General features: G+C 69.1%; 61 protein-coding genes, 2 tRNA genes and 1 pseudogene (1 of these 64 cut by a window edge). 28 read left to right on the top strand and 36 right to left on the bottom strand.

Features of this window, described 5'->3' with window-relative positions; all coding sequences use genetic code 11:
- Positions 1–48 carry the beginning of a 50S ribosomal protein L28 gene (rpmB, locus tag VGC56_RS11385; RefSeq protein WP_464125020.1) on the bottom strand. It extends 249 nt beyond the left edge of the window, so 48 of the gene's 297 nt are visible here — the first part of the coding sequence; the start codon lies at positions 46–48; its stop codon lies off the left edge, out of view.
- 160 nt (positions 49–208) lie between these two features.
- Here rpmB and VGC56_RS11380 point away from each other — a divergent pair, with 160 nt between their 5' ends.
- The 5 genes from VGC56_RS11380 to VGC56_RS11360 all read left to right on the top strand — a co-directional run bounded on the left by VGC56_RS11380 (position 209) and on the right by VGC56_RS11360 (position 4,260).
- Positions 209–511: a hypothetical protein gene (locus tag VGC56_RS11380; protein ID WP_464125019.1), complete on the top strand. Its 303-nt coding sequence runs from the start codon at positions 209–211 to the stop codon at positions 509–511.
- Positions 512–545: 34 nt separating this feature from the next.
- Positions 546–788, top strand: a complete 243-nt coding sequence (locus tag VGC56_RS11375) for a hypothetical protein (protein ID WP_464125018.1) — start codon at positions 546–548, stop codon at positions 786–788.
- A gap of 63 nt (positions 789–851) precedes the next feature.
- Positions 852–1,283, top strand: coding sequence for a nucleoside deaminase (locus VGC56_RS11370; protein ID WP_464125040.1), 432 nt, complete (start codon positions 852–854; stop codon positions 1,281–1,283).
- Positions 1,280–3,160 (top strand): sulfotransferase family protein, encoded by a 1,881-nt coding sequence (locus VGC56_RS11365; protein WP_464125017.1) that lies wholly within the window; start codon positions 1,280–1,282, stop codon positions 3,158–3,160. The genes VGC56_RS11370 and VGC56_RS11365 overlap by 4 nt, the downstream gene beginning before the upstream one ends.
- A gap of 278 nt (positions 3,161–3,438) precedes the next feature.
- Positions 3,439–4,260, top strand: a complete 822-nt coding sequence (locus VGC56_RS11360) for a C40 family peptidase (RefSeq protein WP_464125016.1) — start codon at positions 3,439–3,441, stop codon at positions 4,258–4,260.
- Positions 4,261–4,412: 152 nt separating this feature from the next.
- Here the strand turns inward: VGC56_RS11360 and mltG are convergent, their stop codons facing one another.
- The 6 genes from mltG to fabD form a co-directional block, all read right to left on the bottom strand.
- Positions 4,413–5,372, bottom strand: a complete 960-nt coding sequence (mltG, locus tag VGC56_RS11355) for an endolytic transglycosylase MltG (RefSeq protein ID WP_464125015.1) — start codon at positions 5,370–5,372, stop codon at positions 4,413–4,415.
- 7 nt (positions 5,373–5,379) lie between these two features.
- Positions 5,380–6,636, bottom strand: coding sequence for a beta-ketoacyl-ACP synthase II (gene fabF / locus VGC56_RS11350; protein ID WP_464125014.1), 1,257 nt, complete (start codon positions 6,634–6,636; stop codon positions 5,380–5,382).
- Between the two features lie 124 nt (positions 6,637–6,760).
- The gene (locus VGC56_RS11345) at positions 6,761–6,997 is read right to left on the bottom strand and encodes an acyl carrier protein (RefSeq protein WP_464125013.1); all 237 of its coding nucleotides are present in this window, start codon (positions 6,995–6,997) and stop codon (positions 6,761–6,763) included.
- A gap of 95 nt (positions 6,998–7,092) precedes the next feature.
- On the bottom strand, positions 7,093–7,833 hold the full coding sequence (fabG, locus tag VGC56_RS11340) for a 3-oxoacyl-[acyl-carrier-protein] reductase (protein WP_464125012.1): 741 nt from the start codon (positions 7,831–7,833) through the stop codon (positions 7,093–7,095).
- A gap of 4 nt (positions 7,834–7,837) precedes the next feature.
- The gene (locus tag VGC56_RS11335) at positions 7,838–8,263 is read right to left on the bottom strand and encodes a GxxExxY protein (RefSeq protein WP_464125011.1); all 426 of its coding nucleotides are present in this window, start codon (positions 8,261–8,263) and stop codon (positions 7,838–7,840) included.
- A 36-nt stretch (positions 8,264–8,299) separates the two neighbouring features.
- Positions 8,300–9,220, bottom strand: a complete 921-nt coding sequence (fabD, locus tag VGC56_RS11330) for an ACP S-malonyltransferase (protein WP_464125010.1) — start codon at positions 9,218–9,220, stop codon at positions 8,300–8,302.
- Between the two features lie 127 nt (positions 9,221–9,347).
- Between fabD and VGC56_RS11325 the strand changes: the two genes are divergently transcribed.
- From VGC56_RS11325 to VGC56_RS11305, 5 genes are all read left to right on the top strand, one after another.
- Positions 9,348–9,836, top strand: coding sequence for a DUF4142 domain-containing protein (locus tag VGC56_RS11325; RefSeq protein WP_464125009.1), 489 nt, complete (start codon positions 9,348–9,350; stop codon positions 9,834–9,836).
- 162 nt (positions 9,837–9,998) lie between these two features.
- Positions 9,999–10,445: a 30S ribosomal protein S6 gene (rpsF, locus tag VGC56_RS11320; RefSeq protein ID WP_464125008.1), complete on the top strand. Its 447-nt coding sequence runs from the start codon at positions 9,999–10,001 to the stop codon at positions 10,443–10,445.
- An 18-nt stretch (positions 10,446–10,463) separates the two neighbouring features.
- A complete protein-coding gene (gene rpsR / locus VGC56_RS11315; protein ID WP_464125007.1) occupies positions 10,464–10,688 on the top strand; it encodes a 30S ribosomal protein S18 in 225 nt (74 codons plus the stop codon).
- 12 nt (positions 10,689–10,700) lie between these two features.
- Positions 10,701–11,303, top strand: a complete 603-nt coding sequence (gene rplI / locus VGC56_RS11310) for a 50S ribosomal protein L9 (protein ID WP_464125006.1) — start codon at positions 10,701–10,703, stop codon at positions 11,301–11,303.
- Between the two features lie 108 nt (positions 11,304–11,411).
- Entirely contained in the window at positions 11,412–12,092 is a 681-nt protein-coding gene (locus tag VGC56_RS11305) for a glutathione S-transferase family protein (protein WP_464125039.1), read from the top strand.
- Here VGC56_RS11305 and VGC56_RS11300 read toward each other — a convergent pair.
- A pseudogene (locus tag VGC56_RS11300) lies at positions 12,089–12,552 on the bottom strand (cupin domain-containing protein). The gene VGC56_RS11305 and the pseudogene VGC56_RS11300 overlap by 4 nt on opposite strands.
- 50 nt (positions 12,553–12,602) lie before the next feature.
- Between VGC56_RS11300 and dapE the strand changes: the two are divergent.
- Positions 12,603–13,733, top strand: a complete 1,131-nt coding sequence (dapE, locus tag VGC56_RS11295) for a succinyl-diaminopimelate desuccinylase (protein WP_464125005.1) — start codon at positions 12,603–12,605, stop codon at positions 13,731–13,733.
- On the opposite strand, the gene VGC56_RS11290 is transcribed toward dapE, so the two are convergent.
- The 4 genes from VGC56_RS11290 to VGC56_RS11275 form a co-directional block, all read right to left on the bottom strand.
- Positions 13,730–15,418, bottom strand: a complete 1,689-nt coding sequence (locus VGC56_RS11290; RefSeq protein ID WP_464125004.1) for a putative bifunctional diguanylate cyclase/phosphodiesterase — start codon at positions 15,416–15,418, stop codon at positions 13,730–13,732. The two genes, dapE and VGC56_RS11290, sit on opposite strands and share 4 nt — an antisense overlap.
- A gap of 82 nt (positions 15,419–15,500) precedes the next feature.
- The gene (locus VGC56_RS11285; protein ID WP_464125003.1) at positions 15,501–16,016 is read right to left on the bottom strand and encodes a Smr/MutS family protein; all 516 of its coding nucleotides are present in this window, start codon (positions 16,014–16,016) and stop codon (positions 15,501–15,503) included.
- On the bottom strand, positions 15,997–17,211 hold the full coding sequence (mltA, locus tag VGC56_RS11280; RefSeq protein ID WP_464125002.1) for a murein transglycosylase A: 1,215 nt from the start codon (positions 17,209–17,211) through the stop codon (positions 15,997–15,999). Before mltA ends, VGC56_RS11285 begins: the two co-directional genes overlap by 20 nt.
- Positions 17,212–17,360: 149 nt before the next feature.
- The gene (locus tag VGC56_RS11275; RefSeq protein WP_464125001.1) at positions 17,361–18,011 is read right to left on the bottom strand and encodes a Tim44/TimA family putative adaptor protein; all 651 of its coding nucleotides are present in this window, start codon (positions 18,009–18,011) and stop codon (positions 17,361–17,363) included.
- A 203-nt stretch (positions 18,012–18,214) separates the two neighbouring features.
- Here VGC56_RS11275 and secB point away from each other — a divergent pair, with 203 nt between their 5' ends.
- The 3 genes from secB (at position 18,215) to VGC56_RS11260 (ending at position 21,258) form a co-directional block, all read left to right on the top strand.
- Positions 18,215–18,724 carry a protein-export chaperone SecB gene (gene secB / locus VGC56_RS11270; protein WP_464125000.1) on the top strand — a complete coding sequence of 170 codons (510 nt, stop codon included), beginning with the start codon at positions 18,215–18,217 and terminating at the stop codon, positions 18,722–18,724.
- 166 nt (positions 18,725–18,890) lie between these two features.
- Positions 18,891–20,471 carry a murein biosynthesis integral membrane protein MurJ gene (murJ, locus tag VGC56_RS11265; RefSeq protein WP_464124999.1) on the top strand — a complete coding sequence of 527 codons (1,581 nt, stop codon included), beginning with the start codon at positions 18,891–18,893 and terminating at the stop codon, positions 20,469–20,471.
- Positions 20,472–20,571: 100 nt separating this feature from the next.
- A complete protein-coding gene (locus VGC56_RS11260) occupies positions 20,572–21,258 on the top strand; it encodes a DUF4136 domain-containing protein (RefSeq protein ID WP_464124998.1) in 687 nt (228 codons plus the stop codon).
- A 587-nt stretch (positions 21,259–21,845) separates the two neighbouring features.
- Here VGC56_RS11260 and VGC56_RS11255 read toward each other — a convergent pair.
- The 4 genes from VGC56_RS11255 to mutM form a co-directional block, all read right to left on the bottom strand.
- Positions 21,846–22,292, bottom strand: coding sequence for a DMT family transporter (locus tag VGC56_RS11255; RefSeq protein ID WP_464124997.1), 447 nt, complete (start codon positions 22,290–22,292; stop codon positions 21,846–21,848).
- Positions 22,293–22,296: 4 nt separating this feature from the next.
- Positions 22,297–23,694, bottom strand: coding sequence for a chromosomal replication initiator protein DnaA (gene dnaA, locus VGC56_RS11250; protein WP_464125038.1), 1,398 nt, complete (start codon positions 23,692–23,694; stop codon positions 22,297–22,299).
- Between the two features lie 405 nt (positions 23,695–24,099).
- The gene (gene rpsT, locus VGC56_RS11245) at positions 24,100–24,363 is read right to left on the bottom strand and encodes a 30S ribosomal protein S20 (RefSeq protein WP_464124996.1); all 264 of its coding nucleotides are present in this window, start codon (positions 24,361–24,363) and stop codon (positions 24,100–24,102) included.
- A gap of 99 nt (positions 24,364–24,462) precedes the next feature.
- Positions 24,463–25,278, bottom strand: coding sequence for a bifunctional DNA-formamidopyrimidine glycosylase/DNA-(apurinic or apyrimidinic site) lyase (gene mutM / locus VGC56_RS11240; RefSeq protein ID WP_464124995.1), 816 nt, complete (start codon positions 25,276–25,278; stop codon positions 24,463–24,465).
- A gap of 76 nt (positions 25,279–25,354) precedes the next feature.
- Here mutM and VGC56_RS11235 point away from each other — a divergent pair, with 76 nt between their 5' ends.
- The 7 genes from VGC56_RS11235 to VGC56_RS11205 are packed head-to-tail and all read left to right on the top strand — an operon-like array spanning position 25,355 to position 30,560.
- Entirely contained in the window at positions 25,355–26,083 is a 729-nt protein-coding gene (locus tag VGC56_RS11235) for a class I SAM-dependent methyltransferase (protein ID WP_464124994.1), read from the top strand.
- Positions 26,080–27,612 carry a 2-polyprenylphenol 6-hydroxylase gene (ubiB, locus tag VGC56_RS11230; protein ID WP_464125037.1) on the top strand — a complete coding sequence of 511 codons (1,533 nt, stop codon included), beginning with the start codon at positions 26,080–26,082 and terminating at the stop codon, positions 27,610–27,612. The genes VGC56_RS11235 and ubiB overlap by 4 nt, the downstream gene beginning before the upstream one ends.
- Before the next feature lie 30 nt (positions 27,613–27,642).
- Positions 27,643–27,870 carry a type II toxin-antitoxin system CcdA family antitoxin gene (locus VGC56_RS11225; RefSeq protein WP_464124993.1) on the top strand — a complete coding sequence of 76 codons (228 nt, stop codon included), beginning with the start codon at positions 27,643–27,645 and terminating at the stop codon, positions 27,868–27,870.
- Complete coding sequence (locus tag VGC56_RS11220; RefSeq protein ID WP_464124992.1) at positions 27,870–28,160, top strand: CcdB family protein; 291 nt, start codon at positions 27,870–27,872, stop codon at positions 28,158–28,160. Before VGC56_RS11225 ends, VGC56_RS11220 begins: the two co-directional genes overlap by 1 nt.
- 3 nt (positions 28,161–28,163) lie before the next feature.
- Complete coding sequence (gene coaBC, locus VGC56_RS11215; RefSeq protein WP_464124991.1) at positions 28,164–29,360, top strand: bifunctional phosphopantothenoylcysteine decarboxylase/phosphopantothenate--cysteine ligase CoaBC; 1,197 nt, start codon at positions 28,164–28,166, stop codon at positions 29,358–29,360.
- The gene (gene dut, locus VGC56_RS11210; protein WP_464124990.1) at positions 29,350–29,796 is read left to right on the top strand and encodes a dUTP diphosphatase; all 447 of its coding nucleotides are present in this window, start codon (positions 29,350–29,352) and stop codon (positions 29,794–29,796) included. Before coaBC ends, dut begins: the two co-directional genes overlap by 11 nt.
- Positions 29,793–30,560 (top strand): HesA/MoeB/ThiF family protein, encoded by a 768-nt coding sequence (locus VGC56_RS11205; RefSeq protein WP_464124989.1) that lies wholly within the window; start codon positions 29,793–29,795, stop codon positions 30,558–30,560. Before dut ends, VGC56_RS11205 begins: the two co-directional genes overlap by 4 nt.
- Here VGC56_RS11205 and VGC56_RS11200 read toward each other — a convergent pair.
- Positions 30,548–30,856 carry a hypothetical protein gene (locus VGC56_RS11200; protein WP_464124988.1) on the bottom strand — a complete coding sequence of 103 codons (309 nt, stop codon included), beginning with the start codon at positions 30,854–30,856 and terminating at the stop codon, positions 30,548–30,550. The two genes, VGC56_RS11205 and VGC56_RS11200, sit on opposite strands and share 13 nt — an antisense overlap.
- The gene (topA, locus tag VGC56_RS11195; protein ID WP_464124987.1) at positions 30,856–33,399 is read right to left on the bottom strand and encodes a type I DNA topoisomerase; all 2,544 of its coding nucleotides are present in this window, start codon (positions 33,397–33,399) and stop codon (positions 30,856–30,858) included. The genes VGC56_RS11200 and topA overlap by 1 nt, the downstream gene beginning before the upstream one ends.
- Positions 33,400–33,504: 105 nt before the next feature.
- Here topA and VGC56_RS11190 point away from each other — a divergent pair, with 105 nt between their 5' ends.
- Positions 33,505–34,482: a 2OG-Fe(II) oxygenase gene (locus tag VGC56_RS11190; protein WP_464124986.1), complete on the top strand. Its 978-nt coding sequence runs from the start codon at positions 33,505–33,507 to the stop codon at positions 34,480–34,482.
- Positions 34,483–34,489: 7 nt separating this feature from the next.
- On the opposite strand, the gene VGC56_RS11185 is transcribed toward VGC56_RS11190, so the two are convergent.
- From VGC56_RS11185 to plsY, 3 genes are read right to left on the bottom strand one after another with little or no spacing between them, the layout of a single operon-like run.
- Positions 34,490–35,137, bottom strand: a complete 648-nt coding sequence (locus VGC56_RS11185; RefSeq protein ID WP_464124985.1) for a hypothetical protein — start codon at positions 35,135–35,137, stop codon at positions 34,490–34,492.
- Entirely contained in the window at positions 35,134–36,225 is a 1,092-nt protein-coding gene (gene dprA, locus VGC56_RS11180; protein WP_464124984.1) for a DNA-processing protein DprA, read from the bottom strand. Before dprA ends, VGC56_RS11185 begins: the two co-directional genes overlap by 4 nt.
- On the bottom strand, positions 36,218–36,838 hold the full coding sequence (plsY, locus tag VGC56_RS11175; protein ID WP_464124983.1) for a glycerol-3-phosphate 1-O-acyltransferase PlsY: 621 nt from the start codon (positions 36,836–36,838) through the stop codon (positions 36,218–36,220). The genes dprA and plsY overlap by 8 nt, the downstream gene beginning before the upstream one ends.
- A gap of 128 nt (positions 36,839–36,966) precedes the next feature.
- Here plsY and murI point away from each other — a divergent pair, with 128 nt between their 5' ends.
- Together murI and hemA are read left to right on the top strand one after the other, a co-directional pair.
- Positions 36,967–37,764: a glutamate racemase gene (gene murI, locus VGC56_RS11170; RefSeq protein WP_464124982.1), complete on the top strand. Its 798-nt coding sequence runs from the start codon at positions 36,967–36,969 to the stop codon at positions 37,762–37,764.
- Between the two features lie 61 nt (positions 37,765–37,825).
- Positions 37,826–39,040 carry a 5-aminolevulinate synthase gene (gene hemA, locus VGC56_RS11165; RefSeq protein ID WP_464124981.1) on the top strand — a complete coding sequence of 405 codons (1,215 nt, stop codon included), beginning with the start codon at positions 37,826–37,828 and terminating at the stop codon, positions 39,038–39,040.
- A 9-nt stretch (positions 39,041–39,049) separates the two neighbouring features.
- Here hemA and VGC56_RS11160 read toward each other — a convergent pair whose 3' ends face one another.
- From VGC56_RS11160 to ccmC, 7 genes are all read right to left on the bottom strand, one after another.
- Complete coding sequence (locus VGC56_RS11160) at positions 39,050–39,733, bottom strand: tetratricopeptide repeat protein (protein WP_464125036.1); 684 nt, start codon at positions 39,731–39,733, stop codon at positions 39,050–39,052.
- Positions 39,733–40,158 (bottom strand): cytochrome c-type biogenesis protein, encoded by a 426-nt coding sequence (locus VGC56_RS11155; RefSeq protein ID WP_464124980.1) that lies wholly within the window; start codon positions 40,156–40,158, stop codon positions 39,733–39,735. The genes VGC56_RS11160 and VGC56_RS11155 overlap by 1 nt, the downstream gene beginning before the upstream one ends.
- A 101-nt stretch (positions 40,159–40,259) precedes the next feature.
- Entirely contained in the window at positions 40,260–40,787 is a 528-nt protein-coding gene (locus VGC56_RS11150) for a DsbE family thiol:disulfide interchange protein (protein WP_464124979.1), read from the bottom strand.
- Complete coding sequence (locus tag VGC56_RS11145) at positions 40,784–42,799, bottom strand: heme lyase CcmF/NrfE family subunit (RefSeq protein ID WP_464124978.1); 2,016 nt, start codon at positions 42,797–42,799, stop codon at positions 40,784–40,786. The genes VGC56_RS11150 and VGC56_RS11145 overlap by 4 nt, the downstream gene beginning before the upstream one ends.
- Positions 42,796–43,236, bottom strand: coding sequence for a cytochrome c maturation protein CcmE (ccmE, locus tag VGC56_RS11140; RefSeq protein ID WP_464124977.1), 441 nt, complete (start codon positions 43,234–43,236; stop codon positions 42,796–42,798). Before ccmE ends, VGC56_RS11145 begins: the two co-directional genes overlap by 4 nt.
- Positions 43,233–43,364, bottom strand: a complete 132-nt coding sequence (locus VGC56_RS11135) for a hypothetical protein (protein ID WP_464124976.1) — start codon at positions 43,362–43,364, stop codon at positions 43,233–43,235. The genes ccmE and VGC56_RS11135 overlap by 4 nt, the downstream gene beginning before the upstream one ends.
- Positions 43,361–44,074, bottom strand: a complete 714-nt coding sequence (gene ccmC / locus VGC56_RS11130; RefSeq protein WP_464124975.1) for a heme ABC transporter permease CcmC — start codon at positions 44,072–44,074, stop codon at positions 43,361–43,363. Before ccmC ends, VGC56_RS11135 begins: the two co-directional genes overlap by 4 nt.
- 93 nt (positions 44,075–44,167) lie before the next feature.
- Here ccmC and VGC56_RS11125 point away from each other — a divergent pair, with 93 nt between their 5' ends.
- Positions 44,168–45,070 carry a DMT family transporter gene (locus VGC56_RS11125; protein ID WP_464124974.1) on the top strand — a complete coding sequence of 301 codons (903 nt, stop codon included), beginning with the start codon at positions 44,168–44,170 and terminating at the stop codon, positions 45,068–45,070.
- 8 nt (positions 45,071–45,078) lie between these two features.
- On the opposite strand, the gene VGC56_RS11120 is transcribed toward VGC56_RS11125, so the two are convergent.
- The 3 genes from VGC56_RS11120 to VGC56_RS11110 all read right to left on the bottom strand — a co-directional run bounded on the left by VGC56_RS11120 (position 45,079) and on the right by VGC56_RS11110 (position 47,684).
- Entirely contained in the window at positions 45,079–46,128 is a 1,050-nt protein-coding gene (locus VGC56_RS11120; RefSeq protein ID WP_464124973.1) for a Glu/Leu/Phe/Val dehydrogenase family protein, read from the bottom strand.
- Between the two features lie 34 nt (positions 46,129–46,162).
- Positions 46,163–46,239, bottom strand: a tRNA-His gene (locus VGC56_RS11115).
- Positions 46,240–46,292: 53 nt separating this feature from the next.
- Positions 46,293–47,684, bottom strand: a complete 1,392-nt coding sequence (locus tag VGC56_RS11110; protein ID WP_464124972.1) for an MATE family efflux transporter — start codon at positions 47,682–47,684, stop codon at positions 46,293–46,295.
- A 572-nt stretch (positions 47,685–48,256) separates the two neighbouring features.
- Here VGC56_RS11110 and VGC56_RS11105 point away from each other — a divergent pair.
- The gene (locus VGC56_RS11105; protein WP_464124971.1) at positions 48,257–48,403 is read left to right on the top strand and encodes a hypothetical protein; all 147 of its coding nucleotides are present in this window, start codon (positions 48,257–48,259) and stop codon (positions 48,401–48,403) included.
- 118 nt (positions 48,404–48,521) lie between these two features.
- On the opposite strand, the gene VGC56_RS11100 is transcribed toward VGC56_RS11105, so the two are convergent.
- Positions 48,522–48,809, bottom strand: coding sequence for a hypothetical protein (locus VGC56_RS11100; protein ID WP_464124970.1), 288 nt, complete (start codon positions 48,807–48,809; stop codon positions 48,522–48,524).
- Between the two features lie 142 nt (positions 48,810–48,951).
- On the opposite strand from VGC56_RS11100, the gene VGC56_RS11095 reads away from it, so the two are divergent.
- Positions 48,952–49,938, top strand: a complete 987-nt coding sequence (locus tag VGC56_RS11095; RefSeq protein ID WP_464124969.1) for an LLM class flavin-dependent oxidoreductase — start codon at positions 48,952–48,954, stop codon at positions 49,936–49,938.
- A gap of 148 nt (positions 49,939–50,086) precedes the next feature.
- Here VGC56_RS11095 and VGC56_RS11090 read toward each other — a convergent pair whose 3' ends face one another.
- The gene (locus VGC56_RS11090) at positions 50,087–50,449 is read right to left on the bottom strand and encodes an MmcQ/YjbR family DNA-binding protein (RefSeq protein WP_464124968.1); all 363 of its coding nucleotides are present in this window, start codon (positions 50,447–50,449) and stop codon (positions 50,087–50,089) included.
- 77 nt (positions 50,450–50,526) lie between these two features.
- On the opposite strand from VGC56_RS11090, the gene VGC56_RS11085 reads away from it, so the two are divergent.
- Positions 50,527–50,715: a hypothetical protein gene (locus VGC56_RS11085; RefSeq protein WP_464124967.1), complete on the top strand. Its 189-nt coding sequence runs from the start codon at positions 50,527–50,529 to the stop codon at positions 50,713–50,715.
- Between the two features lie 20 nt (positions 50,716–50,735).
- Here VGC56_RS11085 and VGC56_RS11080 read toward each other — a convergent pair.
- From VGC56_RS11080 to lon, 3 genes are all read right to left on the bottom strand, one after another.
- Positions 50,736–50,810: transfer RNA gene (locus VGC56_RS11080), tRNA-Val, on the bottom strand.
- A gap of 81 nt (positions 50,811–50,891) precedes the next feature.
- A complete protein-coding gene (locus VGC56_RS11075; protein ID WP_464124966.1) occupies positions 50,892–51,167 on the bottom strand; it encodes an HU family DNA-binding protein in 276 nt (91 codons plus the stop codon).
- Between the two features lie 283 nt (positions 51,168–51,450).
- The coding region (gene lon / locus VGC56_RS11070) for an endopeptidase La (protein ID WP_464124965.1) at positions 51,451–53,329 on the bottom strand (1,879 nt) is incomplete at its 5' end.

Raw genomic sequence — 53,329 nt, 5'->3', positions numbered from 1 at the left:
GTGGCCCACCTGACGGCCTTTGCCGGTCAGTTCGCAAATGCGCGACATGATCATCGTCCTGTAAATGAAGCGGGGGCGCGGAACGCCCCCTCAAATCGAGGGCGCGGATAGCCGGTGAGGCGGCTTTCGTCAACTCCGCCGCGCCCCCATTGCCGCTTGCGCCTCGCGCCGCGGGAGAGGATACCGGCGCAAACGGCGGGGGCGGCACATGTTCGAACGTCTGTATCGCGGCGCGATGCGCAACGGCTCGCGAATCCTCTTCCTGTTCGCGCTGGTGCTGCTCCTGTTCGGGATGGTCAATGCCGTGCGGTCGGTCGGCAGGTTCGGCGCCGACAATTCCCTTCGGCCCCAGTGGGTCGAGATCCTCGCCTCGCTGCTTGGCGGCTTCTCCTATTCGGTCCTGCCGTTCATGGCCGCCGTCGCGACCGACCGTTTCGACCGCTGGCTCACGGGCGGCCGCGACGCTGGCGTGCCGGAGGGGCAGCCGCTTGTGCCTCCCGAACTTTCCTGACACACATCAGGCACACCCGTTTCAAGGACCGGCCATGCGCGCACTCCTCTTCCTCGTCGCCCTCCTGATCCTGATCGGGATCGCCCTCGTCTACACCGGCACCATTTCGCTCACCCAGACCCGCCAGGCGCAGGCGCCGGCCTTCGACGTCAAGGTGAAGACGGTCGAGGTCGGCACCACCACCGCCAACGTCCAGGTGCCGACGGTCGGGACCAAGACCAAGCAGCTCGACGTGCCGACCATCCGCGTCGGCGATTCGAACTCCGCCGCCCACTGAGGCTTCCGCCGCGCCGCCCGGCGGGCTAGCCGTCCGCTGATGCCCGCGCCTTTTTTCGAACCGATGCAGATCGCGCTCGCCGAAGCGCGCGCGGCCGCGGCTGCGGGCGAGGTGCCCGTCGGCGCCGTCGTCACCCGCCAAGGCGCTGTAATCGCCCAAGCGCGCAACCGGATGCGCGAGGGACACGATCCGACCGCCCATGCGGAGATGGTGGCGCTGCGGGCGGCGGCCGAGGCGCTCGGCACGTCGCGGCTCGACCAATGCCATCTGTGGGTGACGCTCGAGCCCTGCGCGATGTGCGCCGGGGCCATCGCGCTGGCCCGCATCCGCCGCCTCTATTTCGCCGCGCCGGACCCGAAGGGCGGCGCCGTCCTCCACGGCCCGCGCCTGTTCGCGCAGCCGACCTGCCACCACGCCCCCGAAGTCTATCCCGGCATCGGCGAGGAGGAGGCGGGCGCGCTGCTCCGGGACTTCTTCCGCGAGCGGCGCACGTGACGAGCTTCGCCGAAGCCGTCGCCCTGTTCCGCCGCGGCGACGCCCGCGGCGCCCGCAAGGCCGGCGAGAAGCTGCTCAGGCAGGCGCCGAAGGACCCGCAGCTGCTCGAGTTCGTCGGCATCATGCGGTGCCAGACCGGCGATGGCGTCAAGGGCGTCGCGGCCCTGCGCGCGGCCGCGGCGGCGCGCCCGGCAAATCCCGGCGTGCGGCAGAACCTCGCCCAGGCGTTGGTCGATCTCGGTCGCCTAGCGGAAGCGGAGTCGGCCTGCGCGGAAGCCGCCGCGTTGCCCGACCCCGGCGAGCGGCGCGCCCGCCTCCACGCCTGGCTGCTGCAGGCCCTCGGTCGCCCCGCCGAAGCGGCCCGCCTGTACGAAGCGCTCGTCGCCCGCCACCCGGAGGACGCCGAGAGCTGGAACAACCTCGGCAACGCCCGCCGCGCGCTCCGCGACCTGGCCGCCGCCGCCGCCGCGCTTGTCCAGGCGGCGCGGCTTCGACCCGCGGACGCGGCGATTCACTGCAACCTGTCGCGGGCCCTTCTCGAAGCAGGCGACGAGGAGGGCGCGCTGGCGGCGCTGCGGGCGTATCGCGGACCTCCCGATGCGGGCCTGGAGACTGAGCGGGCGAACCTCCTCGCCGGCGCGGCGCGCGTCGAGGAGGCGGAGCGGGCCTACCGCGCCGCGCTCGCCGTCGAGCCGGCCTCCGCAGATGCCTGGTTCGGCCTCGGCCTCCTCCTCGAACATGGCGGGCGGGGAGACGAGGTGGCCGGAATGCTCGCCGAAGCCGACGCGGCCGGCGTCCACGACGACAGCCTCCACCTCCTCCGCGCCTTTGCCCTGCGCCGGGAGGGGCGGATCGAAGAGGCCCTTGCTGCCGCCGAAGCCGCCCCCGCCGACGTCGAGCCTGCCCGCCGGCTGCAGCTGATCGGCGAAATGAGCGACCGCCTCGGCCGCGCCGACGCCGCCTGGCAGGCGTTCGCCGCGATGAACGAGACGGCAGCGGATGCCGAGGCCGAGGCTGGCGCCGCGATCTACCGCGATGAGGTCGAGCAGGTGATCGCGACCGTCACCCCCGCCTGGGCCGCCTCGTGGACACCGCCCGCGCCGCCGCCGGAACGGCCGGCGCCGATCTTCCTCGTCGGCTTCCCCCGCTCCGGCACGACCCTGCTCGACACAATGCTCATGGCGAACCCGCGGCTCCTGGTGCTGGAGGAGAGGCCGCTGTGGAATCGAGTGATCGAGGAGGCCGGCGGGCTCGAACGCCTCGCCACTCTCTCCCAGCCGGAGATCGAGCGCCTCCGCGCCTTCTATTTCGCCGGAGTCGACGAACATGCTCCCGACGCCGGAGGCCGCATCCCGGTGGACAAGATGCCGCTCAACCTCGCCCGGCTGCCCTGGCTCCACCGCCTTTTCCCCGAGGCGAAGATCATCCTCTCGCTGCGCCACCCGGCGGACGTCGTGCTCAGCTGCCTCTTCACCAACTTCAAGCTGAACTACGCGATGGCGAACTTCCTCGATCTCGGCGACGCGGCGCGCCTCTACGACCGGGTGATGTCGGCCTGGGAAGCGAGCCGCACCGCCTTGGGCCTCACGCCGCACGCCATCCGCTACGAAGATCTCATCGCCGATCCGGACGCGGCGCTCCGCCCGCTCTTCGCCTATGTCGGCCTCGACTGGACCCCCGAGGCCGCCGATCACCGCCAGGCGGCCCGCGCCCGCGGCTACGTCGCCTCGGCGAGCTACGCCCAGGTCACCGAGCCGATCTACCGCCGCGCCGAGGGCCGCTGGACCCGCTACCGCGACCGCCTCGCGCCCATCCTCCCGATCCTGGCGCCGTGGGCAGAGCGGTTCGGCTATGCCCTCGAGGGTCTGGACTCATGACCGGCAATGGCCAGGATCGCCCGGAGAAGGGCAGCGGCAAGGAGCGGTGCGCAGGGCGGGCCGTTGCCCGCACAAGCGCCGCCACGTAGCCGCTGCCCTTCTCCGGGCGACCGCGAAGCGGCGAGGCGGAGAGGCGGCCATGGCGTCGTTGCTCGTCGGTCACGATGCATCAGCATCGCTCCCTCCTCGCGCCTAGCCCTGACCCCCTCTCCGCCTCGTCACGGCCGTTGCCCATTATGAGTCCAGACCCTCGGCATTTCACCCTCGACGGGCCGTCGATGGTCCTCGATCCGCGCCTCAACGCCTGGCGCAAGGACATCGCCGACATCGACCTCGCCGACCGCCTGTTCGCCCCGCATTATGCGGAGGCGCTGACCCGGGCATGCGGGATCATCCCCGCGATGGTGCGCAGCGAGCCCGCCGACGAGGCGGAGGCGGTGTCGCAGCTCCTCCCCGGCGAGGAATTCGCGGTGCTCGATATCAGCGGCGGCTGGGCCTGGGGCTATTGCCGGCTCGACCACCGGGTCGGCTATGTCGAGGCGATTGAGCTCGCCGCCCCGCTCGAGACCACCCATATCGTCATCGAGGCGCAGGCGCCTGTGCAGGCGGGAAGCGACCCGCTCTCGGCCGCCCTCTCCTTCCTGCCGATGGGCGCGCGCCTCCACGGCAACGTGAAGGGCGCGGTGCTGGAATTCGAAGGCGGCTTCATCCCTCTGAGCTATTTGCGGCCCATCGCGGAGCCGGAGGCGGACCCGGTGACGGTCGCGCAGCGCCTGATGGGCACGCTCTATCTGCGCGGCGGCCGCAGCCTCCACGGCATCGACTGCTCGGGTCTCGTCCAGCTCTCGCTCCAGCTCTGCGGCATCGACTGCCCGCGCGACACCGTGGACCAGCGGAGCCTCGGCGAACCCGTACCGGACGGCGCTCCGCTGCGCCGCGGCGACCTCCTGTTCTGCGAGGAGCATGTCGGGCTGATGGTCGACGACCGCATGGCGATCCAGGTCAGCCATTCCTCCCAGAAGGTGACGGTCGAACCCTTCACCTGCGCCCAGCCCGCCGGCAGCGCCGACGGCATCGAGCGGCGGCGTCTGGCGGTTTAACCTTCAGTCCTCCTCGTGAGGCGAAGCCTCATGGGGAGGGGGACCACCCGAAGGGTGGTGGAGGGGCCATTATCGACTCAGCAAGGCCCCTCCACCGCACTTCGCGCGGCCCCCCTTCCCATCGGCTCCGCCGACAGGGAGGACGAGGGCCCCTACATCTCCCCCCGCGCTCGGCGGATGTCGAACCACTTCTTCACGTTGGCATTATGCTCGGCCAGCGTGTTGGCGAAGACGTGGCCGCCGGTGCCGTCGGCGACGAAGTAGAGCGCCTGAGTCTGCGCCGGGTGGAGCACGGCGGCGATCGAATCCTTGCCCGGATTGGCGATCGGCCCGACCGGGAGCCCCGCCTTGGTGTAGGTGTTGTAGCCGTTCACCGCCTGCACCTCGGATTTCAAGATGCGGCGGCCGAGCGGCTTGCCCTTGGTGATGGGATAGATGATCGTCGGATCGGCGCCGAGCCGCATCCCCTGCCGGATCCGGTTCGAATAGACCGCCGCCACCATCGGCCGCTCGGAAGCCTTGGCCGTCTCCTTCTCGACGATCGAGGCGAGGGTCAGCGCCTCAGCCTTGTCCTGAACCACGGTCTCGGGGCTGCGCTTCGCCCAAAGCTGGTCGATCGTCTTCGTCATCGCCGCCTGCATCCGCGCCAGCACCGCGGCCCGGCTCTCGCCCCGCTGGTAGCTGTAGCTGTTGGGGAGGACGGAGCCCTCCTCCGGCAGCGGCGCGTCTCCGGAAAGACCCGGCGCCGCCGCCAGCCGCTCCTGGACGAGGATCGAGGGCATCCCTTCCGGGATCGTCACCATCCGCTGCAGCGTCTTGCCGCCTTCGAGCAGCGACAGGATCTGCGCGTGGCTGGCGTGGGCGGGGAAATCATACTCACCCGCGTCGATCCGCCCGCCGCCGCCGAACAGCCGCGCCTGGAGGAGGAAGCGGCGCCGCGACGAGATCGCGCCCGCCTTCTGGAGCAGCGTCGCCGCCGAGGCGAGGCTCGCCCCCTTGGGGATAACCACCGTCACCTGGTGCTGCGCCGGCCCGCGCGCGTTCCAGCCCTGGATGAACCATACGCCGGTGACGAGCGCGGCGACCAGGACCAGCGCGAGCAGTTTCTTCATGGCCGGATCAGACGGCTTTCATCACCAGGCTGGCATTGGTGCCGCCGAAGCCGAAGCTGTTGTTCAGCACCGCGCGGACCCGCCGCTTTTTGGCCTTGTGCGGCACAAGGTCGACACCCTCGGTGCCTTCGTCCGGATCGTCGAGGTTCAGCGTCGGCGGCACGATTTGGTCGCGGATCGCCAGTACGCAGAAGATCGCCTCCACGGCGCCTGCGCCCCCGAGCAAATGGCCTATGGCCGACTTGGTGCTGCTCATCGACGCGCCGTGAAGATCGTCCCCGAGGACGCGTTTCACGGCCGCCAGCTCGATCGTGTCGGCCATGGTGGAGGTGCCGTGCGCATTCACGTAGTCGATGTCGTCAGGGGTAAGCCCGGCCTTCCGCAGGGCCATGCGCATCGCGAGCTCGGCACCCTTTCCCTCGGGGTGCGGAGCCGTGACATGATAGGCGTCGCCGGAAAGGCCGTAGCCCACGACTTCCGCATAGATCTTAGCGCCGCGCGCCTTGGCGTGCTCATATTCTTCGAGCACCAGCACGCCCGCGCCCTCCCCCATGACGAAGCCGTCCCGGCCCTTGTCATAGGGGCGGCTCGCCTGTTCGGGCCGATCGTTGAAGGTCATGTTGAGCGCGCGCGCCTGGGCGAAACCGGCGACGCCCAAGGGGTTGATCGTGCTCTCCGCCCCACCGGCCAGCATGATGTCGGCATCGTCGTCCTTGATCATGCGCGCGGCGTCGCCGATCGAGTGGGCGCCCGTCGAGCAGGCGGTCACCACCGAATGATTCGGCCCCATCAGGCCATATTTGATCGAGACCTGACCGGAGGTGAGGTTGATCAGCCGCCCGTGCACGAAGTGCGGGCTGACCCGCCCCGGCCCCTTGTTCGCAAGAACCAGCGACTCGCTCTCGATGCCCGGAAGGCCGCCGATGCCGGAGCCGATCGACACGCCTGTCCGCTCTTTCAGGTCTTGGTCCATGTCGGTCAGCCCCGCATCCTCGAGCGCCTGTCCGGCGGCGTCGAGCGCGTAGACGATGAACGGATCGACCTGCCGCTGGACCTTGTGGTCGACCCTCTTGTCGGCGTCGAAGCCGTAGGGGTGGTCCTTGGGCTTCACCTCGCCGGCGATCTTCGCTTTGTGATCGCTGGTGTCGAAGCGGGTGATGGGGCCGATGCCGCTCTTGCCCGCGATGAGGTTGGTCCAGGTCGTCTCGACGTCTCCGCCGAGCGGCGTCACGAGCCCAAGACCGGTTACGACGACGCGGCGCATTCAGTCACTCCTTGCTGGAACAGGCGAACGGCTCCCCGACATGGGGCGCCGCCGACCGTTTGTCGACAGGCCCGGCCGGGGAGCCGTTCTTCAAAACTCGACACGCCGTGCTCGGCGCGCAGGCTCAGGCCTTGTTCGCCTCGATATAGTCGATGGCGTCGCGGACCGTCCCGATCTTCTCGGCGGCATCGTCCGGAATTTCGACGCCGAACTCCTCCTCGAAGGCCATGACGAGCTCGACGATGTCGAGGCTGTCGGCACCCAGATCGTCGATGAAGCTCGCTTCCTCGGTCACCTTGTCGGCTTCGACGCCGAGATGCTCGACGACGATTTTCTTCACGCGATCGGCGGTCTCGCTCATGTGCTACCCTTCCCTAGGTGGTATTTTTGCCAGCCCTAGCCGGTGTCCGGGGGGGCGGCAAGGGGCGGCGACGCGGCGGCGGGCGCCGTCCCCATTCAGAGCATGATCATGCCGCCATTGACGTGGATCGTCTGCCCGGTGACGTAGGCCGCCTCCCGGCTCGCCAGGTAGACCACCGCCGAGGCGACGTCCGCCCCCTCGCCCAGCCTCCCAGCCGGGATCTTGCCCATCAGATTCTCGCGCTGGCTGTCGGGCAGCGCATCGGTCATCGCCGAGCGGATGAAGCCGGGCGCGACCGTGTTCACGGTGATGTTGCGGCTGGCGACCTCCTGCGCGAGCGCCTTCGACATGCCGGTCACCCCGGCTTTCGACGCCGCGTAATTCGCCTGCCCCGGATTGCCCATCGCGCCGACGATGGAGGTGATCGACACGATCCGGCCGTAGCGGGCGCGCATCATCGGCTTCATCGCGGCGCGGGCAAGGCGGAAGGTCGCCTCAAGGTTGATGCGGATGACGTCCGCCCATTCCTCGTCCTTCATCCGCATGGCGAGGTTGTCGCGCGTCACCCCGGCATTGTTGACGAGGATGTCGAGCTTCCCCCCCAGCGCCTCCACCGCCCGCGGCACCAGCCCATCGACCGCCGCCGCGTCCGAAAGGTCGCAATCCACCGCCACATGCTCCCCGCCGAGCGATGCCCGAAACGCCTCCAGCTTCTCCACGTTCGACCCGGAAACCGCCAACCGCGCCCCCTGCCCGGCAAGCGCCTGCGCAATCGCCGACCCAATCCCGCCCGAGGCTCCCGTCACGAGGCCTGTCATTCCGCTGAGGTCGAACATGATCTTACTCCGTAATTGGGTTCGCGCAGAGACGCAGAGACGCAGAGGGGTGGTAGTCGTTGACGAGCCGGCGGAACCCTTCCTTGAGCGTGGCCCCGCCGAAATTGATCAGCAGCCCTACGGGCTGTTTGGTGAGGCGTAGATAGGTGAGCAATTGCTTCGCGTGTGAAGCATGCAGCTGATCGACCGACTTCACCTCGATCAGGAGACGATCGTCGACCATGATATCGATGCGGAAAGCCGCTGCGAAGCGAAGGCCCTCAAACTCGATGTCCACGGGCACCTGCCGCGCAACGGAATAACCCATTCTGAGAAGCTGGCCCGCGAGCACCGTTTCGTAAACGGATTCGAGCAGGCCGGGACCGAGCTCTCTATGCAGCTTTATGGCCGCATCGAGCACGTCGCCGCTTATCCGGTCTATATCCCTCACCCGGCACCTCTGCGTCTCAGCGTCTCTGCGCGAATATCAGATTTCCTTCGCGAGGGCTTCGATGTCTTCCATCGTGACGACGCTGCGGACGTTGGCGTCGGGGGCGATGCGTTTGACCATGGGGCCGAGGACCTTGCCGCCGAATTCGACGAAGTCGGTGACGCCCGCCTCCCACATCGCCGCGACGCTCTCGCGCCAGCGGACCATGCCGGTGACCTGGGCGACGAGGAGGCGGCGGATTTCGGCGGGGTCCTTCACCGGGGCGGCGGTGACGTTGGCGTAGAGCGGGACGGCCGGCGCGGCGATCCGCGCATCGGCCAGCGCCTGCTCCATGGCGTGAGCGGCTGGCTCCATCAGCGGCGAGTGGAACGGGGCCGAGACCGGAAGGAGGATTGCGCGCTTGGCGCCTTTCTCCTTGGCGATGACAAGGGCGCGCTCGATCGCCCCCTTGTGCCCCGAGAGGACCACCTGGCTGGGATCGTTGTCGTTGGCGACGGTGCAGACTTCGCCCTGCGCCGCCGCGTCGGCCACCGCCTGGGCGATCTCGAGGCTGGCGCCGAGCAAAGCGGCCATCGCCCCCTGCCCCACCGGCACCGCCTGCTGCATCGCCTGCCCGCGCAGCTTGAGCAGCCGCGCCGCCGTGGCGACGTCGAACGATCCGGCCGCGGCGAGCGCGGTATATTCCCCAAGGCTGTGGCCGGCGACGAAGTTCGCCTTGGCGACCTCGATACCCGAGACGCGGAAGGTGGCGAGGGCGTTCGCCATGATCGCCGGCTGAGCATTCTCGGTGAGGGTCAATTCCTCGATCGGCCCCTCCGCCATCAGCCGCGCGAGATTCTGCCCCAGTGCCTCGTCGACCTCCTGGAAGAGGTGGCGGGCGACCTGGCTCGCCTCGGCGAGCGCCTTGCCCATGCCGACCGACTGGCTCCCCTGGCCCGGGAAAATGAACGCGCGCATCGCCTCTCCTCCTGTTGCCGGGCGCGTAGGCGAGCGCCCCCGCCAGGGTCAAGGCGGCGGGCAGGAACCCGCTTCGGGGAGCCGGGTTGTAAGCCGCGTCCACTCCAGAGACCCGAGGACCTCTCCAATGAAAACCAGACACCTCATTGCCTTCGCCGCCGCTTCGCTCGCCGCCTCCGCCGCCTTCGCGGCACCGCCCGCCGCCTTCCTCCGCGACGCCGGCATGGGCGACAATAGCGAGATCGAGCTCGGCCGCCTCGCCGAGCAGCGCGGCGCCTCCGGCGCCGCCAAGGACGCCGGCCGCATGCTCCAGCGCGACCACAGCGCCTCGAAGCAGGCCGCAGCGCCGCTGCTGCGCCGCTTCCGCGTGCCGCCGCCCGCCGGCGTCAAGCCCGAGGCCCGCGCCGAGATGCGCCGCCTGCAGGGCCTGCACGGCCGCGCCTTCGACGCCGAGTTCGCCCGCTTCGGCGTTGAGGAGCACCAGAAGGACATCGCCAAGTTCCAGGCGCAGGCCCGCACCGGCGACCGCGACACCGCCGCCTACGCGCGCGGTCAGCTGCCGGTGCTGCGCAATCACCTGCAGATGGCCCGCGACCTGATGCGCACGGCGCGCTAACGCCGGGCGTCACTTGCCAAAAGCGCCGCTTCTGCTATGGAGCGGCGCAATCGGGGCGGAAGGCCGTGCGCCTCCCGCCCCGGTTCATTTACAGACGACAGCCGGAGGGGCGTCCGCAACGGGCGGCGTCAGCGATCGGCCAACAGAAAAGGACATGCGGACATGCCGCTCTACGAGCACGTGTTCATTGCGCGTCAGGACCTGGCTCAGGCCCAGGTGGACGCGCTGGCGCAGACCGCCACCGACATCATCGAAGCGAACGGCGGCAAGGTCGTCAAGACCGAGACGTGGGGCCTGCGCTCCCTCGCCTACCGGATCGCCAAGAACCGCAAGGGCCATTACGTCGCCCTCGATTTCGAAGCCCCCCCCGGCGTCACCGCCGAGCTCGAGCGCCAGACCCAGATCAACGAGGACGTCATCCGCTACATGACGATCCGCGTCGACGAGCACGAAGCCGGCCCGTCCGCGATGATGCGCCGCAACGAGCGCTCCGAGCGCGGTGATCGTGGCGACCGCGGCGACCGCGGCGATCGTGGCCCGCGCGGCGACCGGGGCGATCGCCCCGACCGCGGCGACCGCGCCCCCCGCCCCGATTTCGCCGACGCCTAAGGGAAAGGACCAGAACCCATGGCACGCCCATTTTTCCGCCGCCGCAAGTCCTGCCCTTTCTCCGGCAAGGACGCCCCGCGCATCGACTATAAGGACGTCCGCCTGCTGCAGGGCTTCGTCTCGGAGCGCGGCAAGATCGTTCCCAGCCGCATCACCGCGGTGTCCGGCAAGAAGCAGCGCGAGCTCGCCACGGCGATCAAGCGCGCGCGGCATCTCGGCCTCCTCCCCTACGTCGTGAAGTAAGGAGTTTCCGAAATGGATGTCATTCTCCTCGAGAGGATCGAGAAGCTCGGCGCCATCGGCGACGTGGTGAAGGTGAAGAACGGCTACGCCCGCAACTTCCTCCTCCCCAACGGCAAGGCGCTCAGGGCCAACGAATCGAACCGCAAGGTCTTCGAATCGAACCGTGCCCGCATCGAGTCGACGAACGCCGAGCGGCGTACGGCGGCCGAGAAGGACGCCAAGGGCATTGACGGCATCACCGTCCAGCTCATCCGCCAGGCGTCGAACACGGGCCAGCTTTACGGCTCGGTCAGCGCGCGCGATCTGGCCGAGCTGTTCGAAGCCGAGGGCCACAAGATCGCCAAGAACCAGATCGTCCTCGACCGGCCGATCAAGGCGATCGGCATGCAGGACGTGAAGATCGCCCTCCACCCGGAAGTGGCGGTGACGGTGCACGTCAACATCGCCCGGTCGCCGGAAGAGGCGGAGATGCAGGCGCAGGGCGTCGACGTGATGACGCAGATGTTCGAGAAGGACAGCGCCGGCTTCACCGAGGATTACGATCCCAACGCCGAGCCGGGAGAGATCCCGACGGCCACGGCGGCCGCCGACGGCGAGGCCGCGAGCGAGGCCTGAGCCTCCTTCGCCGCTGCGAGAATCAAGGCCGTCCGCTCCATTCGAGCGGGCGGCCTTTTTCTTTGGGCTTGATCGGCCCGCCCCTGCTCGGGCAGGCCCGCGCCCATGTTGAAGCTCATTATCGGCAACAAGGCCTATTCGAGCTGGTCGCTGCGCGGCTGGCTCGCCGTCAAGCAATCGGGCCTCGCCTTCGAGGAGATCAATGTTCCCCTCTTCGACGAGGAATGGGAGCGGCGGCGCGAGGGCAACGAGTTCGCGCCGTCGGGCGGCAAGGTGCCGGTGCTGTGGGACGGAGCCGTTGGCGGCGCTGGGGCGGTGATCTGGGATTCGCTGGCGATCATCGAATGGCTCGCCGACAAGACCGACCGCGCCCGCTTCTGGCCCGCCGACGACGCCGCCCGCGGCATGGCCCGCTCGATGGCCGCCGAAATGCATTCGAGCTATCCGAACCTGCGCCGCGACTACGGCATGAACGTGCGCAAGCACTTCCCGCCCAAGGCCATAGCCGACGAGGCCAAGGCCGAGATCTCCCGCATCATGGAGCTCTGGGCGCAGGCCCGCGCCCGCTACGGCGACGGCGGCCCCTACCTGTTCGGGACGTTCGGCGCCGTGGACATCATGTTCGCGCCGGTCGTCACCCGCTTCGTCACCTATTCCGTCCCGGTTCCCCGCTTCGCCGCGGCTTATGTGGAAGCGATGCTCGGCCATCCGTGGATGCAGGAATGGATCGAGGCGGCCCAGGACGAGCCCTGGGTCATCGAGCAGTATGAGGCGCCCCCCGCCGGCTAGGGCGCCCGCTTCGCCTCATAGGGCGTACCGTCATTGTGGACATAGGTCCCGTCGGGCGTGAAGCGCATGTCGATGTCCGGATAGTCGCCGCCGCCATTGCTCCCGGCGCCGACGACGACGAACACGCAATCCTCCTGGCCGCGATTCTGGACATGATGGCCGTTGCCGTCGTTCATCGGAAAGGCGGCGCAATCGCCCGGCCGGAGGACATGCTCGCCCGCATCGTCGACCAGAACCCCCTCCCCTGCCAGCATGACGAGGAACTCGTCCTCCCCGGCATGCGAGTGGCGCTGCGACGACCAGCGCCGGGCTTCAGCACGACATGGCTCGCACCGAGTGCGGTGAGCCCCGTCGCAGGCGCCAGGCGGCGGTACCAGCGTCCCGCCACGGCGGCATCGAACGGCGCGGGATAGCCCGTCCGGTTGACCTGCTCGATCGCGTCCAGATCGATCTTCGGCACCTCGTCCCTCCCTGCTGTGCAAGACCCGCCGCTGTTGCTAGTCCCGCCCGATGACCGCCGCAATCGACGCCATCGACCTCGCCTCCCGCCTCATCGCCTGCCCGAGCGTCACGCCCGCCACCGGCGAAGTGTTCGAAATTCTCGAGGCGGCGCTGGCGGGGATCGGCTTAGAGGTGCACCGCTTCGTGCTCGGCGAGGCGCCGGACGGCCCGGTCGAGAACCTCTTCGCCACCCGCGGCGGCGAAGGCACCCACTTCGGCTTCGCCGGCCATCTCGACGTCGTCCCCGCCGGCGACGGCTGGGCGAGCGACCCGTTCACGCCCGAGGTGCGCGGCGGCCTCCTCTACGGCCGCGGCTCGGTGGACATGAAGAGCGCCGTCGCCGCCTTCGCCGCCGCCTGCAGCGATCTCAGCGAGCACCAGGGCCGGATCAGCTTCCTCATCACGGGCGACGAGGAAGGCCCCGCCACCTACGGCACCCCGGCGATCATGGAATGGATGGCGGAGCGGGGGATCAGGCCCGACATGATCCTGATCGGCGAGCCGACCTCGGACTCACGCCTCGGCGACATCGCCAAGATCGGCCGCCGCGGCTCGGTCAACATGTGGATCGACGTGCCCGGCGTGCAGGGCCATGTCGCCTATCCCCACCGCGCCGACAACCCGATCCCGAAGCTCGGCCGCATCGTCTCCGCGCTCGACGCCCTCCACCTCGACGACGGCAACGAGACGTTCCAGCCCTCCAACCTCGAAATGACCGCCGTGGAGACGGGCAGCAAGACGACGAACGTCATCCCGGGCTCGGCCCGCATCCAGCTCAACATCCGCTTCAACAACCTCCAGCGCGGCGAGGACCTCGTCGCCCTCGTCCGCCGCACCGTCGCCGCCGAAGCGCCCGACGCCATTGTCAGGGCGAAGATCTCGGGCGAAGCGTTCCTGACTCCGCCGGGGCGGCTCTATGAGCTGGTAACGGAGGCGATCCGCGCCGAGACTGGCATTGCGCCGGAGCTCTCGACCAGCGGCGGCACGTCGGACGGGCGCTACCTGATCAAGCTTTGCCCGGTGGTCGATTTCGGCCTGCCCAACGCGACCATGCACAAGCTCGACGAAGCTGCCGCCGTGGAGGACATCTACGCCCTCCAGCGCATCTACGCACGAATCCTGCGGATGGCGCTGGCTTAGGCCGACACGCGGGCGAGGCTGCGGGCGCAGTCCTGGCCCAGCGCCCAGCGGACGAACGGCGCTTCCGCCATCGCTTCGGCGCTGAACAGGCCCTGCACTTCGTCGCAGCCGATGGCGCGCAGCACTTCCAACTGCTCGTGGCGATTGGCCGCGACGGCGACCGCCGCGCAGCCGAGGCCGTGGATGAGGTGGACGAGCGAGGTCGCCACCGCCCGCGTGCGGGGCGAGCTGTGGACGTCGGCGATGAGTGACGGGTCGAGCTTGATCCGGTCCGCGGCCAGCGAGGCGATGCGGACGAGCGAGGCATTGCCCTCGCCGAAGCCGCCGATGCACAGCCGCACGCCATCCCGCCGCAGCGCCTCGAGCCCGCGCAGCATCCTGGCGTCGCAGTCGGCGAGCAGCGAAGAGGCGATCTCGATCTCGATGTCGCCCGCCGCGACAGTGCCGGTGAGGAGCAGTCCGCGCAGCCGCTCGAAGGCGTCGCCGCGCTGCAATTGCTGGCGGCGAATCGGCACGACGAGGCGCTGGTTGAGGCCCTCGCGGCGCCAGCGCGTCAGCGCGGCGATGGCGGTCGACAGCGTCCAGTCGCCGATCTCCAGCGCGACGGCGCGTTCGTGGCACAAAGTGCCCAGATCGTCCGGCAGCCAGCGCTCGCCCTTCGCGTGGTTCCACCGCACCACCGCCTCGGCGCCGACGATCGCGCCGGTCCTCAGACACAATTGCGGCTGGTAGACGAGCTCCAGTTCGCTCCGGGCCACGGCGTTGCGCATCGCCGCGTCGCTCTCAGCCCGCTCCTCGCAGGCGCGGGCGAGGGCCGCGTCGTAGAGGCAGGTGCGCGACCGGCCGCTGGCCTTGGCGTGGTACATGGCGACGTCGGCCGCCTTCATCAGCTCCGCGAGGTCCTGGCCGTGCTCGGGGGCGAGCGCGATGCCGATCGAGGCGCCGAGCCAGGAGGCATGCTCGCCGCACGGGAACGGCTCGCACAGCGAAGCGACGACGCAGGCGGCGATCCGCTCTGCTTCGTCCGAGCCGCTGACCCTGGGCAGGAGAATGGTGAACTCGTCGCCGGCGAGACGCGCGACGAGCGGCGCCGACATCGCGCCAGGGTCGATCTCGGTCTGCACGACCTTCCGGAGGCGCTCGGCGACGAGGGCGAGAACCTGGTCGCCCTGGGCATGGCCGAGCCAGTCATTGACCTCCTTGAAGCCGTCCAAATCGATGAACAGCAGAGCGGCGGAGCCGTCGGCGCGGGTGGCGCGCAGCATCTGCTCCGCCTCCCGGCGGAAATGAATCCGGTTGGGGAGCGACGTCACCGGATCGTACATGGCGAGGGCATGGACGTCGTCGAGGGTCGAGCGGACCTGCTCGAACAAGCCATCGACCGCCGAGGCGAGCTCGGGCATCGCCTGCTTCAACGGCTGCGGCGCGGCGCTGGTGAGATCGCCGCTGCGAACCGCCAGCAGCCGGTCGATGAGCGCCGCCACCGCGCGGGCCTGGTCGCCGTTCGGGCGCTCCGCCGCCATCCGGACGATGCAGAGCGCGAAGAGGCCCATGACCAGTGACGCCGCAACCTGCTGGTTGACGCTGCCGAGAAGCAGGAAGCCGAGCAAGGTCAGCGCGAAGGCGGCCGAGCCGGCGATCACCGACAGCATGCGTCCGCTCAATTTCTCCAGTACCGAACCCATAAAGGTCTGTCCCGCGCGCCCCACCCCTTTGAGCGCGTCGACATGGATAGGGCCGTGTGGGTTACTATTCCGTATCCGACGTTCAGCGTTTGCGGCGAAGCACGATGTAGAGCGCGCCGCTGCCGCCGTGGCTGGGGTGGGCGCCCCGGACCGCCGCGATGTCGCCGGCGTGGCGCGAGGCAGCGAGCCAGTCGCCGACCGCGGCGCGGATCGCACCTCGTTTCACCGGCCGCTCCGGCCCCGGCGGCTTGCCCGTGACGAGGAGGAGGAGCCGCGCGCCGTCGGCGATCGCCTGTTCGAGCCGGCGGTCGAGCAGGTCGTAGGCGGTGGCGAGCTTGTGGCCGTGGAGATCGAGCGTGGCATCGGGCGCGACCGCGCCGCGGGCGAGGCGGCGGTCCCAGCTGGCGCCGAGCGTGGTGCCGGGCGTCGCCCGCTTCGGCGGCGCAGGCGCGGGTGCCGGCGGCGATACGGCGCGAACCACGGCCCTCGCCGGCGGCCCCTCGGGCACCGGCTCAGGCTTCGCCGCATGCCCCAGCGGACGGACGCTCTCGACGACTCGCGCCCACAGGCGCTGCTCGTCAGGGGTGAGGCGCCGCATCGATCCGTGCCAGCGTACCCCGCGGCAGGAGGAGCCACGCCTTGCCGCGCCCCAGCATGCCGCCGGCGATGGCCGCCGCCTCGTCGCCCGCGCCCCAGAAGGTGTCGAAGCGGTTCGGCCCCTTGATCGCGCCGCCCGTATCCTGCGCGACCCACAGGCCGTTCGCCTGGCTGCGGTCGAGTTCCAGCAGGACCGGCGCGCCGAGAGGCGTGAACTTGGCGTCGGCGGCGACGCTGCCGCGGGGGGTGACGGGGGCGTTGAGGGCGCCGAGCGGGCCGGGGCCGGTCAGTTCCTTGAAGAAGACGTAGCTCTTATTCTCGCGCATCACCGCCTTCCCCTCCTCGGGGTGGGCGCGCAGCCAGGCGACGATGTCCTGCATGGTCGTGTGGCCGGGCTCGAGCAGGCCGCGGTCCTTCATCAGCTTGCCGATGCCGACATAGTCGCGGCCATTCTGCCCGGCATAGCCGATCCGCATCACCGATCCGTCCGGGAGGCGGAGGCGACCGGAGCCCTGGATTTCGAGAAAGAAGAGCGCGATGGGATCGGCCGCCCAGCCGATCTCCAGACCCCGGTTGGCGAGCGCCCCGTCCTCGATCTCGGCCCGCTCGTAATAAGGGACGACGATGCCGTTCTCGAGCCTCCCCCGCCGCGGCGAGCCGGCCGTCACCGCCGCTGCGTCGGCTTCGACGAGATCGGCCGGCTTGGCGTAGATTGGGACGTCATAGCCGGGAACGTGGGTGCGCGAACCGGCAATCTCCGGCTCGTAATAGCCGGTGACGAAGGCGGTGCCGGGCCCAACCTGCGCGAGTTCGAAATAGCGGCGGAAGAAGTCGCTGGCGGCGGCATCGTCGGCCGAAGCGGCGGCGGAGATCGCGTCGGCCGTCTGGCAGGCCTCGCGCCACTGGTCCGGCTGCGTGAGGCCGCTGCCGTCGCTGCGGCGCAGGAGCGCGGGGCAGGTCTTGAGGAAGGCGCCGAACGCCCGCGCCGCATTGGGGAGCGCGACGGTCTCGATGGGAGGTCCCGCCTGAACGCCGGCAAGCAGCGCGTTGTTCGGCACCGCAGCGGCCGGCGGCGGCGCCGGCGCGGGAGCCTGTACGGGCGGCGGCGTGCGCGCGGGCGGCACCACCTGCTGGGCGCAGCCGGCGAGGGCGAGGGTCATGGCAGCAGCCTGCGCCAACGCCGGAAGGTCACGCATGCGCACACCAAGAGCGCTCAATCTTGGGTGACGGCGCCGAATGCCCGCATGCCCCTTCCGGTCGACCCGGATCGTCGATTCGCCGCCCCTCATGCGGGCAAGATACCCTGCGCCAGGGGGTGTAGGAAAATCGTTTCTGCCCAGCAGCCTCAGTCGGCCTGGTCGGTTTCGACCAGCAGCCAGTTGGGATCGGCGCTGCCGATGCCGCGGCGGAAGGTCCAGACGTCGCGGCTCGGCACCGCGTCGGTCATCGTGCCGGCGACGAGCGTGCCTTCGCCGTCGCGGGTGACGGCGGCGATGTCCGAATCGAAGCGCACGTCGATCTCGGCGGTGCGTCCGGAGAGGCGCGCATCCTCGATCACCGTCCGCTCGATCGCGACGAGGCGGTTTTCGAGGCGGTGCCCAGCCGTCTCGCGCTCGGCGATCGCTTCCTCGAAGGCTCCCAAAACGCTGCCGCCGACGAGATAGCGCAGCGCCTCGCGGTCGCCGTTCCAGAACGCCTCCAGCACCATCTTGTAGGCGGCCTGCGCGCCTTCCAGGAAGCGGGCGACATCGAAGTTCGGATCGGCGGAGATGATCGCGCGGATGCCGGGCGCCGCCGGCTCCTCGTAGACGAGGCCGCTCGCCTCGGGCCGTTCGGCCGGAAGCTCGGCGACGGGCGCCGCCGCGTCGGGGGCGGCGGTGGTCTCCGCCGGCTTGAGGATCGGCTGCTGCTCATGGCCCGTGCGCCGGCCCAGCACCGAATAGAGGCGCAGACCCACGAACAGGGCAACCAAAGCCAGCAGGATGATTTCGGGCACTCACACTCTCCGCACTCTGGGCCGCACGCGGGCCCGCACTTGGTACGCCTGTCATAACATAAGCGTGCGTGGACAAGTATTCAAATGACACCTTGTTCCGCCGAGCGGCACGGTTGCACGCTCCACCCGCTCCTGCTACCCGCCCTTCCCGGCATGGCCGCCACCTGCGCGGCCCCTCACACCAGCATCGGGACAATCGGAAAATGGCGGAAGAACAGGGCTTTGCGGGCGAGCAGCTGACGAACGGCGAGGACAATCTCCCCCAGGTCGCGATCCTGTCGCAATATGCGAAGGATCTTTCGTTCGAAAATCCCAACGCGCCGGCCGTCTACCAATGGCAGGAGCAGCCGCAGATCGGCGTCGATTTCAACATCGGCGCGGGCAAATTGAACGACGAGCTGCACGAGGTCAGCCTCAAGATCGAAGTGCGCGCCACCGCCAACGGCCAGACCGCCTTCGCCGTCGACCTCGTCTATGCGGGGCTGATCGGCATCCGCAACGTGCCGGACGACCAGCTCCAGGGGTTCCTCCTCGCCGAGGCGCCGCGGCTGCTCTTCCCGTTCGCGCGCCAGATCATCAGCCAGGCGGTGCAGGACGGGGGCTTCCCGCCGCTGATGCTCGACCCGATCGACTTCCACGCCCTCTTCCTCCAGCGCTCCGCCGAAGGCGGCCAGGCGCTGGCGGGCGAGCCGAGCGAGCTCGGGCAGGCGTAAGACTCACACAAAATAACGATCGGCCGGAGCCCTTCGGGCTGAGCTTGTCGAAGCCCTCCCTTTCCTCTCTTATTGGGCAGGAGAAGGACGGGGCTTCGACAGGCTCAGCCGGAACGGCTTTTGGATACGCGATGCGCAGCATGAACAGTGGAAGGAGCGCGCGCCCGTGAACCTGACCAAGGCGCTCGGATCGGTCGGCGGCATGACCCTGGCGAGCCGTGTGCTCGCTCTGGTCCGCGACACGCTGCAGGCGACCTATGTCGGCGCGAGCTTCGCCTCCGACGCCTTTTTCGTGGCCTTCCGCCTCCCCAACATGTTCCGCGCCTTTTTCGCGGAAGGCGCCTTCACCGCCGCCTTCATCCCGATGTTCAACCGCAAGGTCGGCGAAAGCGGCGGCCTCCAGGCCGGCCTCGACTTTGCGGAGCGGGCGCTGGCGGTGCTGCTCCCCCTCCTCCTCGCTTTCACCGGCGTGATGATCATTGCCGCCTGGCCGGTGACCTGGGCGCTCGCGGGCGGGTTCACCCGTCAGCATCCGACCGACACCCAATTCGCCTTCGCCGTTTTGCTGTCGCGGATCACCATTCCCTATCTGATGCTGATCAGCCTCGCCTCCCTGCTCGGCGGCATCCTCAATTCGCTGGACAAATTCTGGGTCAACGCGGCGGCGCCGATCCTCCTCAACGTCTCGATGGTGGCGGCCTTGTGGTTCTTCCACGGCCATGGCCCGGACGCAGCCTATGCGACCGCGCGGGCGCAGGCGATTTCGGTGACCGTCGGCGGGGCGATGCAGCTCGCCTGGCTGATCCTGGCCTGCCGCCAATCGGGCGTGCGGTTGCGGATTCGCCGGCCCGAGTTCGACGCCGACGTGCGCCGGCTGATCAAGCTCATCCTCCCCGCCGCCACCGGCGCCGGCGCGTCGCAGATCAATCTCCTCATCTCGAGCTTCTTCGCCGGCTACCTGCTCGCCGCCGGCTCCATCTCGTCGATCAACTACGCAGATCGGCTGAACCAGCTGCCGCTCGGCATGATCGGCATCGGGCTTGGCACGGTGCTGCTTCCCACCGTCTCGCGGCTGCTCGCGGCGGGGCGCGACGCCGAGGCGATGGAGACGCAGAATCGCGGCCTCGAACTGGCGCTGTTCCTGACCCTCCCCGCCACAGCCGCCTTCATCTTCGCGGCCGAGCCGATCGTGCGCGGGATATTCCAGCACGGCGCCTTCGTCGCCTCGGACACCGTGCGCGTCTCCGCGGCGCTCAGCGCCTTTTCGATCGGCCTGCCCTCCTACGTACTCGTGAAGGTGCTGACGCCCGGTTATTATGCCCGCGGCGACACCCGCACGCCGGTGCGGCTCGCGATCATCTCGGTCGGCGTCAACATCGTCGGCAATCTGATCCTGATCCCGACCATCGGCGTGATCGGCCCGCCGCTCGCCACTGCCCTCTCCTCCAGCGTCAACGTCTTCATGCTGTGGACGACGCTGAACCGCCGCGGCCATTTCAAGACAGACCGGCAGCTGCGCCGCCGGGCCCCGCGCATGGCGCTGGCCGCCCTGATCATGGGCGGCGCCCTGTTCGTGCTGACCCCCTATGCGGACCCTTATCTCACCCGTTCGCTCCTGGTGCGTGTCACGGCGCTTGCCGTACTCGTGGGCGGCGGGGCGGCGGTCTACGCCCTCGCCTGCTTCGCGACCCGCGCCTTTGCCTGGGACGACGTGCGGATCCTGCTGCGCCGCCGACGCGCGCCCTGACGCTGCGCCGCGCTTAATCCTCCGTTCAGCGACGCTGGCGGCATTTTCGCTTTTGCCGTAGCCTGCCCGCTGCAGCCATGCTTTTCGAGTGAGGGATCAGATGTCGTTGTCCAGGAAACTCCTCGCCTTTGTAGCCCCCGCGGCCCTGCTCGCCCTCGGCGGCTGCGCGACCGGCTTTCCCGCCCAGGTGTCGCGTTTCCAGCAGATGCCCGCCCCCGCCGGCCAGAGCTTCGTCATCCAGGCGGCCGACGCGCGCGATCGCGGTGGCATCGAGTTCGGCCAATATGCCGATCTCGTCCGCCGCCACCTCGTCGCCTTGGGCTATGCGGAGGCGCCGGGCGCGGCGGCGGCGAACCTCGTCGTCACCCTCGACTACGGCGTCGACCATGGCCGCCAGCAGATCGAGCGACGCCCGGGATTCGGCAGCTGGGGCGGCTGGGGCGGCCTGGGCGCCTATGGCTTCCACAATCCGTACCGCTTCGGCGGCTATCGCGGCTTCGGCCGCTTCGCCACCGGCGGCTATTGGGGCTGGGACGATCCCTTCTTCTTCGGCGGCTTCAATCAAGTGGACGTCCGCACCGTCTATTCGAGCTTCCTCGACATGGACATCAAGCGCACCGCCGACGGCAAATCGGTGTTCGAAGGCACCGCCAAGGCCCATTCGGCCAGCGACCGCCTGCAGACCGTGGTCCCGAACCTCATCGAGGCGCTGTTCACCGGCTTCCCCGGCAATTCGGGCGAAACGGTCCGCATCACCGTCCCGCCGCCGCCGCGGCAGGGGCGGTAAGGCTCCGGCGAAACGAGGAGCGGGAGCCGCGGGGCAAACGCGGACTGTTGCGGATCCCCAAAACGTGATGTAATAACATTTCATGCGTATCCCGGGCTGGCTGATTGCCGCATGCGGCTCGATCGCGATGCAGGGCTTGGGAGCGGCTTTCGTTGGCCGCCTCCCGCCTTCGGTCCCTGAACCGAGTCGGGTCCTATGCGATTGCACCGCTCCTCCGTTCGTGCACAGCTCAGGGCTTCTCGTGCTGCAACATGGCGGCGGCGAGAATTTTCTGCCTCGCGAACCACGTGCCTCCCGCTGCGAACGCGCTTCGCCGAGCGACGACGAGGCTCCTTCGCCTCTCGCCGTGCCGGGCCCCCGAAGCTTGCCTACCGAGGAAGTGGTCGCCTGCGCGTCGTTCGGCTCCGATGGCCGGGTAAGCGCCGCGTGGATCATCCGGGGCAGCAAGGCGGCGGGGGACGACCGACTCGCCTTGAGAACACTGCGCGCGATCCATTTCTCGCCGGCGCACCTCTCCGGGCGAGCGGTGGCTTCGCGCCATGTGGTGATCGTGGGTCCGGCGAACTGGTCCGGGCTGGTATTCTAGCTCAGCGCCGGACCAGAAAGGCTCCCGCCAGCACCAGCCCGACGCCGAGGAGGCGCATCGGGCCGATTTCGACGCGGGGGAGGCCGAAGGCGCCGATGCGGTCGAGGAAGAGGGCCATGGCGAGCTGTCCGGCGATGGCGATCATCAAAAAGGCGGTGACGCCGAGCCGCGGCGCCGCCCAGGCGGCCATGGCGACGAAGACGGCGCCGTATAGGCCCCCGGTCCAGGCGTACCAAGGGAGTGTGCGGATCACGCCGGGAACCGGACGGGCACCGAACGCCAGGGCGACGGCGAGCAGCGCGATCGTGCCGACGGCGAAGGAGACCAAGGCGGCGTTGACCGCCGAGCCGACGCCGCGGGCGAGGAGCGCGTTGGTGGGGGCCTGAAGGGCGATGAAGCAGCCGCTTATGAAGGCGCCGATGAGGGCGCCCAGAAGCAGCGGGTTCAAGGGCTCAGCTCTCGAGCTGGCGGGTGAGCAACCGGATGTCGGAGTCGAGCTCCGGATCCTGGGCGCGCAGCTTCTCGATCTGCTTGACCGCGTGGATCACCGTCGTGTGGTCGCGCCCGCCGAAGCGGCGGCCGATCTCGGGCAGCGAGCGCGGCGTCAGCTGCTTGGACAAGTACATGGCGACCTGGCGCGGGCGCGCGACCTCGCGGGCACGGCGGGCGCTGGTCATCTCCGCCTTGCGGATGCGGTAATGGTCGGAGACCCGGGTCTGGATCTCGTCGATCGAGATGCGGCGCTGGTTGGCGCGGAGCGTCGAGGCGAGGACCTCGGTGACGAAATCGAGGTCGATCACCCGGTTCTGCATCATCGCGTAGGCGGCGATGCGGTTGAGCGCGCCTTCGAGCTCGCGGACGTTGGAGCTGATCCGCTTGGCCAGGAACATGACGACGTCCTCGGGCACCTGCACGTCGGGCAGCGCCTCGAGCTTCTTCAAGATGATGTTGAGCCGCAGCTCGAGATCGGCCTGGTTGATGTCGGCGACGAGGCCCCAGGAGAGGCGCGAGAGGATGCGCGGCTCGATGCCGTCCAGATCCTGCGGCGCGCGGTCGGAGGAGATGACCAGCCGGCGGCCCGCCGAGATGATCTCGTTCATCGTGTGGAAGAATTCTTCCTGGGTCGATTCCTTGCCGGCGATGAACTGGACGTCGTCGATCATCAGGAGGTCGGCGGAGCGCAGCTGCTGCTTGAACTGGATCGTCTCGTTGGCGCGCAGCGCCGCAACGAACTCGACCATGAACTTTTCGGCCGACATGTAGATGATCTTCGCACGCGGCTTCAGCCGGTGGAACTCGTGGCCGATGGCGTGGAGAAGGTGCGTCTTGCCGCGCCCGGTGCCGCCGTGGAGGAAGAGCGGGTTGAAGGCGACGTCCTTGGCGGTGGCGAGGGTCCTCGCGGCGCTGTAGGCGACCTCGTTGGCCTTGCCGACCACGAAGTTCTCGAACCGGTAGCGCGGCTCAAGCGCGACGGCATAGACGCCGTTCTTGCCCGCGGCCGGCTCGTCCTCGACGGCGGGCGCCGGAATCTCGACGATCGCGGCGGTCTTGGGCGCGGCGGCGCCGACGCCGATCAGGATCTGGCGGACCAAAGGGTAAGCGGCGCGCCAGGCGAGCGACAGCCGCTCGGAGAAATGGGTCTGCACCCAATCCGCCATGAACTGGGACGGGAGCTCGAGGCGCAGGATGCCGGTGTCCGAATCGAAATTGCCGAGCGCGATCGGGCGCAGCCAGCCGTCGAAGGTGCGGGCGCCGCAATCGCGGCGAAGGCCGGCGCGAATCGCTTCCCAGGCGTGCTGGAGCGGATCGCCATGGCCGGCGTCCCTCGGGCCGGAGATGGTGGAGACCATCGGCTTTACAGACACGAATGCACCCCCTCTTCCTCGGTCCCCTGTACGCGGGACCTTCATTTGCCGGGGCATAGCTTTCCCGCACACGGCCGCACCCCCGGCGGCGACCGATCGAAAAAGATGCTCCTGATATGGCGTCCGATGGGAGATTCGCCCCGCCGGAGCCACCGTTTTAGGGACGAGGCGGGGCAGCGATCAAGGGCCGAAAATGACGTTATGATGAAATAATTCCGTTGACACGCATTTACCGGGGCTTGCCGTAGAAATGGCGGAAAACTGCGGTTCCTGCCGAAGGGCGACGTGCGAATCGCGGGAAATGCGTCACTTTCCCGGTCCGTTCCCGAACGCACGAAAAAGCCCGCCGAACCAGGTCCGGCGGGCGCATTCCGAAAAGTTTAGAAGGGCTTAGGAAAGCGCCGCGACACGCCGTGTGAGGCGGGAGAATTTCCGCGATGCGGTATTCTTGTGGAAAACGCCCTTCGCGACGCCGCGCGCCAGCTCCGGCTGGACCTGCGCGAGCGCGGTGACCGCCGTCGCCTTGTCGCCCGCTTCCAGCGCCGCTTCGACCTGCTTCACGAAGGTGCGGATGCGGCTCACGCGGTTGCGGTTCACCGTCGCGCGGCGCGCGTTGCGGCGGATGCGTTTCTTTGCCTGCGGCGTGTTCGCCATCGTCTCAACTGCCTCTTTTTCTTAAATGAAAAAGGCGCGGCAATCGGCCCGCACCCGTTCGGTCGCCGCCTCTACTGGAGCGCGGCGCCAAGGTCAACATCAGCTGCGCTGGCAGCGCGGGCAAAAGAAGGTCGAGCGGCCCGAGTCGTTTCGCCTGCGAATCGGGCTGCCGCAGCGGCACGACTCGCCCTCCCGCCCGTAAACCCGCCATTGCTTCGAGAAATAGCCGAGCTCTCCCGAGGGCCGAGCATAGTCGCGCAGCGTCGAGCCGCCGGCCTCGATGGCGGCGCCCAGTACCTCGCGGATCGCGTCGACCAGCCGCTCCAGCCGCGGGCGCGAGATGCGGCCGGCGGCACGCGACGGCGCGATCCCCGCCATGTGCAGCGCCTCGCAGACGTAGATGTTGCCGAGGCCGGCGACGATCCGCTGGTCGAGCAGCATCGCCTTGATCGGCGCCGCCCGGCCGTCGAGCGCGGCCAGAAGCTGGTCGGCACTGAAATCCGGGCCGAGCGGCTCCGGCCCCAAGACCGCGAAAGGGGGCCAGGCGTCGAGATCGGCAGTCGGCACCAAGTCGACCGAGCCGAAGCGGCGGGGATCGTTGAGCGCCAGCACCCGCCCCTCCTCCGTCTCCAGCGCCAGATGGTCGTGCACGCCGAGATCGGCGGGGTCGATCCGCCAGCGCCCGGACATGCCGAGGTGGAAGACCATCGTGTCGCCGCGGTCGGTGTCGATCAGCCCGTATTTGGCACGACGGCGCAGGCCGGTGACGCGGGCGCCGGTAAGGCGCTGGCGCAGATCGGCGGGGAAGGCGCGGCGCAGATCGGCGCGGCGGGCCTCGACGCGGACGAGGCGGCGGCCCTCCAGCACCGGCGCAAGGCCGCGCACCGTCGTCTCGACCTCGGGGAGCTCAGGCATAAGCCTTCCCCTCCCCCGCCGCTCCGCCAAGACTCCACGTGCACATCTTCCGAAACCCCTGCTAGAGGCGGCGGCGATGGACAAGGTTTCTTTCGGCTTCGAAGAGGTTTTCCCCGACGAGAAGACGGCGCGGGTCGGCTCGGTCTTCTCGCGCGTCGCGCGGCGCTACGACCTCATGAACGACCTGATGTCCGGCGGCATGCACCGGCACTGGAAGGACATGTTCGTCCGGCGGGTGCGGCCGCGCTCGGGGGAAGCGATCCTCGACATGGCCGGCGGCACCGGCGACGTCGCCTTCCGCCTCGCCCGCCACGGCGCGAAGGTGACCGTCTGCGACATCAACGCCGACATGCTCGGCGTCGGCGAAGAGCGCGCGCGCAGCCGGCGCATCGACGGGCTCTCCTGGAGCGTCCAGAATGCCGAGGAATTGAGCTTCGCCGATCGCAGCTTCGACGCCTACACGATCGCCTTCGGCATCCGGAACGTCACCCATATCGAGCAGGCGCTTGCCGAGGCCCACCGGGTGCTGAAGCTCGGCGGACGCTTCTTCTGCCTCGAATTCTCGACCACCACTTGGCCGGGCTTCGCGACGCTCTACGAGAGCTATTCGATGAACGTCGTGCCCAAGATCGGCAAGGCGGTGGCGCGGGACGAGGAAAGCTATCGCTACCTTGTCGAATCGATCCGCCGCTTCCCGCCGATGGAGCGTTTCCGCGCGATGATCGAGAAAGCTGGCTTCACCCAGACCAAGGTCGAGCCGATCCTTGGTGGGCTCGTCGCCATCCACAGCGGGTGGAAAGTTTGACTCGACCCATCGTCCACGTCTGGCGGCTCCTCAAATGGGGCCGGGTGCTCGCCCGCCATGGCGCGCTGCGCGGCATCGAGCGCGACCCGAACACCCCGCCGCAGGTCCGCCGCCTCGCCCGCATCGCCCGGTTCGGCGCCCGCATCCCCAAGGTCCCGACCTACGGCCAGGCCTTCCAGGAGCTGGGACCCGCGGCGATCAAGTTCGGCCAAGCGCTGGCGACGCGTCCCGATCTCGTCGGCGCAGAAGCCGCGAAGAACCTCCAGACGCTGCAGGACAATCTTCCGCCCGCGCCGTTCGAGGAAGTGCGCCGCGCCATCGAGACGGGGCTGGAAAAGCCGCTCGAGGAGGTGTTCCGGGAGATCGATCCCGAGCCGGTCGGCGCCGCCTCGATCGCCCAGGTCCACCGCGCGATCACCACCGAGGGAAAGCTCGTCGCGGTGAAGGTGCTGCGGCCGAACATCGAGGAGGATTTCGCCCGCGCTCTCGACACCTACGAATGGGCCGCCGCCCAGGTCGAGGGCATGGGCGGCGAGATCGCCCGGCTTCGCCCCCGTGCCGTCATCGCCCAGTTCCGGCAATGGACGGCGCGCGAGCTCGACCTACGCCGCGAGGCCGCCTCCGCTTCCGAACTGCGCGAGAATCTCGTCGCCGAGAGCGGCTTCTACGTGCCCGCGATCGACTGGACCCGCACGTCGCGGCGGGTGATGACGCTGGAGTGGATCGACGGCATCAAGCTGACCGACCGCGACGCCCTGGTCGAGGCAGGCCACGATCTCGCCAGCCTCGCCGCCATCCTCGTCCGCGCCTTCCTCCGCCAAGCCGTAATCGACGGCTTCTTCCATGCCGACCTCCACCAGGGCAACCTCTTCGCCCTCCCCGACGGGAAGCTCGCGGCGATCGACTTCGGCATCATGGGCCGGATCGACCGCCAGGCGCGCTTCTGGCTGGCCGAGATCCTCTACGGCCTCCTCACCGGCAATTACCGCCGCGTCGCCGAAATCCATTTCGAGGCGCAATATGTCCCCGCGCATCACAATGTCGACGAGTTCGCGACGGCGCTGAGGGCGGTCGGCGAGCCGATCCGCGGCCTGCCGGTCAAGGACATCTCGATCGGCCAGATGCTCGACGGCCTCTTCACCATCACCCGCGACTTCGACATGGCGACCCAGCCGCACCTCCTCCTCCTCCAGAAGACGATGGTGATGGAGGAAGGCGTCGCCCACGCGCTCGATCCCGACATCAACATGTGGGAGACGGCCGAGCCGTTCTTGAGGGAATGGGTGCGCGGCGAGCTCGGCCCCGAAGCCGCGCTGGCCGACCGCCTGGTCCGCGATTTCCGCACCTTTGCAAAAATACCCGAGCTCATCCGCCGCATCGATCATTATTACCCGCCCCCCGGCGGCGCCCCCCCCGAACCGCCGCTGCCGGACGTGGTGCTGGTCCAGCCGCACCATTACTGGCGGTATGTGCTGACGGCGCTGGTGGCCGCCGCCGCCGGTGCAGCCGCAACGTGGTGGCTTGGTTGACTCCTGCGGTACGAGGCATAGCTTAGGAATATGGCCAGTCCCGCACCACAGTCGGAGCGCCGCCGCCTCGGCAACGATCGTCAGCGTCTTTATGAGGACGCTGCATATTACAACGTCGCGACCTTGGGACGCTCGGAGGCGGAGGTGCGCGATGCGGTGCGCGACGCCTGGCTCGAAGAGAATCGGACCGCTGTCGAGGGCTGGAACGCCTGGGTTGAGAAAAACGGGTTGCCGCTCGAGCGCTATCGCCCCCTCTGATGGCGCGGTTCGACGTCTACCGCTTGGGCGGCGGATACGTTCTCGATTGCCAAACGAACGCCTTCAGCGGTCTCGACACGCGTTTTGTCGCACCGCTAATCCCGATTGGAGAGGTGCCCCAGGTGCGCGGACTGAACCCTGTTTTCGAGGTTGGCGGAGAGCGGCTCGTCATGGCGACACAGTTTGCAGGGCCTGTTCCCGCACGTCGGCTCAAGAGTCGAATAGCGTCGCTTGAGGAGCAGGATCACGTGATACTCAATGCGTTCGACATGCTTCTTACCGGCTACTGAGCGATGATCGGCAAGCGCATCCTCCTCATCGTCGGCGGCGGGATCGCGGCGTACAAGGCGTGCGAGCTGGTGCGGCTGATCCGCAAGGCGGGCGGGAGCGTGCGGTGCGTGCTGACGGCGGGCGGGGCGCAGTTCGTGACGGCGATGACGCTCGCCGCACTCTCCGAGCAGGAGGTGCACACCAGCCTCTGGGACCTCAAGAACGAGGCGGAGATGGGGCATATCCAGCTCAGCCGGGAGGCGGATCTGGTGGTGGTCTGCCCGGCGACGGCGGACCTCATGGCGAAGATGGCGGCGGGGATCGCCGACGATCTTGCCACCACCCTCCTGCTCGCCACCGACAAGCCGGTGCTCGCCGCGCCCGCGATGAACGTGCGGATGTGGAAACACCCTGCAACGATGCGCAACGTGGCGCGACTGAGGGCCGACGGGGTGATGGTGCTCGAGCCCGACGAGGGGGAGATGGCGTGCGGGGAGTTCGGCCCCGGGCGGCTGCCGGAGCCCGAGCGGATTTTCGAGGCGATCGGACACCGCCTGGGGGGCGCGCCGGGACGGCTTGCCGGGAAGCGGATCGTCGTCACCGCCGGGCCGACGCATGAGCCGATCGATCCGGTTCGCGTGCTGGCGAACCGCTCTTCGGGCAAGCAGGGCTTCGCAATTGCTGGGGCGCTGGCGGAGCTGGGTGCGGAGGTAACATTGGTCGCCGGCCCCGTCGCGCTGCCATCGCCACACGGCGTGCGGCGGGTAGACGTCGAGACTGCGGCGCAGATGAAGGCCGCCGTCGAGGCGGCGCTGCCGGCCGATGCCGCTGTGCTGGTGGCCGCCGTCGCAGACTGGTCGGTCGCCGCTGCGCCGGCCAAGCTCAAGAAAGCGGACGGGCCTCCGCAACTCGCCTGGTCGCCGAATCCCGACATCCTCGCTGAGCTGGCCGCGTCGGACCGGCGCCCTCGCATGGTTGTCGGCTTCGCCGCGGAGACGCACGACGTCATCGAGGAGGCGCAGGCCAAGCGGCTGCGCAAGGGCGCGGACTGGATCGTCGCCAACGATGTTTCGGGAGACGTAATGGGCGGCGAGAGCAACGAGGTGCATCTGGTGACGGCGGAGGGCGTCGAGCATTGGGAGGCGGCGCCGAAAGCCGAAGTGGCGCGGCGGCTGGCGGAGCGGATCGCGGACGCGCTCGGGGCCGGCAATGGCGCCTGAGATCGAAATTGCGCTGAAGCGCCTGCCGCATGGCGACGGCCTTCCCCTCCCCTCCTACGCCACCCCCGGCGCGGCGGGCATGGACGTGGTAGCGGCGGAGAGCCTGACGCTGGCGCCCGGCGCACGGCACGCCGTGGCGACCGGCTTCGCCATCGCCATTCCACCCGGCTACGAAGTGCAGGTGCGGCCGCGCTCCGGGCTGGCGCTCAAGCACGGCATCACCTGCCTCAACACGCCCGGCACGATCGACGAGGATTATCGCGGCGAGGTGAAGGTGATCCTCGCCAATCTCGGCGGCGCACCGTTCGAAGTGGTGCGGGGCGAGCGGATCGCGCAGCTGGTGCCGGCCCCGGTGCAGAAAGCGCGCTTCCGCGAGGTCGCCGATCTCGACGAGACGGCGCGGGGAGCCGGCGGCTTCGGCTCGACTGGGCGGTGAGCCTCACCGACGACCAGCTCGACCGCTACGCCCGCCACATCGTCCTCAAGGAGATAGGCGGCGCGGGGCAGGCGAAGCTGCTCTCGGCCTCGGTGGCGGTCGTCGGCGCCGGGGGCATCGGCTGTCCGGCGATCCAGTATCTCGCCGCGGCTGGCGTCGGCTGCCTGCGCCTCGTCGACGACGACGTGATCAGCCTGGATAACCTTCAGCGCCAGGTGCTGTTCGCAACCGAGGACGTCGGCCGGGCCAAGGTCGATATCGCGGCGGACGCGGTACGGCGTCTCAACGGCGACGTCGCGGTCGAAGCTGTGCAGGCGCGGATCGACCGATCGAACATAGCGACTTTGCTCGGCGGCGTCGACCTGGTGCTCGACGGCGCCGACAATTTCGCCACCCGCCTGCTCGTTTCCGATTTCTGCACCTCGGCGCATATCCCGCTGGTCTCCGCGGCGGTCGGCCAGTTCCAGATCCAGGTCGGCACCTGGCGCGGCTGGGAGGCGGGTCGACCCTGCTATCGCTGCTTCGTCGGCGACGCGTTCGACGCGGAGGATTGCGACACCTGCGCCGAGCTGGGCGTGCTCGGCGCGGTCGGCGGGCTGGCGGGGAGCTGGGCGGCGCTGGAGGCGGTGCGGCAGATCGTCGGCTTCGGCGAAGACGCTGCGGGCAAGGTCCACGTCTTCGACGCCCTTGCCCCCGGCCTCAGGACGCTGAAGATCGCCCGCGATCCCGGCTGCAGCGCCTGCGGCGAGCCTCAGCCGAAGTAGAAGTCGGCGGCCGGCCGGAGCTGCAGGAACGTCAGTCCCAGCACGACCACTGCACAGACCACATCGAAGGCGCGAATGGCTCTGATCCGCTCGCCGCGCGGGTGGGCGAGCATGTCACGTCCGGTGAGGACGAGCACGGAGACCGCGCAGAACGCGGCGAGGAGTGCGGCCGTGAAGAAGGGCCAGAAGAAGATGCGCGGCGCCGCCCGCGCCGCGATCGGCCAGAGGAACAGAGCGACGCATTCGGCGCAGAAGCCGATGCCGCTCGCCAGCCCCAAGGTCCACCAGCGCAGCATCAGGCCTTCTTCGCCGCAGCCTTTTTGGCGGGCGCCTTCTTTTTCGCGGGAGCAGCCTTGCGCGCCGGCCCCTTGCGGCCCTTTTTGGCGGGCGGCCCCTTGGCGGCGCGCTCGTCGATCAGCTGCGCCGCCTCTTCCAGCGTCAGCTGCTCGGGCGCGAGCGACTTGGGAAGCGTGGCGTTGGTGGTGCCGTCGGTGACATAGGGGCCGAAGCGCCCCTCCATCAGCCGGATCTCGGCCTCGGTCCGAGGATGGGCGCCGAGCATTTTCAGCGGCTCGCGCGATCCGCGCGCGCCGCGGCCGCCGCCGGCCGCGGCCTCGGCGAGCTTCACCACCGCCGCGTTCATGCCCGTCTCGAACACTTCGGCCGTCGAGCGCAGCTTTGCATATTTGCCGTCATGGGCGAGATAGGGGCCGTAGCGGCCGATCGAGGCGGTGATCGGGTTGCCGCTCTCCGGATGCGTGCCGACGGTGCGGGGCAGCGACAGCAGGCGTACCGCGAGGTCGAGGTCGAGCTCGCCGGCGTCCTTGGGGATCGAGGCGCGCTTGGCCTCCTTGCCCTCGCCCATTTCGATATAGGGGCCGAAGCGGCCGTTCTTGCGGGTAATGTCCTGTCCGGTCTCCGGGTGCTTGCCGAGGATTTCGGGGCCTTCGCTCGCTGCGCCGTCCTCGCCGCCCTGGCCGAAGCGGCGGGTGAACTTGCACTCCGGATAGTTGGAGCAGGCGACGAACGCGCCGAAGCGGCCGCCGCGCAGAGCGAGCCGGCCCTCGCCGCAGGCGGGGCAGAGACGGGCGTCGGAGCCGTCGCCCTTATCCGGGAACAGCCACGGGGAGAGGAAGTCGTCGAGCGCCGCGGTGATCTCGGAGGGCTTCTGCTCCATGATCTCGACCGTCTTGGGCTTGAAGTCGCGCCAGAAGGCTTCGAGCACCTTCTGCCACTCCAGCCGCCCGCCGGAAATGTCGTCGAGCTCATCCTCGAGATGGGCGGTGAAATCGTAGGAGACGTAGCGCTCGAAGAACCGTTCGAGAAAGGCGGTGAGCAGCCGCCCGCTCTCCTCGGGCGTGAAGCGGTTCTTCTCGAGGAGGACGTAGCCCCGGTCCTTCAGCGTCTGGAGGATGGCGGCGTAGGTGGACGGCCGTCCGATGCCGAGCTCCTCCATCTTCTTGACCAGGCTCGCTTCCGAGTAACGCGGCGGCGGCTGGGTGAAATGCTGCTCCGCCATCACCCGCTTCTTCGCCGGTAGATCGCCCTCGCGCAGCCGCGGCAGGCGCCGGCTCTCTTCGTCCTGGTCGTCGTCGCGGCCCTCTTCGTACAAAGCGAGGAAGCCGGGGAAGAGCACGACCTGGCCGGTCGCACGCAGCCCCGTCTGGCCGGTGCCGTCCGCCAGTTCCGCCGTCGTGCGCTCCAGCCGTGCCGACGCCATCTGGCTTGCCAGCGCCCGCTTCCAGACGAGGTCGTAGAGCCGGGCATGGTCGCCCGAGCCGGCGCGGTCGCGCGAAAAGTCCGTGGGCCGGATCGCCTCGTGCGCTTCCTGGGCGTTCTTGGCCTTGGTCTCGTAATGGCGCGGCTTGTCCGGCACGTAGCCCGCATCGTAGCGCGCCGCGACGGCCTTGCGCGCCGCCGAGATCGCCTCGGGCGCCATCTGCACGCCGTCGGTCCGCATGTAGGTGATCGCACCGTCCTCGTAGAGCGCCTGGGCGATCCGCATCGTGTGGCTGGCCGAGAAGCCAAGCTTGCGCGCCGCCTCCTGCTGGAGCGTCGAGGTGGTGAAGGGCGGCGGCGGATTGCGGCTGAGCGGCCGGGTCTCGACCGAGGCCACGGTGAACCGACCCGCCTCGACCGCCGCCTTCGCCGCTTCGGCCGTGCCGCGGTCAGAGATGGTGAGGCGGTCGATCTTGTCGCCCTTGAAGCGGGCGAGGCGGGCGAGGAATTCCTGCCCGTCCGCCTCCATCAGCGCCTCGACCGACCAATATTCCTGCGCCCTGAACAGCTCGATCTCGCGCTCGCGGTCGACGATCAGGCGCAGCGACACGGACTGGACGCGCCCGGCGGACTTGGCGCCCGGCAGCTTGCGCCACAGCACCGGCGAGAGGGTGAAGCCGACGAGGTAATCCAGCGCGCGGCGGGCGCGGTAGGCGTCGATCAGATCCTCGTCGAGGGCGCGGGGATGCTTCATCGCCTCGGTCACCGTCGCCTTGGTGATGGCGTTGAACGTCACCCGCTCGACGTCCGCTGGGAGCGCCTTGCGCTTGCGCAGCACCTCCTGGACGTGCCAGCTGATCGCCTCCCCCTCGCGGTCGGGGTCGGTGGCGAGGATCAGGGCGTCGGCCTTCTTCGCCTCGTCGGTGATCGCCTTCAATTGCCGGGTCTTGTCGGCGTAGGTCTCCCATTCCATCGCAAAGCCGGCCTCGGGATCGACCGATCCGTCGCGGGGCGGCAGGTCGCGGACATGGCCGTAGGAGGCGAGGACGCGATAGTCCTTGCCCAGATATTTCTCGATGGTTTTCGCCTTGGCGGGCGATTCGACGACGACAAGCTTCATGGATTTTCACAGGCCCTATACACGTACGCGCGAGAGTGGGGAGCGGGGACGGCCCGCGTCAAGCGCCACTGGCGGAGCCGCCCGGCGCTTGGCATAGACGCCGCCATGCCGCCGCCCCCGCCCACCGTAGCCGACGCAATCCACCTCGCCGCGGCGGGACGGATCGCCGAGGCGATTCCGATCCTCCAGCACCTCGCCGGCCGCGGCGACCCGGAAGCCTTGTTCACCCTGGGCGACGTGTTCTGGCGCGGCGTCGGCGTGGCGCCGGACCTGCCGCGCGGCCGGGCGCTGTTCAAGATGGCGAGCGACGCCGGCAACGCAGCGGCAGTGCGCGGCTACACCAACCTCCTCGCCAACGGCGTAGCAGGGGAGAGGAACTGGGCGGAGGCGCTGCGGCGGCTGGCGGCGGAGGCGCAGGTGGATGCGCGTCGGGCGCAGATGCGCGATCTGATCGCCGCGATGGAGCTGACGCCGGAAGGGGATCCTGCGGTCGTTGCGCGCGGCGAGATGCTCTCGCTGCGCCCTCACGTCACGCTTTTCCGCGCCGCCTTCACATCGGCCGAGTGCGACTTCCTGATCCTCGTTGCGGAGCCGACCTACGAGCCGTCGCGGATCGTCGACGAGTATCGCGACGCGGGCGCCGAGTATCGCGAGGTCCAGGCGGAGCTGCGCACCTCCGATGGCTCGACGCTGCACGCGCTGATCGAGGATCCGGCGACCCAAGCCCTCACCCGCCGCCTCGCCGCCCTCTCCCGCACGGCGCCCGAGCAGGGCGAGCCGCTGCAGATCCTGCGCTACCGGCCGGGGCAGGAATATCGCCCGCACCACGATTGGCTGAACGACCCCAACCCGCGCGTGCAAACCGCGCTCGTCTACCTGAACGACGATTATGCCGGCGGCGAGACCGCGTTCGTGAGGACGGGCCTAAAGGTCCGCGGCCGCTGCGGCGACGTGCTCGTCTTCCGCAGCGAAGGTCCCGACGGCGGCCTTGACCCGCTGTCGGAACATGCCGGCCTTCCCGTCACCGCCGGCATCAAATATCTCGCCAGCCGCTGGATCCGCGCCGGTCGCCACATGCTGTGAACGCGCGTCAGGCGAAGACCTCGCCGACGTTGCCGTACGGACGACCGGCGATGTAGATTGCGACAGCGGCATACCAATAGCCGACGAGGCCGGCGCTGAGCAGAATGTCGGTGGCGATGGACGAAGACGGCGTGGCGTGGGGGCCGAGCGCGAACATTGTGCCGACGCCGAGCAACAAGGCGCTCCCGAAGACCAGGCAGACGCCGAGGACGGGCCAATAGCGGCCCTCCATCTCCTCGCCGCTGCGTTTCAGCGCTTCGAACACGCCCGTTCTCTTCGCGACGAGCACGGGGACGGCGACGGTCCACCGTACGAGAAGGTAGATGCCGGGAATGACCAGCAGCACGAGACCGATGAGGATGGCGATTTCCATCACGATGCTCAGGCCCAGCAGCGCCCAGATTCGCGCGCGTTCGCCGCGCTCGGCGAGTCCCGATTGCTCGAGGAGCGTGAACGTGATCTGATATTGAAAAGCGAGCGACGCAATCAGGCGCGGGAGGCCGATGAGATTTCGGAATTGCGGATAAGAGTCCGCTGCGAATTCAATCGCCGCGAGGACGATCACGGCCGCCAAGGCAAGCCAGAGCGTTCGCCGCAGGAGTGTCCCCGTGAGGTCGATCATGTAGCCGGCGTCGGAACGGCGCTCGAAGCTCATACCAGGCTCACCTTGCCGCCGGCGTGGCGCTCCAGCCGGCCCGCCAGTTCCAGCTCCAGCAGCACCGTCTGCACCGCTGCTGGCGGAAGTCCGGCCTGCCGCACCAGTTCGTCGACCGGAACGGGCGTGCCGTTCAAGAGGCCGGCGACCGTTTCGCGCACGCTGTTCGGCACGTCCGGCGGTACGTCCGCAACGGCATATTCGAGTTCCTTCTGCCGGAAGGGGCGGAGGCGCAGCGGGTTCACCGCCTCGACGACGTCCTCGGCATTCTGGACCAAAGTTGCGCCGTCGCGGATCAGTTGGTTGCAGCCCTGCGCGCGCGGATCGAGGGGCGAGCCGGGCACGGCCATCACCTCGCGCCCCGATTCGGCGGCGAGGCGGGCGGTGATCAGCGAGCCCGAGCGCGGCGCCGCCTCGACGACCACCGTGCCCTGGGCGAGGCCCGCGATGATCCGGTTACGGTAGGGGAAGTGGCGGGCGCGGGGCTCGGTGCCGGGCGGCTGCTCGGCGACGAGGAGCCCGCGCTCGGCGATCGCGCGCTGCCGCGCCTCGTTCTCCGGCGGGTAGAAGATGTCGATGCCGCCGGCCACGACGCCGATCGTGCCGCTGTCGAGCGACCCGTCATGGGCGGCGGTGTCGATGCCGCGGGCGAGGCCCGAGACGATCACCGTCCCCGCCTCCCCCAGCTTCGTCGCGAGGCCGCGGGCGAAGCGGCAGGCGGCGGCGGAGGCGTTGCGGGCGCCGACGATGGCGACGCAGGGCCTGTCGAGCAGCGCCACATCGCCCTTGACGACGAGCGCCGGCGGCGCGGTCTCGATCTCGGCGAGGAGCGGCGGATAGGCGCCCTGGCCGAGGAAGAGGTAGCGCGCGCCGAGCCGCATGACCGCCTCGATCTCCCGCTCGACGGCGGCACGGGCGATCAGCCTGGGCCCGCGCCCGCCGCCGCGCGCGGCGAGGTCGGGAATGGCTGCCAGCGCCGCCGCAGCGGAGCCGAAACGGGCGAGGAGCTGGAAATAGGTGATGGGGCCGACATTCTCGGACCGGATCAGCCGCAGTCGGGCGACCTGGTCCTCGCTCGGCTCAGCCATGCTTGGCCGCGCCCACCCGCGGCTCCGTCCGCGCGAACAGCCGGCCAATGTTGGCGCGGTGCTTCCAGAAGACGAGCAAGGTGAAACCGAGGAACAGCAAGGCGAGATCGATTCGTCCCGAGACGGCAGCCGCGACCGGGGTGACCGCCGCCGCCGACAGTCCCCCGACCGACGAGTAGCGGGTGAGGCCCAGCATGCCGAGCCACGCCATTGCGTAGGCGACCGGCACCGGCCAGCCGAGCCCGTCGGCGAGGCTGAAGCCGAGGACGATGCCGAAATAGGTCGCCACCCCTTTGCCGCCCTTGAAGCCGAGCCAGGCGGGCGCGAGGTGGCCGATCAGCGCTGCGATGGCGGCGAGCTGGACGGCGATCGGGAACAGCCAGGCGGCCAGGATTACGGCGGCGCACCCTTTGGCCATGTCGAGCAGCAAGGTGGCGGCGGCGAGGCCCTTGCGGCCGGTCCTCAGCACGTTGGTCGCGCCGATATTGCCAGAGCCGATGGCGCGCAGGTCGCCGGCGCCCGCCATCTTCGTCAGCAGCAGGCCGAACGGGATCGAGCCCAGTCCGTAGCCGAGCGCGATGGTGAGCAGAGGTTTGGCGATCGATGCGTCCACGGCACGGGCTCCCCGGGGAGAAGTCTATCATTTCGATGAGCCGGCGCAACAACCTTCCGCGAAAAGCGAGGGGAAGCGCCGGGGTGCCGCCGGCTTGCGGCCCCTGCCCCCGCTGCTACAGCAGCGCCGTGACCGGTGCACGCCCCCTCCTCATCTTCGACTCCGGGGTCGGCGGCCTGTCGGTAGCGGGCGCGATCCGCGCGGCGCTGCCGCAGGCGCCGCTCGTCTACGTTGCCGATGCAGCGGGCTATCCCTACGGCACCAAGCCGGCGTCGCTCATCGAGGCGCGGGTGCCGGCCTTGCTCGGCCGCCTCGCCGAACGCTTCGACCCCGAATTGATCGTGATCGCATGCAACACGGCCTCGACCATAGCCTTGGACGCCGTCCGCGCCGCCCTCGACCTGCCGATCGTCGGCACCGTGCCCGCGATCAAGCCGGCGGCGGCCTTGTCGAAGACCCGGACCATCGGCGTCCTCGGCACCGAAGCCACGGTGCGCCAGCCCTATGTCGACCGTCTCGCCGGCGAATTCGCCGCCGACTGCCGCGTCTTGCGGCACGGCTCGGCGGAGCTGGTCGACCTCGCCGAGGCGAGCCTGCGCGGCGAGCATGGAAATCGCGCGACCTATGCGAAGGTGCTGGAGGGACTCCTCGGGCAGGACGGCGGCGAAGCAATCGACACGATCGTCCTCGCCTGCACCCATTTTCCGCTGGTCGAGGCGGAGCTCGCCTCCGCCGCGCCGCGTCCGCTCGCCTTCGTCGATGGCAAGGAGGGGATCGCCCGCCGCGTCGCCTTCCTCACGCGCCAACGAAAGTGGAGTGAAGAGGCGCCCCCGCACCGGGCGTTCTTCACCGGCCGCACCGCCGATCTCGCCGCCTACGGCCCCGGCTTCGCCCGGTTCGGTTTCCACGCGCTGGATTTCCTCTGAACCGCTGGAAATTACCGCCGGAAGGGCGTATCGGCCAAGTGAAGCACCGGGGTTAGGCGACTTGGACTATAATCGTATCTTCGCGGCGGCGATCGATCGGCTCCACGACGAGGGCCGCTACCGCGTGTTCATCGACATCCTGCGCAACAAGGGCAGCTTCCCCAACGCGCGCTGCTTCGCCGGCCATAACGGGCCCAAGCCGATCACCGTCTGGTGCTCGAACGACTATCTCGGCATGGCCCAGCACCCCGCCGTGATCCAGGCGATGGAAACTGCGCTGCACGACGTCGGCGCCGGCTCCGGCGGCACCCGCAACATCGGCGGCAACACCCATTATCATATCGACCTCGAGGCCGAGCTTGCCGACCTGCACGGCAAGGAAGCGGCTTTGCTGTTCACCTCCGGCTACATCTCCAATGAGGCGACACTGTCGACGCTCGGCAAGCTGCTGCCCGGGTGCATCATCTTCTCGGACGAATTGAACCACGCCTCGATGATCGCCGGCATCCGAAATTCGGGCTGCGAGAAGCGCGTGTTCCGGCACAACGACCTCGCCCATCTCGAGGCGTTGCTCGCTGAGGCGGACCCCGAGACTCCGAAGCTCATCGCCTTTGAGAGCGTCTATTCGATGGACGGCGACGTCGCGCCCATCGCGGACATCTGCGACCTCGCCGACCGCTACAACGCCATCACCTATCTCGACGAGGTCCACGCCGTCGGCATGTACGGGCCGCGCGGCGGCGGTATCTCGGAGCGGGAGGAGGTGGCGCACCGCGTCACCGTCATCGAAGGCACGCTCGGCAAAGCGTTCGGCGTGATGGGCGGCTACATCGCCGCCGACCGCAATATCGTCGACGTGGTCAGGAGCTACGCGCCCGGCTTCATCTTCACCACCTCGCTGTCGCCGGTGCTGGCGGCGGGGGTGCTGGCGAGCGTCCGCCACCTCAAGCAATCCTCCGCCGAACGCGAGGCCCAGCAGGCGCATGCGGCGATGCTGAAGGCGCTGTTCGCCGAGGCGGGGCTGCCGGCGATGCCGTCCGTCACCCACATCGTGCCGCTGCTGGTCGGCTGCCCGATAAAGGCGAAGCGGATCAGCGACATCCTGCTCGCCGAATACGGCATCTACGTCCAGCCGATCAATTTCCCGACCGTCCCGCGCGGCACGGAGCGCCTGCGCTTCACACCCGGCCCGCACCACAGCGAAGCGATGATGCGCGAGTTGACGGCGGCATTGGTGGAGATCTGGGACCGCATGGAGATGCGTGAGGCGGCCTAAAGCGCGCGCTCAGCGCTGCACCTGTCCCCCGGGTGCCGTCCCCTCCCCCATCTGGGCCCGCTGCATCGCCGCCACCGCCCTCGCCCGCTCGATGAGGTCGATTTGCGCCTGCACCTGCGCGCGCCATTTCGCCGTCGGCGAAGAGGTGGCCAGGAGGTCGCGCCAGATTCGCTCCGCCTCGTCGAGGTGGCCGCCCTGGGCCAGCGACAGGCCGTAGAAGAAGCGGGGCGCCGGGTGGTCTGGAGCCAGTACGGCGGCACGACGGTAAGCCATCTCGGCGGCCGGACTCATCAGGCCGTTGCCGTGGAGAACGAGCGCGTTGCCGTAGCCGATCCACAGGAAGGCGTTGTTGGGGTGGCCGCGCAATGCCGAGCGGAGGAGCTGGGCCGCCCCCTGGGTGTCGCCGGCGCGGAGGTAGGAATCCGAAAGCGTGAGCCAGGAATCGGCGACGTCGAAACGGCCGAGCATCTCTTGCCGCATCGCGCTGAACGAGGAGTCCGCCGCCGCCGCCTCGCGTTCGGCCGGGAGGCGCCGCTGGCCGGCAAGGTCCGGATGCCCCTGCCAGGCATAGCCGGCGCAGGCGAAGAGGATGCCCGCTGCGAGCAGCTGCAGCCCGGCCTTGCCCGGCCGGACGAAGAACCACAAAGCGCCGAAAGCCAGCGCGGCGAGCAAGGCGAGGATGATCCAGCCCATCACCTTGCGCGCCTCCGAAAGCGGCCGCGGGCGAGGAACAGGCCGAGCGCCAGCAGGATGAGCGGCGCGCCCCATAAGGGCCAGGTCAGCGGCTCGACCGGCGGCTTGTAGCTCACCCACTCGCCGTAGCGGGCGACGAGCCAGCGGCGGATATCCTCCGGCTTCTCGCCGGCCTTGATCCGCTCGCGCACCAGCGCCCGCATGTCGCCGGCCATGTCGGCATTCGAATCGGCGATCGACTGGCCCTGGCAGACGAGGCAGCGCAGCGTCTCCATCAGCCCCTTCGCGTCCGCCTCCTGCCGCGGGTCGGGGAGTTGGGTGTAGGCGTAGGGCGAGGACGGCAGCGTCGGCTGTGCGGGGACGGAACCGGCGGCAACGAGCAGCGCCACGGCGAAAATCCTCCCCGGCACGGGGAGGGGGACCATGCGTAGCATGGTGGAGGGGCTGCTCAGGACTCCGTGCCAGCCCCTCCACCGCCGTTCCGGCGGTCCCCCTCCCCGTTCCGGGGAGGATTTACTCCCAAACTTCACTGCGCGTCCCTCCAGGCGCGGTAGAGTTCGTCGACCTCCTCGCCCTCGATGGCGCCGATATGCTGGAGGCGGATCACGCCCTTGCCGTCGACGAGGAAGGTTTCCGGCACGCCCGACGAGCCGAGGGCGAACTGGACGCGGGTGTGGGGATCGTCGCCGATCCGCTCGAACGGATCGCCATATTGCGCGAGGAAGCCGGCGACGTCCTCGCGCCGGTCGCGCACGACCACGGCGTCGATCGGCACGCCGCGCTGCTTCAGGGTGGCGAGCGCCGGCGCCTCGACCCGACAGGGAATGCACCAGCTGGCGAAGACGTTGACGAGCCGCGGCCGGCCACGCTTCAGGTCCGCGCTGGCAAGGCCGGAATGGTTCGGCTGAGACGGCGCCAGCGCGAAGTCGGGCATTGGCTGGCCGACGAGGCGGGAATGGATGGTGGGATCGGACGGGTTGCGCAGCGCCAGCGCGGCGACGATTACGAGGACCGCGAAGACGGCGAGCGGGATCCAGAGCAGGCTGCGCCTCATGCCCGGGCCTCCACGACCTGCCGCCGCGTGCGGCGCTCGCGCCACAGCCGGCCGACGAGGGCGAGGAAGCCGCCGAGCGCGACCAGGAACCCTCCGAGCCAGATCAGGGTCACAAACGGCTTCCACCACAGCCGCAGCTGCCAGCGGCCGCTCTCGTCCGATTTGCCGAGCACGGTGTAGAGCTGGCCGTCGAGCACCGTCTCGATCGCCGTCTCGTTGGTCTCGGTCGGCGGCGCGCTGAACATGCGCGACTGGGGATGAAGGACGAGCAGCCTGCCCCCGCGCCGCGCCTCGAGCCGCGCCTCCACCGCCGTCCAGTTTGGACCGGCGATCGGCTCGACCCCCGCGAACCGAATTTGGTACGGTCCGACGGCGATCGTCTCGCCGACGCGGGCGGCGACGAGCTTCTCCTTGGTGAAGGCGCTCTCACACGCCATTCCCGCCAGGCTGACGGCGATGCCGAGGTGGGCGATCACCATGCCGTAGAGGAAGAGCGGCGTACGGCGCAGGTTTCGCTTCCAGAGCGGCGCAACGCTCGCCGCGCCCACCCCGAATGCGAGGACCAGGCCGAGCAGCGGGAGGATGCCGATACCGGGGGCGAGGATCACCACCAAAGCCACCGCCGCCAAGGTCGCCGCCGCGGGGAGGATCAGCCGGCGCGCCGCCTCCTTCAGCCGGTCGCGGCGCCACCGCAGCAGCGGCCCCATCGCCATCGCCACGACCAGCAGGAGCGCGAGCGGCCCGGCGGCGGTGTTGAAATAGGGCGGGCCGACCGAGACCTTCACCCCCAGCGACTCCGTCACCAGCGGGTAGAGGGTGCCGATGAGGACGAGGCCGAGCAGTACGGTCAGCAGCAGGTTGTTGAGGACGAGTGCGCCTTCGCGGCTGACCGGCTCGAACTGGCTCCCTTCCTTCACCGTCCCCACCCGCAGGCCGAAGAGGGTGAGCGCGCCGCCGATGTACAGGGCGAGGAGGATCAGGATGAAGGCGCCGCGCCTCGGGTCCACCGCAAAGGCGTGGACGCTGGTCAATATGCCGGAGCGGACCAGGAAGGTGCCGATCATCGACATGGAGAAGGCCACCACGGCGAGCATCACCGTCCACGCCCTGAGGCTGTCGCGGGTGGCGAGGACGGTGACGGAATGGAGCAGCGCCGTCGCCGCCAGCCACGGCATCAGCGACGCGTTCTCGACCGGGTCCCAGAACCACCAGCCGCCCCAGCCCAATTCGTAATAAGCCCAATAGGAGCCGGCGGTGATGCCGACGGTGAGGAAGATCCACGCCGCGAGCACCCACGGCCGCATCGCCCGCGCGAAGGCGGGGCCGACGTCGCGCGTGATCAGCGCCCCGACCGCGAAGGAGAAGGCGATCGAGATGCCGACATAGCCGAAATAGAGGGTCGGCGGGTGGAAGGCCAAACCGGGGTCCTGCAGCAGCGGATTGAGGCCGTTCCCCTCCATCGGCGCCGGCACCAAGCGGCGGAACGGGTTCGAGGCGAACAGGAGGAAGGCGTAGAAGCCGAGACCGATCGTCGCCTGCGCCGCGAGGGTCGCGAGGAGGGTCCGCTCGTCGAGCCGGCGCTCGAGGATGGCGACGGCGGCGCCGGCCACGGCGAGCACCGTCACCCACAAAAGCATCGAGCCTTCGTGGTTCCCCCACGCGCCGGCGAATTTGTACAGCCACGGCTTCATCGAATGGCTGTTCGCCGCGACCAGCTCGACCGAGAGGTCGGTGCGCAGGAACAGCTGGATGAGAAGCAGGAATGCGGCACAGGCGAAGACCGCCTGGGCGATGGCGATGGGCCGGACGAGGCGGGCCAGCTCCGAGGCGGCCGGTTCGTCCGTGGAGACGCTGTAGCCGGTGGGCGACACCGTTTCATGATGCGGACCTTCAACCGCGCCGGTCGGCGCGGCGGGGAGCCAATGCCGCACCGCGCTCGCGCCCACGATCAGCTGTAGGAGGGAAAAGGCCGCCGCGAGCCAGAGGGCGGCGAGACCGGCTTCGGCGATCATTTGAGGCTCTTCGAACGGTGCTCGCCCTTCGCGGCGTCGAGCACCGGCGGGCGGTAATTCTCGTCATGCTTGGCGAGGATCTCGGTCGCCACGAACTGCCCGCCCGGGTCGAAACGCCCTTCAGCCACCACGCCGCTCTTTTCCTTGAACAGGTCGGGGACGATGCCGCGGTAGCGGACGGGGATGGTGTGCGGCGTCTCGTCGCCGACGATGAACTCGATGGTGACTCCGTCGCTCATCCGCCGGATCGAGCCTGCCTGCACCATGCCGCCGATGCGGACGGCGCGGCCCGTGGGCACGCCTTGCCGGGCGACGTCGCCGGGCGTGTAGAAATAGGCGGCCTGGTCCTTCAGCGCCGACATGGCGAGCAGCACCGCCGCCGCTACCGCCGCCGCGGCGAGGAGGATGAGGACGAGGCGCTGGTTCTTGCGCTTCACCGCTCGCCCCTCAGCGCATCGGCGTCCTTCTCGGCGCGGCGCATCGCGGCGTAGCTCGCGGCGACAAGCCCGAGCGTGCCGACGAGGGCAATCCCATAGGCGGCGGCGATGAACGGCCAGTGCGTCACGCCGCCATCCGCCTCAGCCGCGCTTCCAGCTTCTGGCGGGCCAGCGCGGCGCGCATCCGCATCAGCACGATCGCGCCGAACAGCAGGGTGAAGCCGATGGCCGAGCCCAGCAGCGGCCACAGCATCGAGGCGTCGATGCTGGTGCCGGTGACGCCGATCGACTGGCCCTGGTGCAGCGAGCGCCACCACAGAACGGAATAATGGATCACCGGCAGGTTCACAGCCCCGACCAGGCCGAAGATCGCCGCCAGACGCCCCTCCCCGCCCCGCTCGCGCTCCGCCTCGGCGAGCGCGATCCAGCCGATGTAGAGGAAGAGGAGGACGAGCATCGAGGTCATCCGCCCGTCCCACTGCCACCACGTCCCCCATGTCGGACGCCCCCACAGCGAGCCGGTGGCGAGACAGATGGCGGTGAAGACCGCGCCCGGCACGGCGATCGCCCGCGCCGCCACGGCGCCGAGCGGGTGGCGCCAGACGAGCTGCATCAGACAGGCCGCGGCAAGCCCCGCCCAGCCGCCCATGCCGAGCCACGCCGCCGGGACATGGACGTACATGATGCGGACGCTGTCGCCCTGGAGATAGTCCCGCGGCGCCAGCAGCAGCCCGTCCGCAAGGGCGCCCGCCACGGCGAGCGCGCCGAACCATCCGAGCCACAGGGTCAGCGGTCGGGCGAGCTTCAGGAAGCGGGCGGGATTGGCAAATGCGTGCATGGAATGGGCCGGTTCTAGCCGAGGGGTGCGGCGGCTCAAAGCCGTAGCTGCACGTATATGGCTTTTTCCCGCTCCGCCCGCCACTAGGCCGGAATGGACCGCCCCCCGCAGAGACGGCTGCTCGGCATCGCGCTCAGGATCGGCGCCGCGAGCTGCTTCGGCTGCATGGGCGGGATGATCAAGCTCGGCTACCAGGCCGGCGCCGGGACGACGGAGCTGGCTTTCTACCGCTTCCTGTTCGGCCTCGTTCCTTTGCTGGCCTGGATCGGGTCGACCGGCAACCGAAGCGTGTGGCGGACGCAGCGGCCGACGGCGCATGTCTGGCGCGCGATCCTCGGCCTCACCACCATGGTGCTGACCTTCAGCGCCCTCTCGTATCTGCCGCTCGCCGAAGCGACGACCATCGCGTTCGCCGCGCCCTTGTTCGCCGTCATCCTCTCCGCAGTGGCCCTGAAGGAGCAGGTCGGCCGCCACCGCTGGAGCGCCGTCGCACTTGGCCTGCTCGGCGTCCTCCTCGTCATGCAGCCGCACGGGGCGCGCTTCCCGCCGCTCGGCCTCGCGTTGGCCGTCACCGCCGCGCTCGGCGTCGGCGCGGTCACCATCACCCTGCGCCAGATCGGCCGTACCGAAGGAACGCAGACGATCGTCCTGTGGTTCACCTGCCTCTCGCTGCTCGGCGTCGGGCTGTTCATGCCCTTCTACGGCCATGGCCACGAGGGACGGACGTGGCTGATCTTCCTGGCGCTGGGCGGGTTCGGCGGCCTCGGGCAGCTGCTGATGACGGCGTCGCTGCGCTATGCCCCCGTCTCCGCGGTGGTGCCGTTCGACTATGTCCAGCTGCTCTGGGCGGTGCTGCTCGGCTGGCTGCTGTTCGGCGACCGGCCGGCCACGACGACCTGGGCCGGTGCCGCCGTCATCGTCGCCAGCGGCCTCTACACCCTCTACCGCGAGCATGTGCTCGGGCGGGAGAAGGCGCGGCTGGACCCGCCGCTCTAGCTCTAGCTCTAGCCCCGCCCGATCAGCCGCATCGCCATGGCGTCGGCGACCTCGGCGGGGTTGCGGCCGGTCTCGCTGCTCTCGCGCCAGATATGGTCGAGCCGCTCCGGAATCTGCTCGATGCGGCCGCGGACCGTCGCCTGGTCGCCGTCCTTCAGATATTCGGTGGCGACGTTGATGATGCCGCCGGCGTTGATGACATAGTCCGGCGCATAGAGGATGCCGCGCTGGTGGACCCGCTGGCCGTCCGCCGGCGTCGCGAGCTGGTTGTTGGCGCCCCCCGCCACCACCGGGACCTTGAGCGCGGCGATGCTCTCCTCGGTGAGGATCGCGCCCAGGGCGTTGGGACTGAGGATGTCGGCTTCGAGGGTCATGATCGCGTCCGCGGGGACGACATTGCCGCCGACCTCGTCCGCGACCTTCTGCGCCCGCGCCTCGTCGATGTCGGCGATGCTGATCCGGGCGCCGTCCTTCGCGGCGAGACGAGCGAGGCCGCCGGCGACGCTGCCCGCGCCCTGGATGGCGATGTGGAGGCCGGACAGGCTGTCCTTGCCGAGCGCGCGGCGAGCGGCGGCGCGGACGCCGAGATAGACGCCGTAGCTGGTGTGCGGGCCAGGATCGCCGCCGACGGCGCCTTCCTCGACCGGCAGGCCGGAGACGAAGCGTGTCTGCTTCGACACCGCGACCAGATCGGGTACGCCGACGCCGACATCCTCGGCGGTCACGTAGGCGCCCCCCAGGCCCTCGACCGCACGACCGTAGGCGGCGAGCATCTCGGGCGTCTTGGTGCGGGCTTCGTCGGCGAGGATCACGCCCTTGCCCCCGCCCAGTGCCAAACCGGCCATGGCGTTCTTGAAGCTCATCCCGCGCGACAGGCGGAGGCCGTCGCGCACCGCGTCGGCGTTCTCGGCGTAGTGCCAGAAGCGGACCCCGCCGGCGCCGGGGCCGAGATGGGTGGAGTGGACGGCGATGACGGCGCGGAGGCCGGAGGCGCGGTTGGTGACGAAGTGGACGATCTCATGATCGTCGAAATCGGGATAGTCCCAGGGGGAATTCATGAGGGTCCTGCGTCCTGAAAAAGCGGGGCGCAGGTGGGGCGACCGACGGGACTTGAACCCGCGACCCTCGGTACCACAAACCGATGCTCTAACCAACTGAGCTACGATCGCCACGCAATGCGCCTGAGGTGCGGCGCGCACATAGGGGCCCCCCGGCCCCAGCGTCAAGCGGCGCGGTCGACGAGCCCGATCCGCTCCCGCCGCACCCAGCGCACCAGCATCAAGGCCGCGACCACCGCCAGGCCGGTGGCGAGGCCGACCCAGATGCCGACACCGTCCCAATGCAGCCCGAAGGCGAGGCCGACGCCGGTCGCCAGCCCCACCACCCAATAGCCGAAGGCGGCGTAGAGCATCGGCACCTTGGTGTCGTGGAGGCCGCGCAGCATCCCGGCCCCCACCGCCTGCGCGCCGTCGAAGATCTGGAACAAGGCGGCGATGAACAGGAACGAGACGGCGAGGCGGATGACCTCGGCATTGGCGGGATCGCGCGGATCGAGGAACAGGCCTACGAGCGCGTGCGGCATCGCGTAGATGACCAAAGCCATCGCCGCCATGAACGACACGCCGAGCACCCACGCAGTCCAGCCGGCGCGGGCGATCCCCTCCCGGTCGCGGCGCCCGTAGGCGAGCCCGACCCGCACCGTCACCGCCTGGGCCAGGCCCAATGGCACCATGAAGGTGAAGGCGGCGATCTGGATGGCGACGGCGTGGGCGGCGATCGAGGCGGCGCCGATCAGCCCCATCAGGAACACCGCCGCGTTGAAGATGGTGATCTCCAGCCCCAGCGTCACCGCGATCGGCCCGCCCAATTTCCAGACCTGCCGGAAGCGCTGCCAGTCGGCCCGCCACCACCGCCCGAACAGCCGATAGCGGCGGAAGCGGCGATGGGTGGTCACCACCACTGCCATGCCGAGGAACATGAACAGGTTGGCGCAGGTGCTGCCGATGCCGGCGCCGGTGAGGCCGAGCGCCGGAAGGCCCCAATGACCGAGGATCAGCCCGTAATTGAGGAAGGCGTTGAAGGCGACGCCGCTGAGCCCAATCACCAGCGACCAGACCGGCCGCTCCAGCGCCGACACGAACGATCGCAGGATCAGGTAGAAGAGCGAGGGCAGCATCGCCCACATGATCGGCCGCACGAGCTGCTGCGCCCCCGCCGCCAGCGCCGGCTCCTGCCCGAGCGCGAGGAGGATCGCGCGCGTGTTCCAGAGCACGATCCAGACCGGCACGCACATCGCCACCGCCGACCACATCGCCTGCCGCACCGTGCGGCGCACGTCGCGAACGCTGTGGCGGCGCTCGCCCAGTTCCTTCGCGATCATCGGCGCGGCCGCTGTGACGAGGCCCATCCCGAAGATCAGAAACGCGATGTAGAGGTTCATGCCGAGCGTGCCCGCCGCGAGCGTGCGCGACCCCGCCCAGCCGAGCAGCACCACGTCCGTCGAGCTGATCAGGGTCGACGTGACGTTGGTCAGCACCAGCGGCCAGGCAAGCGCCACCGTCGCGCGAAGCTCCTCGCGCCAGAGGCGGGCATCGGGACGGCGCTCCTGAAGCATGAGGGGCCCGTAGCGGCTGCGGGCGCGGAGCGGAACCGGCAAGCTGCGCGGCAGTGCGGCTGACCGGCGCGAACGCTCCGTATGGCGTGCGGCTGCGGGGTGCGAACCGGGTGGCAACCGTGCAACTGCCGGGTGCTAACCGGGTCGCTACCGTGCGGCTTCCGGGCCGCTGCCGGGTCGCCACCGTGCCGCTATCGGTCCGGAACCCGCACCGCTCCCCAGCGTGGTGTCCATCCCGCGACGGCAAAACGGAGCCGACGGGAGGCGCGGAAGTTTCGAAGTTTCGTGGTTCTAAAAAAAACTGTCGATCAAACCGGCCCCACCGATCGATTTTGTCGATCAATGCGGCGGCGCCATCGGCGGCGCGACTCGCGAGGCGAAGCCCGATTGCCATGCGGGGAGTAGATCATGGAGCGGCCTGTGTAGGAAAGTTCTTTCTTCGTTCCCCCAAAAGAGAATGGGGCCGCTTCTCGCCGCTGGGGCGTTTGCAACGAAGACCCGAAGCGCGGAGCAGGTGCTTGACCTCGGCCTCGCCCCGGGGCGAAATGGGCGCGAAGGCAAGAGGAGCGGCGATGTCGCTTGATGATGAGATCATTGAAACTCCCGAAGGTCCGATGACCTGGGCGCAGTGGAAAAAGAAAAATCCCGTTCAAATTCCCTCGCGCCGCACGAAAGGGAAAAAGCTCCCGCTAAAGGTCAAACGCTTCACGGAGAAATGACGCCGGTATTCGGCACGCCGGCACTCATTGAGCGGGGACAGTCACAGTGACTGTCGCCTTCTGGAGTGACCGACGTCCCTTCGGCCGCAGGGAAGGCTGCAGGCGGCGCCGCGCCGGATTATGGCTGCGCGGCCCGGACGCGGCGGACGGTCGCCCGCTTCCATTCATCCCGGCTTGGGAACATCTGTCCGTCCGGCTCCTCCACCCGGCCGTCGGGCTGCAGCACCGCGAGAGGCGCGTGCTGGCCGTGGTTCACGCCGGCGACCGTCACCGGCGCCAGCCCCTCCGATGTCGCCGCCCAGCCGACGACGTTGACCTGCACCGCCTCGAACTGATCCTCATTGAGGCGCGGGACCAGGAGGTAGGGCCCGGGCGTCGCCGGCATCAGGGCATCGATCGACGACATTCGTTTTCTCCCGCAGCCCCCGCCTGGCGCTTGGGCAAGCGATGCTCATGACCGCAGAAGTCTTGCCTTAGCGCTAACGACGCGACGGCCGCTGAGCCGCAGCGGGTTTCACCGGGCGCCTTGCATCCCCATGTGGGAGCGCATGATCCCCTTCTCCATCCTCGACCTTGCCCCGATCGTCGAAGGCGCCGACGCCGGGGCGGCCTTCCGCAATGCGCTCGACCTTGCCCGGCATGGCGAGCGGCTCGGCTACAGGCGATATTGGATGGCCGAGCATCATTCGATGCCGGGGATCGCCAGCGCGGCGACCGCCGTCGGGCTGGCTTATGTCGGCGCCGGGACCTCAACGATCCGGATCGGGGCGGGCGGGATCATGCTGCCGAACCACGCGCCGCTGGTCATCGCCGAGCAATTCGGGACGCTGGAGTCGCTTTTCCCGGGACGGGTGGACCTCGGCCTCGGACGGGCGCCGGGGACGGACCGGGCCGCGGCCTATGCGCTGCGCCGCAACCTCGCCTCGGACGAGAACCAGTTCCCGCGCGATGTCGTCGAGCTGATGGACTATTTCCGCGCCGCCCCGGGCGACGGGCGGCAGGTTCGGGCAATCCCCGGCGAAAGCCTCGACATCCCGGTGTGGATTCTCGGATCGAGCCTGTTCGGGGCGCAGCTCGCGGCGCATCTCGGCCTGCCCTACGCCTTTGCGTCGCACTTCGCGCCGGCGCAGATGGAGGAGGCGGTGGCCGTCTACCGTCACCGGTTCCAGCCTTCGAAGCAGCTCGACAAGCCTTATGTGATGCTCGGCTTCAACGCCTTCGCCGCCGACACGGACGAGGAGGCGCAGCTGTTCGCCACCTCGGTGCAGCAGGCGTTCGTCGCACTTCGCACCGGGCATCCGACCAAGCTGCCGCCGCCGGTTCGCAATTATGCGGAAACGCTGCCGGCCAGCGCCCGCGCCATCCTCGACCAGGTGCTGACCTGCTCGGCGATCGGCTCGGCGGCGACGGTGCGTGCGGCGATCGAGGCCTTCGTGAACGGCACGGGGGCGGACGAATTGATGATCACGTCGCAGATCTACGATCATGAAGCACGGCTGCGGTCGTACAAGATCGTCGCCGAGGCGATGGGATAAGCCCTCGTCCTCCCCGTCGCGCAGCGGTGGGGAGGGGGACCGCCCGCAGGGTGGTGGAGGGGCCTTCTCGGTCTCGGCAAGGCCCCTCCACCATGCTTCGCATGGTTCCCCTCCCCATTGCCTGCGGCAAGAGGGAGGACTGGCGGCGTCAGCGCGCGTCGAGTTCCTTGACGAGCTTGCGGGGGGCCTGGGCGCGGTAGCTTTCCTCGACACACTCCTTGAGCTGGTCGAGCGGCGGGATCTCGTCTTCGGCCGGCGTGAAGGTCACCCAACCCGATTTGCCGAGGCCGTAGGGCGTCGGCGCGGCGAAGGGCAGGTCGAGCGCGGCCTCGCCGGTGTAGGGACGCTTGCAGCCGAGGCGGAATGCGTCGTCCGTCGACAGATAGGCGAAGGTCTTGTCATTGACGGCGAGGTCGTCATGTCCCTCCCACGGCGATTTGGAATGGGCGCCAGGCAAGGTGAGGCCCCACGCCCGCAATGCGTCGATCGCCGCCTTCGCCCGTCCGCTCATCCTGTCCTCCCTGCTCTCGCCGGAACCGGCGCGGCCCCCCCCGCTTCTACCACGGACACGAACGAGGACGTGAGCCCATGGACGACAAGGCCAAGATCAGCACCGGCCCCAACGAGAGGGCGCGCAACGAAACCATCGCCGGCACCGGGCCGGGTATTCCCGACGAGGCGCTCTCGCCGGGCGAGGAGCTGCCGGACATGCCGAGCGAAGAGGAGGTGGCGCGGATGGCGAAGAAGCTCGGCGCCGCCACGGGCGACCGTCACTAGGCCTTCGGATGGAAGAGGCGTGGTGGGCGCGGTAGGGATTGAACCTACGACCCCACCCGTGTGAAGGGTGTGCTCTACCACTGAGCTACGCGCCCACGCCTGGAAGCTGCCGCCCCGGCGGGGCTGCGCGAAGGGGTCCTTAATTCGGGCCGTCCAACCTGTCCAGCGGGCGCCGGTCAGCGCGCGACCGAATCCTTGAGGACCTTGCCGGCACGGAATTTGGGCTGGGTGGATTCCTTGATGTCCATCGGTTCGCCGGTGCGGGGGTTCCGGCCCGTCGAGGCCTTGCGCTTCGAGCAGGAGAAGGTGCCGAAGCCGACCAGTCGGACCTCGTCGCCCCGCTTCAGCGCGCCGGTGATCGTGTCGAACACGCTCTCCACCGCCCGCGAGGCTTCGCCCCGGCTGAGCCCTGTCGTGTCGGCAACCGCGCCGATCAGCTCCTGCTTGTTCATCGATTCCGGACCCCTGTTGGCGAGTCGCTTGGGCGACGCACCGGCGCATCTAAAAACCGGAGCGCCAAGCGAGTCAAAAGGAAAGCGTGGTGCGCGTGGGCAGAGGCGGGACACACCTTGCCTCCCATCGCGAGATGGGGAGGGGGACCAGCGGAGCTGGTGGAGGGGTATCCACCATTCAGGCGCTGGTCGTAACCGAATCGCCGCAGCGCTTCGAAACACCCCTCCACCACCTTCGGTGGTCCCCCTCCCCATCCTCGCGGATGGGGAGGCAAGAGGGGCGTCAATGCCGGAGCGGCACTTCGCCCGCGTCGGGCGTGGGGACGGCAGCGAGGTCGTCGGCCTCGCTCCAGTCGATCGGGACGAGCGGCGTGGTGAGGGCGCGGCGGAGGACCTCGTCGACATGGGCGACGGGGACGATCTCGAGGCCGTCGCGGATCGCGGCGGGTATCTCGACCAGGTCCTTCTCGTTCTCGGCCGGGATCAGCACCGTCTTGATGCCGCCGCGCAGCGCCGCGAGCAGCTTTTCCTTCAAGCCGCCGATGGGGAGCACGCGGCCGCGCAGGGTGACCTCGCCCGTCATGGCGACGTCGCGGCGGACAGGGATGCCGGTCAGCGTCGAGATGATCGCGGTGACCATGCCGACGCCGGCGGACGGGCCGTCCTTGGGCACGGCGCCTTCGGGCAAATGGACGTGGATGTCCTTGCGCCCGAAGATGCTCGGCTTGACGCCGTAGCTGGGCGAGCGCGCCTTCACGAAGGAGAAGGCTGCCTGCACCGATTCCTGCATCACCTCGCCGAGCTTGCCGGTCGTCTTGATCTGGCCCTTGCCGGGAACGGTGACCGCCTCGATGGTCAGCAATTCGCCGCCGACCTCGGTCCAGGCGAGACCGGTGACGGCGCCGACCTGATCCTCCTCCTCGCCCATGCCGTGGCGATGGCGGCGGACGCCGGAGAAATCGGCGATGTTCTCGGCGGTGAGCTCGATCTTCTCCGCCTTGCCCTCAAGGATCTGGCGCAGCACCTTGCGCGCGACCTTGGCGATCTCACGCTCAAGCGTGCGGACGCCGGCCTCGCGGGTGTAATGCTGGATGAGGCTCCTGAGGCCGCTCTCGGCGAAGATCAGCTCGCCGTCCTTCAGGCCGTGGCTCTCGATCTGCTTGGGAATGAGGTGGCGGATCGCGATCTCGACCTTCTCGTCCTCCGTATAGCCTTCGAGCCGGATGATCTCCATGCGGTCGAGCAAGGGCTGCGGCATGTCCATCGTATTCGCGGTGGTGACGAACATGACGTCCGACAGATCGTAGTCGATCTCCAGATAATGGTCCTGGAACTTCGAATTCTGCTCCGGGTCGAGCACCTCCAGCAGCGCCGAAGCGGGATCGCCGCGGAAATCCTGGCCGAGCTTGTCGATCTCGTCGAGCAGGAAGAGCGGGTTGGACGAGCCGGCCTTGCGGAGGTTCGACACGATCTTGCCGGGCAGCGACCCGATATAGGTGCGGCGGTGGCCGCGGATCTCGGCTTCGTCGCGGACGCCGCCCAGCGACTGGCGCACGAACTCGCGCCCCGTCGCCTTGGCGATCGAGCGGCCGAGCGAGGTCTTGCCGACGCCCGGGGGGCCGACGAGGCAGAGGATCGGGCCCTTCAGCTTGTTGGTGCGGGCCTGGACGGCGAGATATTCGACGATCCGGTCCTTGACCTTCTCGAGGCCGTAATGGTCCTCGTCGAGGATCTGCTGGGCCTCGGCGATGTCCTTCTTGACCTTGGACTTCTTGCCCCAGGGGAGGCCGAGCAGGACGTCGAGATAGTTGCGGCTGACCGTCGCCTCGGCCGACATCGGCGCCATCGCCTTGAGCTTCTTCAACTCCGACGTCGCCTTCGTACGCGCTTCCTTCGACAGCTTGGTCTTGGCGATCTTGCGGGCGAGCTCGGCGAGCTCGTCGCCCTCCCCTTCGTCGCCTTCGTTGCCAAGCTCGCGCTGGATCGCCTTCAGCTGCTCGTTCAGATAATATTCGCGCTGGGTCTTCTCCATCTGGCGCTTGACGCGCGAGCGGATGCGCTTCTCGACCTGCAGCACGCCGAGCTCGCCCTCCATGAAGGCGAACACCATTTCGAGCCGCCGCACGGCATTGAGTTCGGCGAGCAGCGCCTGCTTGTCCGAC

It is taken from the genome of Allosphingosinicella sp., assembly GCF_036403745.1.
Classification (GTDB): domain Bacteria; phylum Pseudomonadota; class Alphaproteobacteria; order Sphingomonadales; family Sphingomonadaceae; genus Allosphingosinicella.
Note: the sequence above shows the minus strand (reverse complement) of the source record. Positions and strands in the feature narration are given on the sequence as shown.

Coding starts and splice junctions, on each gene's coding strand:
- VGC56_RS11075 (WP_464124966.1), bottom strand. CDS start 51,167: ATGAACAAGCAGGAGCTGATCGGCGCGGTTGCCGACACGACAGGGCTC.
- VGC56_RS11085 (WP_464124967.1), top strand. CDS start 50,527: ATGGACGACAAGGCCAAGATCAGCACCGGCCCCAACGAGAGGGCGCGC.
- VGC56_RS11095 (WP_464124969.1), top strand. CDS start 48,952: ATGATCCCCTTCTCCATCCTCGACCTTGCCCCGATCGTCGAAGGCGCC.
- VGC56_RS11225 (WP_464124993.1), top strand. CDS start 27,643: ATGGCCAGTCCCGCACCACAGTCGGAGCGCCGCCGCCTCGGCAACGAT.
- VGC56_RS11220 (WP_464124992.1), top strand. CDS start 27,870: ATGGCGCGGTTCGACGTCTACCGCTTGGGCGGCGGATACGTTCTCGAT.
- dnaA (WP_464125038.1), bottom strand. CDS start 23,694: ATGGTCTCCACCATCTCCGGCCCGAGGGACGCCGGCCATGGCGATCCG.
- VGC56_RS11145 (WP_464124978.1), bottom strand. CDS start 42,799: ATGATCGCCGAAGCCGGTCTCGCCGCCCTCTGGCTCGCGGCGGCCTTT.
- VGC56_RS11125 (WP_464124974.1), top strand. CDS start 44,168: ATGGACCGCCCCCCGCAGAGACGGCTGCTCGGCATCGCGCTCAGGATC.
- VGC56_RS11150 (WP_464124979.1), bottom strand. CDS start 40,787: ATGAGGCGCAGCCTGCTCTGGATCCCGCTCGCCGTCTTCGCGGTCCTC.
- VGC56_RS11200 (WP_464124988.1), bottom strand. CDS start 30,856: ATGCTGCGCTGGTGGACCTTGGGGCTGGCGAGCGGCATCGGCTTCTGC.
- VGC56_RS11235 (WP_464124994.1), top strand. CDS start 25,355: ATGGACAAGGTTTCTTTCGGCTTCGAAGAGGTTTTCCCCGACGAGAAG.
- VGC56_RS11325 (WP_464125009.1), top strand. CDS start 9,348: ATGAAAACCAGACACCTCATTGCCTTCGCCGCCGCTTCGCTCGCCGCC.
- fabD (WP_464125010.1), bottom strand. CDS start 9,220: ATGCGCGCGTTCATTTTCCCGGGCCAGGGGAGCCAGTCGGTCGGCATG.
- rplI (WP_464125006.1), top strand. CDS start 10,701: ATGGATGTCATTCTCCTCGAGAGGATCGAGAAGCTCGGCGCCATCGGC.
- VGC56_RS11100 (WP_464124970.1), bottom strand. CDS start 48,809: ATGTCGTCGATCGATGCCCTGATGCCGGCGACGCCCGGGCCCTACCTC.
- VGC56_RS11260 (WP_464124998.1), top strand. CDS start 20,572: ATGTCGTTGTCCAGGAAACTCCTCGCCTTTGTAGCCCCCGCGGCCCTG.
- mltG (WP_464125015.1), bottom strand. CDS start 5,372: ATGAAGAAACTGCTCGCGCTGGTCCTGGTCGCCGCGCTCGTCACCGGC.
- VGC56_RS11345 (WP_464125013.1), bottom strand. CDS start 6,997: ATGAGCGAGACCGCCGATCGCGTGAAGAAAATCGTCGTCGAGCATCTC.
- VGC56_RS11110 (WP_464124972.1), bottom strand. CDS start 47,684: ATGCTTCAGGAGCGCCGTCCCGATGCCCGCCTCTGGCGCGAGGAGCTT.
- rpsR (WP_464125007.1), top strand. CDS start 10,464: ATGGCACGCCCATTTTTCCGCCGCCGCAAGTCCTGCCCTTTCTCCGGC.
- VGC56_RS11105 (WP_464124971.1), top strand. CDS start 48,257: ATGTCGCTTGATGATGAGATCATTGAAACTCCCGAAGGTCCGATGACC.
- VGC56_RS11375 (WP_464125018.1), top strand. CDS start 546: ATGCGCGCACTCCTCTTCCTCGTCGCCCTCCTGATCCTGATCGGGATC.
- topA (WP_464124987.1), bottom strand. CDS start 33,399: ATGAAGCTTGTCGTCGTCGAATCGCCCGCCAAGGCGAAAACCATCGAG.
- fabG (WP_464125012.1), bottom strand. CDS start 7,833: ATGTTCGACCTCAGCGGAATGACAGGCCTCGTGACGGGAGCCTCGGGC.
- VGC56_RS11370 (WP_464125040.1), top strand. CDS start 852: ATGCAGATCGCGCTCGCCGAAGCGCGCGCGGCCGCGGCTGCGGGCGAG.
- mltA (WP_464125002.1), bottom strand. CDS start 17,211: ATGCGTGACCTTCCGGCGTTGGCGCAGGCTGCTGCCATGACCCTCGCC.
- VGC56_RS11120 (WP_464124973.1), bottom strand. CDS start 46,128: ATGAATTCCCCCTGGGACTATCCCGATTTCGACGATCATGAGATCGTC.
- dprA (WP_464124984.1), bottom strand. CDS start 36,225: ATGGCTGAGCCGAGCGAGGACCAGGTCGCCCGACTGCGGCTGATCCGG.
- VGC56_RS11290 (WP_464125004.1), bottom strand. CDS start 15,418: ATGGGTTCGGTACTGGAGAAATTGAGCGGACGCATGCTGTCGGTGATC.
- rpsF (WP_464125008.1), top strand. CDS start 9,999: ATGCCGCTCTACGAGCACGTGTTCATTGCGCGTCAGGACCTGGCTCAG.
- VGC56_RS11190 (WP_464124986.1), top strand. CDS start 33,505: ATGCCGCCGCCCCCGCCCACCGTAGCCGACGCAATCCACCTCGCCGCG.
- VGC56_RS11380 (WP_464125019.1), top strand. CDS start 209: ATGTTCGAACGTCTGTATCGCGGCGCGATGCGCAACGGCTCGCGAATC.
- VGC56_RS11360 (WP_464125016.1), top strand. CDS start 3,439: ATGGTCCTCGATCCGCGCCTCAACGCCTGGCGCAAGGACATCGCCGAC.
- secB (WP_464125000.1), top strand. CDS start 18,215: ATGGCGGAAGAACAGGGCTTTGCGGGCGAGCAGCTGACGAACGGCGAG.
- VGC56_RS11285 (WP_464125003.1), bottom strand. CDS start 16,016: ATGCGGCGCCTCACCCCTGACGAGCAGCGCCTGTGGGCGCGAGTCGTC.
- fabF (WP_464125014.1), bottom strand. CDS start 6,636: ATGCGCCGCGTCGTCGTAACCGGTCTTGGGCTCGTGACGCCGCTCGGC.
- mutM (WP_464124995.1), bottom strand. CDS start 25,278: ATGCCTGAGCTCCCCGAGGTCGAGACGACGGTGCGCGGCCTTGCGCCG.
- rpsT (WP_464124996.1), bottom strand. CDS start 24,363: ATGGCGAACACGCCGCAGGCAAAGAAACGCATCCGCCGCAACGCGCGC.
- VGC56_RS11155 (WP_464124980.1), bottom strand. CDS start 40,158: ATGGTCCCCCTCCCCGTGCCGGGGAGGATTTTCGCCGTGGCGCTGCTC.
- dapE (WP_464125005.1), top strand. CDS start 12,603: ATGACCGCCGCAATCGACGCCATCGACCTCGCCTCCCGCCTCATCGCC.
- VGC56_RS11160 (WP_464125036.1), bottom strand. CDS start 39,733: ATGGGCTGGATCATCCTCGCCTTGCTCGCCGCGCTGGCTTTCGGCGCT.
- dut (WP_464124990.1), top strand. CDS start 29,350: ATGGCGCCTGAGATCGAAATTGCGCTGAAGCGCCTGCCGCATGGCGAC.
- coaBC (WP_464124991.1), top strand. CDS start 28,164: ATGATCGGCAAGCGCATCCTCCTCATCGTCGGCGGCGGGATCGCGGCG.
- VGC56_RS11090 (WP_464124968.1), bottom strand. CDS start 50,449: ATGAGCGGACGGGCGAAGGCGGCGATCGACGCATTGCGGGCGTGGGGC.
- VGC56_RS11185 (WP_464124985.1), bottom strand. CDS start 35,137: ATGAGCTTCGAGCGCCGTTCCGACGCCGGCTACATGATCGACCTCACG.
- ccmC (WP_464124975.1), bottom strand. CDS start 44,074: ATGCACGCATTTGCCAATCCCGCCCGCTTCCTGAAGCTCGCCCGACCG.